General features: G+C 63.4%; 52 protein-coding genes and 1 pseudogene (1 of these 53 cut by a window edge). 30 read left to right on the forward strand and 23 right to left on the reverse strand.

The features are described 5' to 3' along the window. Window positions 1-64: 64 nt before the first annotated feature. Entirely contained in the window at window positions 65-2977 is a 2913-nt protein-coding gene (locus PVZ78_RS09750) for an aminotransferase (protein ID WP_273828612.1), read from the reverse strand. A 223-nt stretch (window positions 2978-3200) separates the two neighbouring features. On the opposite strand from PVZ78_RS09750, the gene rfbB reads away from it, so the two are divergent. The 5 genes from rfbB to PVZ78_RS09775 all read left to right on the forward strand — a co-directional run bounded on the left by rfbB (window position 3201) and on the right by PVZ78_RS09775 (window position 8740). Continuing rightward, window positions 3201-4283 carry a dTDP-glucose 4,6-dehydratase gene (rfbB, locus tag PVZ78_RS09755; protein WP_273828613.1) on the forward strand — a complete coding sequence of 361 codons (1083 nt, stop codon included), beginning with the start codon at window positions 3201-3203 and terminating at the stop codon, window positions 4281-4283. A 66-nt stretch (window positions 4284-4349) separates the two neighbouring features. Next, window positions 4350-4895: a dTDP-4-dehydrorhamnose 3,5-epimerase gene (gene rfbC, locus PVZ78_RS09760; protein WP_038630375.1), complete on the forward strand. Its 546-nt coding sequence runs from the start codon at window positions 4350-4352 to the stop codon at window positions 4893-4895. A 129-nt stretch (window positions 4896-5024) separates the two neighbouring features. Further along, window positions 5025-6833, forward strand: coding sequence for a sensor histidine kinase (locus PVZ78_RS09765; RefSeq protein WP_101281663.1), 1809 nt, complete (start codon window positions 5025-5027; stop codon window positions 6831-6833). Continuing rightward, entirely contained in the window at window positions 6830-8233 is a 1404-nt protein-coding gene (locus tag PVZ78_RS09770; protein WP_009046480.1) for a sigma-54-dependent transcriptional regulator, read from the forward strand. Before PVZ78_RS09765 ends, PVZ78_RS09770 begins: the two co-directional genes overlap by 4 nt. Window positions 8234-8284: 51 nt before the next feature. Next, a complete protein-coding gene (locus PVZ78_RS09775) occupies window positions 8285-8740 on the forward strand; it encodes a YiiD C-terminal domain-containing protein (RefSeq protein WP_007931705.1) in 456 nt (151 codons plus the stop codon). A gap of 153 nt (window positions 8741-8893) precedes the next feature. On the opposite strand, the gene cysQ is transcribed toward PVZ78_RS09775, so the two are convergent. Then, window positions 8894-9721 carry a 3'(2'),5'-bisphosphate nucleotidase CysQ gene (gene cysQ / locus PVZ78_RS09780; protein ID WP_273828614.1) on the reverse strand — a complete coding sequence of 276 codons (828 nt, stop codon included), beginning with the start codon at window positions 9719-9721 and terminating at the stop codon, window positions 8894-8896. A gap of 11 nt (window positions 9722-9732) precedes the next feature. After that, window positions 9733-10299, reverse strand: a complete 567-nt coding sequence (gene nudE, locus PVZ78_RS09785) for an ADP compounds hydrolase NudE (protein ID WP_007931715.1) — start codon at window positions 10297-10299, stop codon at window positions 9733-9735. Between the two features lie 90 nt (window positions 10300-10389). On the opposite strand from nudE, the gene yrfG reads away from it, so the two are divergent. Then, complete coding sequence (gene yrfG, locus PVZ78_RS09790) at window positions 10390-11052, forward strand: GMP/IMP nucleotidase (protein ID WP_273828615.1); 663 nt, start codon at window positions 10390-10392, stop codon at window positions 11050-11052. 119 nt (window positions 11053-11171) lie between these two features. Here the strand turns inward: yrfG and lysM are convergent, their stop codons facing one another. Next, window positions 11172-11612: a peptidoglycan-binding protein LysM gene (gene lysM, locus PVZ78_RS09795; protein ID WP_009046477.1), complete on the reverse strand. Its 441-nt coding sequence runs from the start codon at window positions 11610-11612 to the stop codon at window positions 11172-11174. A 138-nt stretch (window positions 11613-11750) separates the two neighbouring features. Here lysM and PVZ78_RS09800 point away from each other — a divergent pair, with 138 nt between their 5' ends. The 4 genes from PVZ78_RS09800 (at window position 11751) to PVZ78_RS09815 (ending at window position 16736) form a co-directional block, all read left to right on the forward strand. Beyond that, a complete protein-coding gene (locus PVZ78_RS09800; protein WP_009046476.1) occupies window positions 11751-12638 on the forward strand; it encodes a LysR family transcriptional regulator in 888 nt (295 codons plus the stop codon). Between the two features lie 94 nt (window positions 12639-12732). Then, entirely contained in the window at window positions 12733-13572 is an 840-nt protein-coding gene (gene fdhD, locus PVZ78_RS09805) for a formate dehydrogenase accessory sulfurtransferase FdhD (protein ID WP_124323289.1), read from the forward strand. Next, the gene (locus PVZ78_RS09810) at window positions 13569-15917 is read left to right on the forward strand and encodes an FdhF/YdeP family oxidoreductase (protein ID WP_273828616.1); all 2349 of its coding nucleotides are present in this window, start codon (window positions 13569-13571) and stop codon (window positions 15915-15917) included. Before fdhD ends, PVZ78_RS09810 begins: the two co-directional genes overlap by 4 nt. Before the next feature lie 336 nt (window positions 15918-16253). Beyond that, complete coding sequence (locus tag PVZ78_RS09815; protein WP_009046473.1) at window positions 16254-16736, forward strand: glycine zipper domain-containing protein; 483 nt, start codon at window positions 16254-16256, stop codon at window positions 16734-16736. Between the two features lie 271 nt (window positions 16737-17007). Here PVZ78_RS09815 and PVZ78_RS09820 read toward each other — a convergent pair whose 3' ends face one another. The 10 genes and pseudogenes from PVZ78_RS09820 to hslO all read right to left on the reverse strand — a co-directional run bounded on the left by PVZ78_RS09820 (window position 17008) and on the right by hslO (window position 28081). After that, window positions 17008-17439 carry an acyl-CoA thioesterase gene (locus PVZ78_RS09820; protein ID WP_273828617.1) on the reverse strand — a complete coding sequence of 144 codons (432 nt, stop codon included), beginning with the start codon at window positions 17437-17439 and terminating at the stop codon, window positions 17008-17010. Between the two features lie 68 nt (window positions 17440-17507). Continuing rightward, window positions 17508-18740: a 3-hydroxyacyl-CoA dehydrogenase gene (locus PVZ78_RS09825; protein WP_273828618.1), complete on the reverse strand. Its 1233-nt coding sequence runs from the start codon at window positions 18738-18740 to the stop codon at window positions 17508-17510. Window positions 18741-18852: 112 nt separating this feature from the next. Beyond that, window positions 18853-20787 (reverse strand): RecQ family ATP-dependent DNA helicase, encoded by a 1935-nt coding sequence (locus PVZ78_RS09830; RefSeq protein ID WP_273828619.1) that lies wholly within the window; start codon window positions 20785-20787, stop codon window positions 18853-18855. Window positions 20788-20975: 188 nt separating this feature from the next. Beyond that, window positions 20976-22100, reverse strand: a complete 1125-nt coding sequence (locus PVZ78_RS09835) for a polysaccharide deacetylase family protein (protein ID WP_273828620.1) — start codon at window positions 22098-22100, stop codon at window positions 20976-20978. Between the two features lie 69 nt (window positions 22101-22169). After that, window positions 22170-23345: a tetratricopeptide repeat protein gene (locus PVZ78_RS09840; RefSeq protein ID WP_016702570.1), complete on the reverse strand. Its 1176-nt coding sequence runs from the start codon at window positions 23343-23345 to the stop codon at window positions 22170-22172. A gap of 166 nt (window positions 23346-23511) precedes the next feature. Then, a pseudogene (locus tag PVZ78_RS09845) lies at window positions 23512-23688 on the reverse strand (bacteriocin immunity protein); the annotation flags it as partial. A 23-nt stretch (window positions 23689-23711) separates the two neighbouring features. Then, window positions 23712-23954, reverse strand: a complete 243-nt coding sequence (locus tag PVZ78_RS09850) for a DUF7683 domain-containing protein (RefSeq protein ID WP_080577941.1) — start codon at window positions 23952-23954, stop codon at window positions 23712-23714. Then, complete coding sequence (locus PVZ78_RS09855) at window positions 23951-25156, reverse strand: colicin E3/pyocin S6 family cytotoxin (RefSeq protein WP_273828621.1); 1206 nt, start codon at window positions 25154-25156, stop codon at window positions 23951-23953. Before PVZ78_RS09855 ends, PVZ78_RS09850 begins: the two co-directional genes overlap by 4 nt. 301 nt (window positions 25157-25457) lie before the next feature. Beyond that, window positions 25458-26999 (reverse strand): phosphoenolpyruvate carboxykinase, encoded by a 1542-nt coding sequence (locus PVZ78_RS09860; RefSeq protein WP_009046463.1) that lies wholly within the window; start codon window positions 26997-26999, stop codon window positions 25458-25460. A gap of 179 nt (window positions 27000-27178) precedes the next feature. Continuing rightward, entirely contained in the window at window positions 27179-28081 is a 903-nt protein-coding gene (gene hslO / locus PVZ78_RS09865) for an Hsp33 family molecular chaperone HslO (protein ID WP_007931739.1), read from the reverse strand. 101 nt (window positions 28082-28182) lie between these two features. Between hslO and PVZ78_RS09870 the strand changes: the two genes are divergently transcribed. After that, window positions 28183-28986 carry a phosphatase PAP2 family protein gene (locus PVZ78_RS09870; RefSeq protein ID WP_124339466.1) on the forward strand — a complete coding sequence of 268 codons (804 nt, stop codon included), beginning with the start codon at window positions 28183-28185 and terminating at the stop codon, window positions 28984-28986. Between the two features lie 115 nt (window positions 28987-29101). On the opposite strand, the gene PVZ78_RS09875 is transcribed toward PVZ78_RS09870, so the two are convergent. Beyond that, window positions 29102-29500, reverse strand: coding sequence for an RNA-binding S4 domain-containing protein (locus PVZ78_RS09875; RefSeq protein WP_009046461.1), 399 nt, complete (start codon window positions 29498-29500; stop codon window positions 29102-29104). A gap of 219 nt (window positions 29501-29719) precedes the next feature. Here PVZ78_RS09875 and rimB point away from each other — a divergent pair, with 219 nt between their 5' ends. Next, the gene (gene rimB / locus PVZ78_RS09880) at window positions 29720-30202 is read left to right on the forward strand and encodes a retropepsin-like aspartic endopeptidase RimB (protein WP_007931742.1); all 483 of its coding nucleotides are present in this window, start codon (window positions 29720-29722) and stop codon (window positions 30200-30202) included. Continuing rightward, on the forward strand, window positions 30199-31104 hold the full coding sequence (rimK, locus tag PVZ78_RS09885; RefSeq protein WP_007931744.1) for a 30S ribosomal protein S6--L-glutamate ligase: 906 nt from the start codon (window positions 30199-30201) through the stop codon (window positions 31102-31104). The genes rimB and rimK overlap by 4 nt, the downstream gene beginning before the upstream one ends. 78 nt (window positions 31105-31182) lie before the next feature. Here the strand turns inward: rimK and PVZ78_RS09890 are convergent, their stop codons facing one another. Next, window positions 31183-32496, reverse strand: a complete 1314-nt coding sequence (locus PVZ78_RS09890; protein ID WP_009041700.1) for an ATP-binding protein — start codon at window positions 32494-32496, stop codon at window positions 31183-31185. Window positions 32497-32603: 107 nt separating this feature from the next. Next, window positions 32604-33344, reverse strand: a complete 741-nt coding sequence (gene ompR, locus PVZ78_RS09895) for an osmolarity response regulator transcription factor OmpR (RefSeq protein ID WP_007925257.1) — start codon at window positions 33342-33344, stop codon at window positions 32604-32606. A gap of 361 nt (window positions 33345-33705) precedes the next feature. Between ompR and PVZ78_RS09900 the strand changes: the two genes are divergently transcribed. The 9 genes from PVZ78_RS09900 (at window position 33706) to PVZ78_RS09940 (ending at window position 43102) form a co-directional block, all read left to right on the forward strand. Then, window positions 33706-36030 carry a Tex family protein gene (locus tag PVZ78_RS09900; RefSeq protein ID WP_028683843.1) on the forward strand — a complete coding sequence of 775 codons (2325 nt, stop codon included), beginning with the start codon at window positions 33706-33708 and terminating at the stop codon, window positions 36028-36030. Further along, a complete protein-coding gene (locus tag PVZ78_RS09905) occupies window positions 36030-36413 on the forward strand; it encodes a PaaI family thioesterase (protein ID WP_009046459.1) in 384 nt (127 codons plus the stop codon). Before PVZ78_RS09900 ends, PVZ78_RS09905 begins: the two co-directional genes overlap by 1 nt. A 293-nt stretch (window positions 36414-36706) precedes the next feature. Beyond that, window positions 36707-38290 carry a glutamate--cysteine ligase gene (gene gshA, locus PVZ78_RS09910; RefSeq protein WP_029526325.1) on the forward strand — a complete coding sequence of 528 codons (1584 nt, stop codon included), beginning with the start codon at window positions 36707-36709 and terminating at the stop codon, window positions 38288-38290. Window positions 38291-38511: 221 nt separating this feature from the next. After that, window positions 38512-39489: a taurine ABC transporter substrate-binding protein gene (gene tauA / locus PVZ78_RS09915; RefSeq protein WP_081362975.1), complete on the forward strand. Its 978-nt coding sequence runs from the start codon at window positions 38512-38514 to the stop codon at window positions 39487-39489. A 95-nt stretch (window positions 39490-39584) separates the two neighbouring features. After that, window positions 39585-40379 carry a taurine ABC transporter ATP-binding subunit gene (gene tauB, locus PVZ78_RS09920; RefSeq protein ID WP_023970012.1) on the forward strand — a complete coding sequence of 265 codons (795 nt, stop codon included), beginning with the start codon at window positions 39585-39587 and terminating at the stop codon, window positions 40377-40379. Next, on the forward strand, window positions 40376-41215 hold the full coding sequence (tauC, locus tag PVZ78_RS09925; protein ID WP_009046455.1) for a taurine ABC transporter permease TauC: 840 nt from the start codon (window positions 40376-40378) through the stop codon (window positions 41213-41215). Before tauB ends, tauC begins: the two co-directional genes overlap by 4 nt. Before the next feature lie 237 nt (window positions 41216-41452). Beyond that, window positions 41453-42292 carry a taurine dioxygenase gene (gene tauD, locus PVZ78_RS09930; protein WP_273828622.1) on the forward strand — a complete coding sequence of 280 codons (840 nt, stop codon included), beginning with the start codon at window positions 41453-41455 and terminating at the stop codon, window positions 42290-42292. Between the two features lie 139 nt (window positions 42293-42431). Next, window positions 42432-42677 (forward strand): FitA-like ribbon-helix-helix domain-containing protein, encoded by a 246-nt coding sequence (locus tag PVZ78_RS09935; RefSeq protein ID WP_009046453.1) that lies wholly within the window; start codon window positions 42432-42434, stop codon window positions 42675-42677. Then, window positions 42674-43102: a type II toxin-antitoxin system VapC family toxin gene (locus tag PVZ78_RS09940; protein WP_081362979.1), complete on the forward strand. Its 429-nt coding sequence runs from the start codon at window positions 42674-42676 to the stop codon at window positions 43100-43102. The genes PVZ78_RS09935 and PVZ78_RS09940 overlap by 4 nt, the downstream gene beginning before the upstream one ends. 128 nt (window positions 43103-43230) lie before the next feature. On the opposite strand, the gene mgrA is transcribed toward PVZ78_RS09940, so the two are convergent. The 4 genes from mgrA to PVZ78_RS09960 all read right to left on the reverse strand — a co-directional run bounded on the left by mgrA (window position 43231) and on the right by PVZ78_RS09960 (window position 46466). Beyond that, entirely contained in the window at window positions 43231-44268 is a 1038-nt protein-coding gene (gene mgrA / locus PVZ78_RS09945; protein WP_273828623.1) for an L-glyceraldehyde 3-phosphate reductase, read from the reverse strand. Between the two features lie 569 nt (window positions 44269-44837). Continuing rightward, complete coding sequence (locus PVZ78_RS09950) at window positions 44838-45239, reverse strand: type II toxin-antitoxin system HicB family antitoxin (RefSeq protein WP_009046450.1); 402 nt, start codon at window positions 45237-45239, stop codon at window positions 44838-44840. A 29-nt stretch (window positions 45240-45268) separates the two neighbouring features. Beyond that, on the reverse strand, window positions 45269-45451 hold the full coding sequence (locus tag PVZ78_RS09955; protein ID WP_009041685.1) for a type II toxin-antitoxin system HicA family toxin: 183 nt from the start codon (window positions 45449-45451) through the stop codon (window positions 45269-45271). Between the two features lie 124 nt (window positions 45452-45575). Next, window positions 45576-46466 carry a LysR family transcriptional regulator gene (locus tag PVZ78_RS09960; protein ID WP_038630364.1) on the reverse strand — a complete coding sequence of 297 codons (891 nt, stop codon included), beginning with the start codon at window positions 46464-46466 and terminating at the stop codon, window positions 45576-45578. Between the two features lie 128 nt (window positions 46467-46594). Here PVZ78_RS09960 and PVZ78_RS09965 point away from each other — a divergent pair, with 128 nt between their 5' ends. From PVZ78_RS09965 to PVZ78_RS09975, 3 genes are read left to right on the forward strand one after another with little or no spacing between them, the layout of a single operon-like run. Then, a complete protein-coding gene (locus PVZ78_RS09965; RefSeq protein ID WP_273828624.1) occupies window positions 46595-47335 on the forward strand; it encodes an SDR family oxidoreductase in 741 nt (246 codons plus the stop codon). Between the two features lie 56 nt (window positions 47336-47391). After that, on the forward strand, window positions 47392-47880 hold the full coding sequence (locus tag PVZ78_RS09970) for a DoxX family protein (RefSeq protein WP_273828625.1): 489 nt from the start codon (window positions 47392-47394) through the stop codon (window positions 47878-47880). Window positions 47881-47932: 52 nt separating this feature from the next. Beyond that, entirely contained in the window at window positions 47933-48190 is a 258-nt protein-coding gene (locus PVZ78_RS09975) for a hypothetical protein (RefSeq protein ID WP_009046444.1), read from the forward strand. 115 nt (window positions 48191-48305) lie between these two features. Here PVZ78_RS09975 and betT read toward each other — a convergent pair whose 3' ends face one another. After that, entirely contained in the window at window positions 48306-50270 is a 1965-nt protein-coding gene (gene betT / locus PVZ78_RS09980) for a choline transporter BetT (protein ID WP_273828632.1), read from the reverse strand. 408 nt (window positions 50271-50678) lie between these two features. Further along, window positions 50679-51605 carry a serine O-acetyltransferase EpsC gene (gene epsC, locus PVZ78_RS09985; RefSeq protein ID WP_009046442.1) on the reverse strand — a complete coding sequence of 309 codons (927 nt, stop codon included), beginning with the start codon at window positions 51603-51605 and terminating at the stop codon, window positions 50679-50681. 191 nt (window positions 51606-51796) lie between these two features. Between epsC and PVZ78_RS09990 the strand changes: the two genes are divergently transcribed. The 5 genes from PVZ78_RS09990 to PVZ78_RS10010 form a co-directional block, all read left to right on the forward strand. After that, on the forward strand, window positions 51797-52792 hold the full coding sequence (locus PVZ78_RS09990; RefSeq protein WP_273828626.1) for a D-cysteine desulfhydrase: 996 nt from the start codon (window positions 51797-51799) through the stop codon (window positions 52790-52792). Between the two features lie 351 nt (window positions 52793-53143). Further along, the gene (gene tcyJ / locus PVZ78_RS09995; protein WP_009046440.1) at window positions 53144-53941 is read left to right on the forward strand and encodes a cystine ABC transporter substrate-binding protein; all 798 of its coding nucleotides are present in this window, start codon (window positions 53144-53146) and stop codon (window positions 53939-53941) included. Window positions 53942-53991: 50 nt separating this feature from the next. Further along, window positions 53992-54657, forward strand: coding sequence for a cystine ABC transporter permease (gene tcyL / locus PVZ78_RS10000; RefSeq protein ID WP_028683854.1), 666 nt, complete (start codon window positions 53992-53994; stop codon window positions 54655-54657). A gap of 4 nt (window positions 54658-54661) precedes the next feature. After that, window positions 54662-55423: an L-cystine ABC transporter ATP-binding protein TcyN gene (gene tcyN / locus PVZ78_RS10005; protein WP_016702551.1), complete on the forward strand. Its 762-nt coding sequence runs from the start codon at window positions 54662-54664 to the stop codon at window positions 55421-55423. A gap of 691 nt (window positions 55424-56114) precedes the next feature. After that, window positions 56115-56620, forward strand: the 5' end (the start) of a protein-coding gene (locus PVZ78_RS10010; protein WP_016702550.1) for an SfnB family sulfur acquisition oxidoreductase. 736 nt of this gene lie beyond the right edge of the window; 506 of the gene's 1242 nt are visible here — the first part of the coding sequence; the start codon lies at window positions 56115-56117; the stop codon falls past the right edge of the window.

Here is a 56620-nt window from a genome sequence, read left to right on the forward strand (position 1 = left end):
AGGAACGCCGCCAACCTGTAGGAGCGAGCTTGCTCGCGATCCGGGTACGAGGAGATCGAGGGGCTTAGAGCCCCTCGTCCAGCACCTTCGCCAACATGTCGACAAAGAAGTCGACGCTCTGGCGCGTGGTGACCATCGGCGGCTTGATCTTGAGGATGTTCAGGTAGTCGCCGGTGGGCTGCATGAAGATCCCCAGCTCGCGCAGGCGATCGCACAGCAGTGCGGTCTCCTCCATGGCCGGCTCCAGGGTCTGGCGATTGCGGATCAGCTCCAGTCCCAGGTAGAACCCCGAGCCATGCACCGCGCCCACCAGCGGATAACGCTCGATCAGGGCTTCCAGGCGCTGCTTGAAGTGGCCGCCGACCACCTGGGCGTTTTCCCAGAGTTTTTCTTCCTGCATCACGTCGAGCACCGCCATGCCGATCCGGCAACTCACCGGGCTGCCGCCGGCCGAGGAGAAGAAATAGCCTTCGGCCTCCAGCGCTTCGGCGATCTCCCGGCGGGTGATCACCGCCCCCAGCGGCTGGCCGTTGCCCATGCCTTTGGCCATGGTGATGATGTCCGGCACCACGCCCTGCTCTTCGAAGCCCCAGAAGAACTTGCCCATGCGCCCGTAGCCGACCTGCACCTCGTCGGCGATGCACACCCCGCCCTGGGCGCGGACCAGGGCGTAGACCTGCTTCAGGTAACCCGGCGGCAGGGCGATGCCACCGGCGTTGCCATACACCGGCTCGCAGATGAAACCGGCCAGCTGGCGCTTCTGCTCCGCCAGCTTGGCCAGGTTGTGTTCGACGCTGCGCACGTAGTCCGGAGTGCTGTTCTGGCCGCGGAACTCACCGCGATAGGTATTGGGCGCGGTTACCGGATGCACCCAGTCCGGGCGGCTGCTCAGGGCCTGGGGGTTGTCGGCGATCGAGGTGGACACCGCGTCCGCGCCCACCGTCCAGCCGTGGTAGGCCTCCAGCACGCTGAGCATGTCGCGCCCGCCGCTGTAGGCCCAGGCCAGGCGGATCGCCAGGTCGTTGGCCTCGCTGCCGCTGTTGACCAGGAACACTCGGTCCATGGAGTCCGGCGCCAGCGCCAGCAGACGCTCGGAGAACTCGGCAATCGCCGCGTAGTGGAAGCGCGAGTTGGTGTTGAGCAGCGACCACTGGCGCGCGGCCTCGGCGGCCATGCGTGGATGACCGTGACCGAGCACCGCGACGTTGTTGAGCATGTCCAGGTAGGAACGGCCCTGCATGTCGATCAGGTGGTTGCGCCAGCCGCGCTCGATGCGTGGCGGGTCGACGTAATAGTGCTTCTGCGAGCGGGCGAAACTGGCATCGCGTCGCGCCAGCAAGGCTTGCGGATCGAGCTCCGGCTCGGCGTCGCAGGCCAGGCCCAGCAGCGCCGCCGGCGACGGGCACAGCGCCTGCCATGCCGCGGCTCGCGATGGCGTACAGAACAGCGGCGGATCAAGCTGCGCGCCACGGCACAGCTGGACCTTGAGCCCGCCGTCCACCGCCCCCAGCACCTGGCCTTTGACCAGCGCCGCGCCGGCATGCACCGAGGGCGTGACGCCCCATAGCCGTACACTCAATTGCGGGCCGTCGAGGCGCAACGCACCATCGGCAGCACGGTGCAGCACCCCGGCAAACGGCGCCTCGACCGCCGTGCCCGACGGCACCTGCAACTGCACATGCAACGGGAAGGTATCCGGTTCGACGGCACTGTCCGGGCAGGTCCGGGACAGGCGGTACTGCCCGTAGCGACTGGCCGCCAGCCCATGGGCCGCTGCGGCCTGCTGCAACAGCTGGGTATCGATCTCCGGCTGCTCCCAGTTGCCGGCCTCGAAGTGCGGGCTGAGCACGCCCAGGTCGATCAGGGCGAACTCGCGCCCCACCAGGCCCGGCAACAAGGGCGCGAAACCTTCGCCGGCGATGGCCGGCAGCGTCTGGCCGACCGCCCCGAGGATCGCCGCTTCCATCAATTCGAACGGCACCGAGGTGGCGACGCGGAAGATCTCCCATTCGTGGTTCAGGTTGTCGCGGCTGTACTGATTGTTCGGGTCGATGCTCACCTGCTGTTCGCCACTGAGCACCAGCACCGCGGCGCGGGCCACGATCAGCGGCCACAGCGCCAGCAACTCGGCCTGCTGTAGCGGATTGACTGCGTGATAGGCGCGGACCGCCGGCAGGATGCAGAACGGATCGCCCTCGGCATGGTGCAGCAACGCCGCACAGGTCACCGACAGGTCGGTGATGCGCCAGGTGCGGATCAGGTCGCCGAAATCGATCACCCCCTGCACCTGCCAGTGGCGTTGGGCGTCACGCTGCCAGACCACGTTGTCGTCGGTGATGTCCAGGTGGATCGCCTGCACCGGCAACTGCTCGGCCAGGCGCTGCACGCGGCGCTCGGCCTGCTCGGCCACCTCGGCGATCAGGCTGCGCTGCTGTTCATCGGCGATCACCGGCAACAGGTGGTTGATCAGGCTATGGGCATGACGCGCGTCCCATTGCAGGGTGCGCGTAAGTCCTGGGTGCTGGAAGTCCGCCAGGGCCAGGTCCATCTGCCCGCACAGCCGACCAAAGCCGGCTGCCAGCTCGGGGCCCAGGTGCTTGAGGTGGGTCAGCGGCTGGCCTTCGATGTAGTCGAGCAGCCGCACATGCAGCGCCTGGCCATCGACGTCCAGGGACAGCAGGTCGGCGCCGTTCTTCGCCGGGATCACCCGGGGTACGTGCAGCTCGGGGTGGGAGCCAAGGTGTTTGAGCGCCGCATGCTGGGCCTGCAGTTCCAGGGCCGCGTAGTCGCCACGGCAGATCTTCAGGACAAACCGCCCCTGGGGGCTGTCGAGCCGGTAGTTGAGATCCTGCTGGCTGCCCAACGATTGCAGCGTGCCGCCAAGGCCGTAGTGCACTTCGAGCAGGTCCAGCGCCTGCTGTGGGGTGACCTGCGGACCGGGCAGGCTGGCGCGGTGAATCAACGTGGCGAGCAACATGGAACGACCCCTGGAATTATTGTCAGATGCGTATATCGCCACTGCGCCAGGCGTTACGCAACCCCCAGGCCCGGGCAGTCGACAAGGGCTGCATCGCCGCCGGGAAGCTAAACAGGATGCCAATAGCCGGGCCAGACGTCGGCGCCCCTTGCAGCGGCCGCTGGCTGCCGACAAGCTATGCTCCATTCGCGACTTCATGTCTTAGGGAAGAAGGCCTACTCATATGCGCATTCTCGTTACCGGCGGTGCCGGTTTTATTGGATCGGCGCTGGTTCGCCACCTGATCCGCAACACCGAACACGAAGTGCTCAACCTCGACAAGCTGACCTACGCCGGCAACCTGGAGTCGCTGTCGAGTATCGCCAGCGACACCCGCTACGAGTTCGTCCAGGCCGATATCGTCGACCAGGCCACCGTCAGCGCCCTGCTCGAGCGCTTCCAGCCCCAGGCGATCATGCACCTGGCCGCCGAGTCCCATGTCGACCGCTCCATCGACGGCCCATCGGACTTCATCCAGACCAACATCGTCGGCACCTACAGCCTGCTGGAAGCCACCCGCGCCTATTGGCAGGCCCTGCCGGCGGCGGAGAAAAGCGCCTTCCGCTTCCACCATATTTCCACCGACGAGGTGTACGGCGACCTGCACGGCGTCGACGACCTGTTCACCGAAACCACGCCCTACGCCCCCAGCTCGCCCTACTCCGCCAGCAAGGCTGCGTCCGACCATCTGGTCCGCGCCTGGCAGCGCACCTACGGCCTGCCGGTACTGGTGACCAACTGCTCGAACAACTACGGGCCGTTCCACTTCCCGGAAAAACTCATCCCGCTGGTGATCCTCAACGCCCTGGCCGGAAAACCGCTGCCGGTGTACGGCAACGGCCTGCAAGTGCGCGACTGGCTGTTCGTCGAAGACCACGCCTGCGCCCTGCTCAAGGTGGTGACCGAAGGCGTGGTCGGCGAGACCTACAACATCGGCGGCCACAACGAACAGACAAACATCGACGTGGTGCGCGGCATCTGCCAACTGCTGGAAGAACTGGCGCCACGCAAGCCCGAAGGCGTGCAGCACTATGCCGACCTGATCACCTTCGTCCAGGACCGCCCCGGCCACGACCTGCGCTACGCCATCGACGCCGGCAAGATCGAGCGCGAACTGGGCTGGGTGCCGCAAGAAACCTTCGCCAGCGGCCTGCGCAAGACCGTGCAGTGGTACCTGGACAACCAGGAATGGTGCCAGCACGTGCAGGACGGCAGCTATCAAGGGCAACGCCTGGGTTTCAGCGACACCTGCGACCTGATTGCCTAAGCAGCTATTCGTATTGAACAATACCCGGCCACGGCCACAACAAATTCACTTTGCTGGAGAGACCCCATGAATGTAGTCACCACCGACCTGCCCGGTGTTCTGATCATTGAGCCCAAGGTATTTGGTGACGAGCGAGGCTTTTTCTATGAAAGCTTCAATGCCAAGGCTTTTGCAGAGGCAACCGGACTGAACACCCAGTTCGTTCAGGACAATCATTCCCGCTCCCAAAAAGGTGTACTGCGCGGCCTGCACTATCAGCTGGAAAATACCCAAGGCAAACTGGTGCGAGTCATCGCCGGTGAGGTGCTTGATGTGGCGGTGGATATCCGTCGCAGCTCGCCGCACTTCGGCAAGTGGGTGGCGGTACGCCTGTCGGCTGAAAACAACCGTCAACTCTGGGTGCCGGAAGGTTTCGCCCACGGCTTCGTGGTACTGAGCGAGTTCGCCGAATTCCTCTACAAGACCACCGACTACTACACCCCGTCGGCTGAGCGTAGCATTCGCTGGGACGATCCGACCCTGGCCATCGACTGGCAACTCGATGAAGCGCCAAAACTCTCGGCCAAAGACCAGGCGGGCAAACTGCTGACAGAAGCAGATGTGTTCTCCTAACCCCGTCACCACCACTCAAGTCCGCCGATGCACCTGACCTCTGCCATCGGTGGCAACCGCCAGCAATGCTTGTGTCTTGCCGGGCAGGGCTAGGCATAATGCGCCTGTACCCACAGGCGCATGTCCCTCATGACTCCACCCCTTCCCCGACGCCCCCGCTGGCGTAGCCTGGCTTTGCTGGCCCTGTGCCTGGCGCCGCTGCTGTGGCCGCTGGAGCATCTGGCCGAGCGTTATTACCGCAGCGAACTGGCGGGCCAGAACCGCCAGACCCTCGACCTCTACGTCGCCAACCTGTTGGGCACCCTGCACCGCTATGAAGTGCTGCCGCAGATTCTCGGCGAGCTGCCGGCGCTGCGCGCGGTCCTCGGGGCGCCGGACGACGGGGTGACCCAGGGCAACGCCAACCGCCTGCTGAAAAACATCAGCGCCCAGACCGGGGCCGAAGTGATGTACCTGATGGACACCTCCGGCAACACCCTGGCGGCGTCCAACTGGGACAAGCACGACAGTTTTGTCGGTCGTAACTTTTCCTTCCGCCCGTATTTCAGCGAGGCCATGGCCGGGCGCCTGGGGCGTTTCTTCGGCCTGGGCACCACCTCGGCCAAGCGCGGTTATTTCTTCGCCGCCGCCGTGCGCAAGGGCGAGAAAATCATCGGTGTGCTGGTGGTCAAGGTCGACCTGGACCACACCGAAAGCCTCTGGGGCAAGACCCCCGAGCAGTTGGTGGTCACCGACCACAATGGCGTGGTGATTCTCACCTCGCGGGCGGAATGGCGTTTTCGCTCGACCCGCCCGCTGAGCGAAGACGAAAGCAAGGCCATAGTCGCCATCCAGCCCTACCCGACCCGCGATCCACGGCCGCTGAACCTCGACTCCAGCGCCTGGCTGACCCAGACCCGAGAGATCGACGAAACCGGCTGGAGCGTGAGCATCCTCGCCCCGCGCACCCTGATCGACCGCCCGGTGCGCACGGTGGTGGCGGTGGGCGGCGCCACGCTGCTGGTGCTGATGCTGTTGCTCGGGCTGATGATGCAGCGCCGTCGCCACTACCTGGAGCGCATCGCCTTCGAAGCCAAGGCCCGGCGCGAGCTGGAAATGCGCGTGGCCGAACGTACCAGCGACCTGGAAGGCCTCAACCGCCGCCTCAGGCAGGAAGTGCTGGAGCGCGAGCACGCCCAGCAGGAACTGGTGCGCGCCCAGGACGACCTGGTGCAGGCCGGCAAGCTCTCGGCCCTGGGCACCATGTCGGCGAGCATCAGCCATGAACTCAACCAGCCGCTGGCGGCGATCCGCAGCTACGCGGAAAACGCCGAGGTGCTGCTGGACCACCAGCGCACCGAGGACGCCCGCGGCAACCTCAAGCTGATCAGCGAACTGACCGGGCGCATGGCCTCGATCATCGCCCACCTGCGCGCCTTTGCCCGCCGCGACCGCCACGCGCCGGAAAGCGTTGCCCTGCAACCGGCGCTGGACGATGCCCTGGCGCTGCTGGCCAAGCGTCGACGGGCGATGGAAGTGGAGCTGATCCGCGACCTGCCGGCGGCCACGCTGTGGGTCGAGGCTGGGGAGACGCGCCTGCGCCAGGTGCTCGGCAACCTGCTGGCCAACGCCCTGGATGCGCTGACCGAAAAAGGCCCGCCGCGCAAACTCTGGCTGAGTGCCGAATCCACCGCCACGGGCGTCAATCTGTACATTCGCGACAACGGTCCGGGCTTCTGCATGGAAGCCCTGGGCCGCGCCGGCGAGCCTTTCTACACCACCAAGACCCGTACCCAGGGCCTTGGCCTGGGCCTGGCGATCTGCGACACCCTGATGCGCGCCTTTGGCGGTGAACTGTCGTTCTCCAACCACCGCGAAGGCGGCGCCCTGATTACCCTGCGGCTGCGCGCCGGCGCGCCGGGAGTGAGCCTGCAACCGTCCGAGGACCGCAGCGTATGAGTACACCGATCACCAGTGACGTGCAGGTGGTATTGATCGACGACGATCCGCACCTGCGCCAGGCCCTGAGCCAGACCCTGGACCTGGCGGGGCTGAAGATCCTGCCGCTGGGCGAAGCCCAGGGCCTGGCCGCGCGCCTGGAGCGCGACTGGCCGGGGGTGGTGGTCAGCGACATCCGCATGCCCGGCATGGACGGCCTCGAACTGCTCAGCGAGCTGCACGGCCAGGACCCTGAGCTGCCGGTGCTGCTGATCACCGGCCACGGCGATGTGCCGCTGGCGGTGCAGGCGATGCGCGCCGGGGCCTACGACTTCCTGGAAAAACCCTTCGCCAGCGATGCCCTGCTCGACAGCGTGCGCCGGGCCCTGGCGCTGCGCCGCCTGGTCCTGGACAACCGCAGCCTGCGCCTGGCCCTGAGCGACCGCCAGGAGCTCAGCGCGCGGCTGGTCGGACTGTCCGCGCCGATGCTGCGTCTGCGCGAGCAGATCGGCGCCCTGGCGGCGACCAAGGCCGACGTACTGATCCTCGGCGAGACCGGCGCCGGCAAGGAAGTGGTGGCGCGGGCGCTGCACGACCTGTCGAGCCGGCGCAACGGTCCGTTCGTGGCGATCAACGCCGGCGCCCTGGCCGAATCGGTGGTCGAAAGCGAACTGTTCGGCCACGAGCCGGGGGCCTTTACCGGCGCGCAGAAACGCCGCATCGGCAAGTTCGAATTCGCCAACGGCGGCACGCTGTTCCTCGATGAAATCGAAAGCATGAGCCTGGATGTACAGGTCAAGCTGCTGCGCATGCTGCAGGAGCGGGTGGTGGAGCGCCTGGGCGGCAATCAACTGATCCCGCTGGACATCCGCATCATCGCCGCGACCAAGGAAGACCTGCGCCAGGCGGCCGACCAGGGGCGCTTCCGCGCCGACCTCTACTACCGCCTGAATGTCGCGCCGCTGCGTATTCCACCGTTGCGCGAGCGCGGCGAAGACGCCTTGCTGCTGTTCCAGCATTTCGCCGACGAGGCCAGCGCCCGCCACGGCCTGCCGCCCCACGAACTGCAACCGGGGCAGCGCGCCCTGCTGCTGCGCCACAGCTGGCCGGGCAATGTGCGCGAACTGCAGAACGCCGCCGAACGCTTCGCCCTCGGCCTGGAGCTGGCCCTGGACAACAGCGCGGCGGAGGGCGGCGCCTCGCAGCCGGCGCCGACGCTGGTCGAGGGCGGCCTGAGCGAACAGGTGGAAAACTTCGAAAAGAGCCTGATCGCCGCCGAGCTGGCCCGCTCCCACAACTCGCTGCGCAGCCTCGCCGAAGCCTTGGGTATTCCACGCAAGACCCTGCATGACAAACTGCGCAAACACGGCCTGAGCTTCGGCGACAGCAGCGCCAGTTCTGGTAGCGACGACATCGATTGAACGATGCCGACTAACCTTGTTAAAGCACCCCTTTCACCATCGAGGCCTTGCATGAACCGCGACAGTCGTCACCTGGAATCCATCCTCCATCACGACATTCCCCTGACGCGGGACATGGGCCTGAAAGTGCTCGACTGGCACGCACACGAGCTGCGCCTGCAACTGCCGCTGGAAGCCAACGTCAACCACAAGAGCACCATGTTCGGCGGCAGCCTGTATTGCGGCGCGGTGCTGGCCGGCTGGGGCTGGCTGCACCTGCGGTTGAAAGAAGCAGGGATCGACGACGGGCACATCGTGATTCAGGAAGGGCAGATCAACTACCCGCTGCCGGTGACCAGCGACGCCACGGCGATCTGCGCCGCGCCGAGCGAAGAGGTGTGGCACCGGTTCGTGACTATGTATGAGCGCTACGGTCGCGCGCGGCTGATCCTGCACACCCGGGTGGTGAATGCCGGCAGCGATGAGGATGCGGTGCGCTTTACCGGGCAATACGTGTTGCACCGGTAACCCTGTAGCCGCTGGCGCAGCCTGCGATTGGGCTAGGCGGCACTCCGACGAAGCGGCCGTGGATCGACTGACGATATTCTGTCTGACACACCGCGCGGACCGGTTTACGACTGCTGCGCAGCCGATCGCAGGCTGCGCCAGCGGCTACAAAGATCAGCCTCGCGCCAGCTCCAGCAAGCGCCCACGCCATGCGGCCTTGGCCGGCAGCGCCAGGAAGAAGCCATTGAGCAGCGATTCCCGCGCCGGGTAGCAAAACGGCTCGCCACTCAGATCCAGCACCTCGCCTCCAGCACCCTCCAGCACGCCTTGGGCCGCCGCGGTGTCCCACTGCGAAGTCGGCGCCAGTCGCGGATAACAATCCGCCGCGCCTTCGGCCAGCAGGCAGAACTTCAACGAACTGCCGATGTTCGCCAACTGCAACTCGCCCAGGGTCGCGCTCAGGCCGGCCAGCAGACGTTCCTGCTCGGGGCTGGTATGCCGACGGCTGGCGACCACGGTGAAGGCTTCGCCCGCCGTCAGGCTGTCACGCACGTGGATCGCCACCGGCGCCTCGCCCTTGTCCGCGCGCCAGGACCCGAGGCCGGCGCCGCCGAAATAGCAGCGACCGCTGGTCGGCATCGACACCACGCCGAACACCACCCGCCCCTGTTCGATCAGGGCGATGTTGACGGTGAACTCTTCGCTGCCGGAGATAAATTCCTTGGTGCCGTCCAGCGGGTCCACCAACCACCAGCGCTGCCAGCCGGCACGCACGTCTTGAGGGATATCGGCGTCTTCTTCGGAAAGCACCGGGATGCTCGGGTCCAGCGCGGTCAGGCCTTGCACGATCAGGTGGTGGGCCGCCAGATCGGCCGCGGTCACCGGCGACTCGTCGGCCTTGCTGGTGATGGCGACGTTGGCGCGCCAGAACGGCAGGATCGCCTCGCCGGCCTTCAAGGCCAGGTCGATCACTGGCGCCAGCAATGGGTGGGGAAAATTCATCGGTTGTTCGCTCATGCTTGAAAGGCGCCGCGCTGGGTCAGCAGGTCGCGGGCCAGGTACAGCGCGGCCAGGGCGCGGCCCTCGGTGAATTGCGGGTTCTGCGCCAGGCTCGACAGCTCGCGCAGGTTGATCTTGTCCACGCGCATCGGCTCGGGCTCATCGCCCTCCAGCCGTTCTTCGTAGAGGTCGGTGGCCAGCACCACCTGGATCTTCTGGCTCATGTAGCCGGGGGACAACGACAGCTCGGTCAGATGCTCCAACTGCCGCGCGCCAAAACCGGCCTCCTCCTTGAGCTCACGTTCGGCGGCCGCCAGCACATCCTCGCCGGGCTCGATCAGGCCCTTGGGCAGCGACAGCTCGTAGGCGTCGGTGCCGCCGCAATATTCCTCGACCAGCACCGCATGATCGGCATCGAGCATCGCCACGATCATCACCGCGCCGTAGCCCGCGCCCTTGCCCACCAGACGCTCGTAGGTGCGCTCCACACCGTTGGAAAAGCGCAACTGCACCGCTTCGACGCAAAACAGACGGCTGGTGGCGACGATCTCGCGGGCGAGTACGGTGGGTTTCTGGCGCATACAAAGGCTCCTTGGCGTGAACGCGCTACTATAACGCGGCTTTCCCGATTGTTTGTGTCGGATATCTTTCTACCGTTCGAGACGTTCTCCATGCCTTCACTGCCCTGGCGCGACATCGATACCGTTCTGCTGGATATGGACGGTACCCTGCTGGACCTGCACTACGACAACCACTTCTGGATGGAGCACCTGCCCCAGCGCTATGCCGAGCTGCATGGCGTCAGCCGCGCCATGGCGGAAATGGAACTGCAGCCGCTGTTCGAGCGTAACGCCGGACAATTGCAGTGGTATTGCCTGGACTTCTGGAGCGCCGAACTGAAGTTGCCGGTGCGCGAACTGAAGCTGGAGACCGCCCACCTGATCTCCCTGCGCCCGGACGCCGATACCTTTCTTGCGGCAATCAAGCAGGCAGGAAAGCGCGTGGTGCTGATCACCAATGCCCACCGCGACTCGTTGTCATTGAAGTTGGAAAAAGTAGAGCTGGCGCCCTACTTCGAACGTTTGATCAGTTCCCACGATTACGGTTTCGCCAAGGAGAACCCGCAGTTCTGGGACGCGCTGCAAGCGGATATCGACTTCGATCCGGCACGCAGCCTGTTTATCGACGACACCCTGCCGATCCTGCGCAGCGCGCGGGATTTCGGTGTGGCCCATCTGTTGGCGGTGAGTGAACCGGACAGCCGCAAGGGGCCGAAAGACACGGCGGAGTTTACCGCGCTGGGGGATTATCGAGAATTGATCGAGGGGCTGTAGAGCAATCCTGTAGCCGCTGCCGCAGGCTGCGATCGACCGTGGAACGGTCGCAGCGATGTTGATCGCTGAAGGTCCTTCGGACCTTATCGCAGCCTGCGGCAGCGGCTACAGGCCGAGCATTACTCGGGAATACGCAGTACCTGGCCCGGATAGATCTTGTCCGGGTGCGACAGCAGCGGCTTGTTGGCCTCGAAGATTTTGTTGTACTTGTTGGCGTCGCCGTACACGGCCTTGGAAATGGCGCTGAGGGTGTCGCCTTTTTTCACGGTGACAAAACGCGCGGCAGCCGCCACAGGACCGGTGACGGTGATCTGGTCGTCGACGCTGCCGACACCTTCGATGTTGCCCACGGCCAGCAGAATCTTTTCCTTCTCTTCCTGACTGGCCACTTCGCCGGTCACGATGACCTTGTCGCCTTCCACGGTAGCCTGGACGTTGGGGTTACCCAGGCCGACCTTGGCGATGTGCTCCTTCAACTGTTCGCTCGCATTGGCGTTACCCGGCGTCAACAAATCGATAAGCTTTTCGCCCGCTTCTTTCACAAAGCTAAAAATACTCATGGTGCACACTCCTTGGGTTTAATAGGTCCAGACGCGAAAGACTAGACCAGCCTTCAGAGACGAGGTTCAAAATCGACCAATGACTCTGTGCACGGCAAGCACGCTAGAATCGCCTCCCCCCGCGCCCAGGAAGCGAAGATGGACATCAAACAGCTGAAATTCCTCATCGCTCTCGACGAAACCCGCCACTTCGGCCAGGCCGCCGCGCGCTGCCACATCACCCAGCCGACCCTGTCCATGCGCCTGCGCAACCTCGAGGAAGAACTCGAGCTGCCGCTGGTCAACCGCGGCCAGCGTTTCGAGGGCTTCACCGCCCCCGGGGAACGGGTGCTGGCCTGGGCCCGCAGCGTGCTGGCCGCCTATGACGGGCTGCAGGCCGAGGCGGCCGCCTGTCGCGGCAATCTGGTCGGTACCCTGCGCCTGGGGGTGGTGCCGCTGTCGAGCTTCGACCCGCTGCCACTGATGCAGCGCCTGCACCAGGCGCACCCGAATGTGCGCTTCGAGTTGTCGGCGCTGAGTTCCGAACAGATCCTCGAACAGCTGGCGAGCAATCGCCTGGATATCGGCGTTTCCTACCTGGAGCGCCTGGACAGCGAACGCTTCGAATCCCTGGCCCTCGGCGAAACCCGCATGGGCCTGCTCTACGACCAACGCTTCTTCAGCTTCGGCGAGCAGCCCCTGAGCTGGGAGGCCGTGATCGAACTGCCGCTGGGCATGCTGACCAGCGGCATGCATTTTCGCCAGTCCATCGACCATAACTTCCACAGCCGCGGCCTCACCCCACAACCGCTGCTGCAGACCGATGCCGTGCATCAACTGCTGCAAGCCGTACATGGCGGCCTGTGCTGCGCGATCATGCCGTTGGACGGCGGCCTGGAAGCCCTCACCGAACACCTGCGCCTGCAACCCATAGCAGACGCCAATACCCTGGCGCACCTGGGCCTGATCATGCGCCGCAGTGCACCGCGCTCGGCCCTCGCCGAGGCGTGCTTTGCCCTGCAGCAGAAATCACCGAGCGAGCCTTGATCGACGGCATCTATCGGCACATCAGTACTAGCAATTAGACGCGACACTTTGACGCGCTTAGTCTTAGGGCTGGATATTCCGCCGGTGATGCCCCATGAAACCCCAGCGCCCGGCTTGCGCGACGCCCACTGCGAAAACGCCCGCGCCCGCCGCCAGTCAGAACTACCGCTACAGCAACCTCGACCACACGGAATCGGCCAGCACCGCGCTCGCCGAGGAAGTCGCGCTGGCGATCGCCTACAACGGCATCAGCCAGGCCGTGATGCTGGTCACCCCCAGCGACCTGGAAGACTTCATCGTCGGCTTCAGCCTCGGCAGCGGCATCATCGGCGACGCGTCGGACATCTACGACCTGCAACTGAGCGGCAGCGGTTCGGCCCAATACGCCCAGGTACAGATCTCCAGCCGCGCCTTCTGGAACCTCAAGCAACAACGCCGGCAACTGGCCGGTACCAGCGGTTGCGGCCTGTGCGGCGTGGAAGCCGTGGAGCAGGCCCTGCCGGACCTCAAGGTGCTGCCCGGCGCGCCGTTGCCGCCGGCCCAATGGCTCGATGGCCTGCGCCAGCGCATCAGCGCCTTCCAGCCCCTGGGCCAGCACTCAGGCGCAGTGCATGCGGCGGTGTTCATGAACGCCCAGGGCGAGCTGCTGCTGGGCCGTGAAGATATCGGCCGGCACAACGCGCTGGACAAGCTGATCGGTGCGTTGATCCGCCAGAACATAACCACTGCCGGCGGCGTGGCCATCGTCACCAGCCGTTGCAGCCTGGAACTGATCCAGAAAGTCCTGCGTGCCGGCATCCAGACCCTGGTCAGCCTGTCGGCGCCCACCGGCCTGGCCCTGCAATGGGCACGCCGGCACAACCTCAACCTCATTCACCTGCCACAAAAAAGTGCGCCACGGGTCTATAGCCCTGCGATGGAGAAACAAGCGTGACCACTCATCATCAAGCCGACCAGACACCCACCCCGCGCTACAAGCCCTACAAGGGCCCGGCCGGCGGCTGGGGCGCGCTCATCAGCGTCGCCCAGGCCTGGCTGACGAGTGACAACGCACTGAAGAACATCCGCATGATGCTCAAGACCAACCAGAACGGCGGTTTCGACTGCCCGGGCTGCGCCTGGGGCGACTCGCCGGAAAGCGGCATGGTCAAGTTCTGCGAGAACGGCGCCAAGGCGGTGAACTGGGAAGCCACCAAACGCCGCGTGGACGGCAAGTTCTTCGCCAGACACAGTGTCAGCTCGCTGCTGGAGCAGAGCGACTACTGGCTCGAATACCAGGGCCGCCTGACCGAGCCCCTGAGCTACGACGCCGAGACCGATCGCTATAAGCCCATCAGTTGGGAAGCGGCCTTCGCCCTGATCGGCAAGCACCTGCGAGCACTGCCCAGCCCGGACATGGCCGAGTTCTACACCTCGGGCCGGGCCAGCAACGAAGCGGCGTACCTGTACCAGCTGTTCGTGCGCGCCTACGGCACCAACAATTTCCCCGACTGCTCGAACATGTGCCACGAGGCCAGCGGCGTGGCCCTGGCGCAGAGCGTCGGCGTCGGCAAAGGCACCGTGACCTTCGACGACTTCGAGCATGCCGATGCGATTTTCGTCTGGGGCCAGAACCCCGGCACCAACCATCCACGGATGCTCGAGCCGCTGCGCGAAGCAGTGAAACGCGGAGCCCAGGTGGTCTGCATCAACCCGCTGAAAGAGCGCGGCCTGGAACGCTTCCAGCATCCGCAGCACCCGATCGAAATGCTCACCAACGGCAACAAGCCGACCAATACCGCCTACTTCCGCCCAGCCCTGGGCGGCGACATGGCGGTGGTGCGCGGCATGGCCAAGTTCCTCCTGCAATGGGAACGCGACGCCCAGAAGACTGGCGCGCCGGCGGTGTTCGATCACGACTTCCTCAACGAACACACCGCCGCCGTGCTGGATTACCTGAGCGTCATCGACGACACCCCATGGGACGAGATCGTCGAGCAGTCCGGCCTGACCCTGGTGGAGATCGAGCGCGCGGCGCGCATGTACGCCAAGGGCAAGAACGTGATCATGTGCTGGGCCATGGGCATCACCCAGCATCGCCATTCGGTGCCGACCATCCAGGAAATCGCCAACCTGATGCTGCTGCGCGGCAACATCGGCCGTCCGGGCGCCGGCCTGTGCCCGGTGCGTGGCCACAGCAACGTGCAGGGCGACCGCACCATGGGCATCAACGAACAGCCGCCGGTGGCCTTCCTCGACGCCCTGGAGCGACGCTTCCAGTTCAAGGTGCCGCGCGAGAACGGCCATAACGTGGTCGAGGCGATCCACGCCATGCTCGAAGGCCGTTCGAAAGTCTTCATCGGGCTGGGCGGCAACTTCGCCCAGGCCACCCCGGACAGCCCGCGGACCTTCCAGGCCCTGCGCAACTGCGACCTGACCGTGCAGATCAGCACCAAGCTCAACCGCAGCCACCTGGCCCACGGCAGGGAGGCACTGATCCTGCCGTGCCTGGGCCGCACCGACATCGACCTGCAGAGCGAAGGCGCGCAAGCAGTGACCGTGGAAGACTCCTTCAGCATGGTCCACGCCTCCAACGGCCAGTTGCAGCCACTGTCACCGCAGATGCGTTCAGAGCCGTCGATCCTCGCCGGCATCGCCGCCGCTACCCTGGGCAGCCACCCGGTGGACTGGAACTGGCTGGTGGCCGATTACAGCCGCATCCGCGACCTGATCGCCGACACCATTCCCGGCTTCAAGGACTTCAACGAGCGGGTGAAAAACCCTGGCGGCTTCTACCTCGGCAACTCGGCCGGCGCGCGGCGCTGGAACACCCCGTCTGGCCGCGCCAATTTCCGCCCGAACCTGCTGCCCAAGGATCTGGTGCATGAGCGCACCCGCGCCACCGGGCAGTTGCCGGACCTGATCATGCAGTCGATGCGTTCCCACGATCAGTACAACACCACCATCTACGGCCTGGACGACCGCTATCGTGGCGTGAAGGGCCAGCGCGACGTGCTGTTCGTCAACGAAGCCGACATCATCCGCCTGGGCTTCAAGCCGGGGCAGAAAGCCGACATCGTTTCGTTGTGGGATGACGGTCGCGAACGTCGGGTCAAGGGTTTCACCCTGCTGGCCTTCGATATTCCGGCGGGGCAGGCCGCGGCCTACTACCCGGAGGTGAACCCGCTGGTGCCGCTGGAAAGCATCGGGGACGGCAGCTACACCCCGACCTCGAAGTTCGTCGCGATCCGCCTGGAGGCGGCCAGCGACAGCGGCTTGATCATGGCCCGGTCGGCCTGATCGGCGAACTCATTGGCCCTGTAGCCGCTGCCGCAGGCTGAGGAGGCGTTGTTCTTGAGGGCGCTGGAAGGCGCTATGCGCCTTATCGCAGCCTGCGGCAGCGGCTACGATCCGCGAGATGTTCCAGCGCCAACCAAATCGCAGGCACAAAAAAGGCCGTTTCCATCCAGAAGCGGCCTTTTCCAAGTAGCTACAGACTCGCAAAAACGGGATAAGTTCCCTACTAAAAACAATAAGTTACGAGATTGTGTACAACTCGTGCTATTCGTCGGATTTTGATTGTAAGCGCCTCAATACAGCCTCAGGATCGCGCCGTCATCCCTTTGAGGCTCCTCTATGAAGTTCTCCTCGATTCTCTTGTTGTCCCTTGGCCTGGTCAGCGGCATCGCCTCTGCCGGCGGCACCACAGAAGCAGGTGTGGGCGGCGCATTGGGCGGGGTTCTAGGCTCGGTCGTCGGTCAGTCGATTGGTGGTAGCACCGGTTCGACCATCGGTGCGGCCCTGGGCGGCGCGGGCGGTAGTGCCGTGGGTGCCGACAGACGCAGCCGTGGCGAAGCCGCTATCGGTGGTGCGCTGGGCGCAGCCGGCGGTAACGTGGTCGGTCGCAGCATGGGGGGCACCACTGGCAGCCTGATCGGCGCAGCGGCGGGCGGTGGCGTCGGCGGCGCGCTGGGTAACCACCTGGGCAACTCCAGCGATCGTGACGATCGCCGCTACCGTGATCGCGACTACGACGATCGTCGCTACTATCGCGACGGCCACCCGGGTCGTGGCCATGCCTACGGGCATCGCAAGCACAAGCGTCACTGGCGCGACTAAGACCTGAAACGGTCGCAGCCCGCTGACACAAAGACCGCAGCCTGACGGCAGCTCCTGCCAGACAGGGTTCATCACCCCCGGGATGAACCCCCAGGAGCCGCCGAAGCAGGCTGTGTGAAAGCGTCGCGAGTGAAGGCAAGACAAGGCAAAAACAGGCGAGGAAGCGGAGTTTAGGGGCCTAAATGAGCATTCCGAGCCTGTTTTTAACGCAGGATTGCCGAACGCAGCAGCTTTCACACAACCTGCGAAGGCTGCGGTTTTTTTTTGTGCCTTACATCAGCAAGCGTTCCAGCGCTGCACGCAGCCCGGCGGGAATCCCCACCGGCTGGTTCGATGCCCGATCGACGAACACATGCACGAAGCGCCCCGCCGCGCAGGCATCGCTTTCCCCCGCCTTGAACACCGCCAGCTCATACTGCACCGAACTGTTGCCCAGCTTGCCGACGCGCAGGCCGATCTCGATGCGCTCGGGAAAAGCGATCGAGGCAAAGTAATCGCAGGCCGAACTCACCACGAAACCCACCACCTCGCCGTCATGGATATCCAGGCCGCCCTCTTCGATCAGGTAGGTGTTCACTGCCGTGTCGAAGAAGCTGTAGTAGGTGACGTTATTCACATGACCGTACACATCGTTGTCGTGCCAACGCGTGATGATGGGCTGGAAGTGGCGGTAGTCGGTGCGTTGCGGCATGTGGTCGGTCATTGGCGGGTTCTCGGAGGTGAGGTGTCTGGAAGGCGACCCTGCTGTGGTCGGTCAGGCGATCGACTATTTCAACCGATGGCCCGGTGATCGGCAAACCCTTTGCCAGCCTGCACCAGCTCGTCAATCAACCGCGCCGGCTTCCAATGCGCGCCCAACTCGGCTTGCAGCCGCAGCAAGTCTTTCTGGATTGCCACCAGCCCCTGCCGGTCCGCCCAACTCATCGGCCCGCCCTTGTCCGCCGGGAAGCCATAACCGTTGAGGTACACCAGGTCGATATCCTGTGCCGAGCCGGCGATGCCTTCCTCGAGGATCTTCGCGCCTTCGTTGACCAGCGCCAGCAGGCAGCGTTCGAGGATTTCCTCGAGGCCAACATCGCGACGACGGTAGCCCAGGCCTTCGCTGACCTCCTGAACCAGAGCATCGACCTGCACATCGTGCTCGGCCTGGCGACTGCCGGGCTCATAGTGGTAATAGCCGTTGCCACTCTTCTGGCCGAACCGGCCCGCCTCGCACAGGCGATTATCCACCTGCACTTCGTGCGCCTCCTGGCCCTTGCCGGCCAGTTGCCGGGCGCGCCACTCCAGGTCGATGCCAACCACGTCATACATGCGGAACGGGCCCATGGCAAAACCGAAGCCCTGCAATGCGGCATCCACCTGATAAGGGAAAGCCCCTTCCAGCAGCATCTTGCGCGCCTCCAGCACATAGGTACGCAACATGCGATTGCCGATGAATCCAGGGCAGTTGCCGGACACCACACTGACCTTGCCCATGCGTTCGCCCAGCGCCAGCGCGGCCTCGAGCACCTGCGGTGCGGTCGCGGCGCCGCGCACGATTTCCAGCAGCTTCATGATGTGCGCCGGGCTGAAGAAATGCAGGCCCAGCACCTGCCGCGGTCGCCGGGTGACCGCGGCGATGGCGTCGATATCCAGCGCCGAAGTATTGCTGGCAAGGATCGCCCGCGGCTGGAGCAGGTCATCGAGCTCGCGGAAGATTTTCTGTTTCAGCTCGAGGTTTTCGTAGACCGCCTCGATCACCAGGTCCACATCGCGGATCGCCAGGTAATCCGCTGCCGCGCTTACCCGGGCCCGGCGCGCGTCGGCCTCTGCCTGATCGATCCGACCCTGACGCACGTTGTGCGCATAAGTCTCGGTCACCGCTGTCAGCGCCTGTTCGAGCATCTGCGGGTTGTTGTCCGCCCACTGCACCGCAACCCCGGCATTGGCCAGGCACATCACTATCCCGCGGCCCATGGTCCCGGCACCGATCACTGCGGCGCGCTGAATGTCGATCTGGCTCATAGTGGCTCCCTTGTAGGTGGCTCGAAGACGCAAACCACCATAATCAGGCCCAGGGTATTTTTGAAATTTATTCCTGTGATGAGCGGCATTCAGCGGATGGATCGGGCAGGCATCAACCCTGAAGGTGATGTTCAGCCCAATCGCGCACGTCGGCGTAGGGGTAATCCTCGAGTACCGCAAAACCCTGGATCGACCGCGCCTTGAGCTTGGTGAACAGCGGCACGCTGATCCCACAGAGGAAACGCGTCAACCGTTCCGCCCCTGGAACCGTGCCGCTGTGCTGTTGGTGCCTGTGGATAAATTCACCGCACAGCGCTTCGAAGTTTTTATCCACAAGCGCGGACAAGGCTGGCGGCTCCGGCAAGCGAGCCACCTGACCGTGACACACCGAGCAATGCCCGCACCGCTGCGGTGCCTGGTCATCGCCGAAATACTGCGCCAGGCGATACCCCAGGCACTGCTCGGTGGCGAACAGCGCGAGCATCGCGTGGATCCGCGCGATCTCGCTGCTTTCGTGCTGCTTGAAATAGGCGTGCAACTGCTGGCTCAGGATCGCGGCATCGAAGCCCGTCTCCAGCAGGTTGTAGACCTCGGTCATCTGCTTGCTTTCCAGCTCGACCCAGCCCTTTTCCTGGAAGTAGTCCAGGGCCTTCACCACCCGGTTACGCTCGGCCTGATGTTGCTGATACAGCGCGTCGAAATTCACCGTGGCCCAGGTCCGGGCACGGCTGGAGGTCTCGATGATCGCCGCCACGAACTCTCGGCGCTCACCCTCGAAACGCGCCAGCAGCACCTGCGGTTCCTCGAGGAACTTGAAGCGGTATTCGGCGAAGTAGGCGTAACGCGGCGCGATCAGCCCACGCAGCTCCAACTGCACCAGCAAGGTCTTGAGCGGCAGCTGACGAATGTTGCTCTGGTCCGCCAGCGGCCCCAACAGGAACTCCCACTGCCCGTCGGGCGTCGCCCCCTGCAACTCGTCCAGTACACAACGAATGCCTTCCAGCTCCGGCGTGTCGCCGTAGACGAAGTTTTCCAGCACGTTGAGGCTGTCGCGGTTAGCCAGCACCAGGCAGTCCGAAGGTTGGCCATCACGCCCGGCGCGGCCGATTTCCTGGCTGTAGTTCTCGATGGATTTGGGCAGGTCGAAATGCACCACGTTATGGATGTCGCTCTTGTCGATGCCCATGCCGAAAGCGATGGTGGCGACGATGCAATTGGACTGGCCAGCCATGAACTGACGCTGGATGGCCTCGCGCTGCTCATGGGGCAGACCGGCGTGATAGGCCTGGGCCTGGATGCCGTGGCGACTCAGATGCTCGGCGATGTGCTCGGCGGTTTTCTGCAAGGTGACATAGACGATGCTCGGCTGCCCGGGACGCTCGCTCATCCACTGCACCAGGCGCCGGCGCTTGTCCTGGCCGCGCACCGGTTCCACCAGCAGGTTGAGGTTGGGCCGATAGAAACCGGTGGTCACCACATCCTGCCCGGCGATGGCGAATTTCGCCTGCATGTCGGCGATCACCTTGGGCGTGGCGGTAGCGGTCAGCAGCAGTGCCTGGGGAATGTTGAACTGGCGCTGATAGTCCGGCAGCTTGAGGTAGTCGGGGCGAAAGTTATGGCCCCATTCGGAGATGCAGTGCGCTTCGTCCACCACCAGCAGGGAGATCCGCACCTGCTGCAGGAAGTTGCGAAAGCGCTCGTTCTTCAGGCGCTCCACCGAGATCATCAGGATCTTCAGTTCACCGGAGCGCGCCCGCGCCATGACCTCGTTGGCGTCGTCGCGGCTCTGCGCCGAATCGATGCTCGCCGCGGCGATGCCGTGCCGCTGGAGGAACGCCAGCTGGTCCTGCATCAGCGCCAGCAGCGGCGAGACCACCAGGGTCAGGTGCGGCAGCAGCAAGGCCGGCAACTGGTAACACAGGGACTTGCCGGAGCCCGTGGGAAAGATCGCCGCCGCCGAGCGCCCGGCCAGTACCGCGCTGACCGCCGCCTCCTGGCCGGGACGAAACTGTGGATAACCGAAGACCTGTTCGAGGGTGTCGTGCATGAGCTGTCACTCCTTTGACCGCTGACGTGCCTTGCAGACTGGCACAGGGTCGGGAAAAGGTCGGGGAAGAAAGGATACGGGATGATACAGGGAGGCGCAGAATGCTGTCCGGCTGGGGTTATGCGGAGTTTTTCAGGGTGTATCGCGAACCACCAGGCAGCCGATGGCTCGCGATAAAAGTCGTGTTCTTACCGCGTCGCGCGGCAATCCACCCACTTCACGCCATTGCTCTTGTTGGCGGCGATCAGCGTCGGCACTGCAGCAGGCGCCTTGTTGTGAATGTCGTGGAACAAAATGATCCCCCGGCGCCACAGCAGCATCAGGGTCTGCACCCGCTGGCTCGCCGCGCTGGCGCTGAGGCTCTTGCTCCAGTCCTGGGAGTCGATGCCCCAGAGCATCACCTTGATACCCTGGGCCTTGAAGAACGCCGCACTGTCACTCGAACGCTGACCATAAGGCGGGCGGAACAGCGGCTGGTAATCATCCGGCAACGTGCCGCGCACCAGGGTCGCGGAACGGGTGATGGACTGCTGCCATTCGCTCCAGGCGCTGTGAGACTTATGCGCCCAACCATGCAAGGCAACACACTGGCCGCTGTACAACTCACGCATTTGCGCCGGCGAGGACTTGCGCAGACGCGCCTGGAACGGCTCGCCCAGCACGAAGAACAGGCCATGCAGATCGTTGGCCCGCAGCACATTGGCCAGCGTATCGGTATGGCCGCCCGCGGCCGTCGGGCCGTCGTCGAAGGTCAGCAGAAACTGCCGGTCCGCCAACTCGTCGCCCATCAGCTCGGCGCTGTCGAAACGTTCGATCTCACTGCTGATCTGCGGGAACAAGGCCGCCAGGCGCAGCTGTTCGTTCAGATACTGCTCATGAAACTGGCGGCTCGCCTGGGCCCACGCGTCATAGGCCGGGCTGACCGTTCCGGTGAAGCCCTGGGCCAGTTGCCGCAAGTCATCCAGGTTACGCACCAGCGGGCAGAAGGCGGCGCCTTCACAGTCCTGGCTGGCGCTGTGGAAACTGCTGAGCAGGCGTATCCAGAAACGCTCGCGCACTTGCTCGACCGAATGATGGTCCAGCGCCTTGACGCCCAGGCGCTGTTTGAGACTGACATCGTCCAGCGCCTCGCTGGCCAGCAGGGCCTTGCCGAACATCAGGATTTCCGCGCGCGAGGCGGTATCGAAGCCCGCTTGCGTGGCCAGCGAACCCGGCCAGCTACTGCGGTCGATGGTGGCGAACACCATCGGGCCGGCAGCCTGGGCAACGGCCGTCCACAGGGACAACATCAACGCAACAACCAGAACCCGCATAACAACCTCCATAAATGCATAACGCGCCGTGGGACGGCGCGTTATGGGGGTCAGATCAACACCCGTGAATCAACGGTTTTGCACACGCTCGATGGCTTTGTCGTACACCGGGTTGGCCTTCTGCTGCTTGGCCAACTGATAGTGACGCAGGGCATCGGCGAACTGGCCGGCCGCTTCGTAGATGCGCGCGATGTTGTAGTAGGAACTGGCGCGCACGGTGGCCGCCGAGCTGCCGCTGGCCAGAGCAATGGCCTTGCGGTTGGCCCAGATCGATTCGGCGGTGTTGCCGGCTTTCTGATAGGCCAGGCCGAGGTTGCTGTAGGCCTGACCGTAGCCGTTGTTCAGCTCGATGGCCTGACGGTAGAAGTCGATGGCTTGCTGCAGGTTACCGGCGTGGTAAGCCTCTTCGCCCTTGCGGTTCAGGGTTTTCGCATCGGCTTGTGCGCTGCTGCTGACGGCAACGGCGGCAACTTCCACTTTGTCGTCGAGCAACGGCGACACTTCGTTCAACACGTCCTGCGCGTCGACGGTCACGCCGCTGAGGGTGTTGATGTCCTGGAAGTCACCATTGCCGGTCATGCGGAACACGGTCCACAGGTTACCGCTGCGGTCCTGCGGCACGTAGTAGGTGCGCACCAGCGACTGCCCCATGTACACGAACACCTTGGCCTGGCTGGCGGCAAGCTGACGGGACTCCGGACGGGTCTGGTTACTGTAGTCATGCACCGCGTACACATAGCTTTCGCCGTAGTGTTTCTTTTCCAGGGTGATGGTTTCCGGGCCGTAGCCGTCGATATCGTCGACGTCCAGGTGGGCGTCATCGCCTTGCTGGTTGCGGAAGTAGATGTTGTTGCCCGGGAAGATCATGTGCGAATCGAGATCGCTGGGGGTCGCGCCCCAGGTCAGCACCACGCGCAGACCGTCGAGGTTCTGCATCACCGGGCTGATGGCGTAGGTCATGCCGCTGCACGGGCACTTGACCACCAGGTTGGAGTAGCCGGGTTTCTTGATGATCAGCAGGTTGCTGGGGTCATCCGCAAAGTCGGTGGTCAGGGTCACCTGGCCTTGAGCATTGGTACGACCGACAACGCTCTGTGCCCCATTGCGCTGCACCAGCACTTCGGCGTCGGCGATCTTCTGGTCCTTGACCACCGCACTCAGCACCTCGACCGGCAGCTGCTGCGCCGTCACCGAAAACGCCAATGCCCACAACGAAAAAATCGAAGTCACGCGAAACAAGCGCATACCTAATTCCCTTTAAGTGTATGAAGTCGGCACCCAAAGGTACCCGGCAGATTTCGCGCGCACCATACACAGTTTTTTGGGGGTTTGCTTGTTAATCCATCAGGAAATGCTGGTGTCTACGGGAATCCCTGAAACTTGCCGGGGAGCGGGGGGATGACAAAACCTTTCACACCGATTTGAAACCGGGCAAACCATTAGCCGCCCGCCACTCCTTCACTAGCCGTGTGATGCCTTCGGACGAGTCATCGGCACCATTCTCTGGGTAAAAAATCAGATCGGAGCCTGCTGGGTATTCGCTTACCTTTTCGAAATGGAATACAAGCGCATTCACTTTTTGGGGCGTCATAGGTGAATGTCCAACAGCTCTCAAGAACCATTACTTCCATCTGATGACGCTAGATAGAGATCCATCCCTTCAGGAAAACTCACTGAACACAATTGCTCAATTTCAACAATCTGAGCAGCCGTTAATCGAAAGTCGGCACCAATACAGTCACTGGCTCCTGTCCACCCCATGACTGGAGCCAGTTCGTCGACAGACACATTAATAGATACTTCAAATGTCAGTTCATCCTTTCCAGGCTCAAAGCCCATTACCGAGAACATCATGGTTCTACTCTCCTTCCCTTATCTGCATCTTTTGTTTGCTTACCTGTAACGTAATCAAACTCGCCTTGATGCCTTCCGCGCTTGTTGTATTTCTCAAGAGTGCCATGCTGACGATCCCACTCATAAATATTACCCGCCCTATCAACCCAACGCGGACGTAGTCCACCACCCCCAGTTACGGGCGTCTTAGACCGGACCCGCACAGCATCAGGGAAAGCCGGGAGCAAACCTTGAGGAGTGGGGTGATATTTATGGTCAGAAACACTCAAAACTACATACAGCGGCTGTACACCCGACCCCACCGGAAACACCAGAATAAAATCCCGATACTCCGGCGGATAAATCGGACTGACGATGATCCGCTCCGCCGCCTCAGTCGGCGGGAAAATCCAGATCGGTGGAGTCTGTGGCGCCGCTTCCAGCGGTGGTATCCCTATGGTGCTCGAAGGGTCCACAGCTGGGGTCCAGATAAGGGTGATGCCATCCCCCAGATCGGCCACTTGCTGCTCATCACGAACCTCAAACTCAGCCACCGGAATCATTTCCCACTCGCGGCGCCCCTGCGTGTTGAAACCGTAGCCCTTGAGACTGCCATCGGCCTGCTGTTCAACTCGCAGGCGTAGCCGGGTGCGAGCTTGCTTGAGATTGCGTAGCTGCTCTTCGCTGTACAGCGCGCCATCACCCAGGCTCGATGGAGCGAGCAAAGCCACCAGCCCCAGCAACGCACCGGCCGCCACGCCCGAGGAGATCAGCCCCAGGCCACTGCCGGTGGTACCAGCCGCCGCGGAGACACCACCCAGGGTCAAGGTACCGAGATTGGCCGGCAGCGCGCCGCTGATGCGCTTGAGGGCCACGCACCCACCCGCCTCGACCTCTCGACCGCCCAGCAGCGTCAACGCGCCGTAATTCGCCACCGAATCAGTGGGTATGAAGCCCGTCGGGGTGACGTAGTCGATGATTGCGTTCGGCAGCTTGCAAGACTTGGCAAATACGCAACCGACGGGCATTGGTTGCGATTCCACCTGTGTAGTCGCCAGCCGCTCTTCATAGGCCTGCTGGCGAGCGAGCATCTGCTCGTAACCCTGCTGCGCATCGTCACGCTCGGCCAATTCACTCGCCGTCATATCGCGCAGGCGACGATAACCACCGCCGTCAGCGTCGTAGTGCTGCCATACCTGGGGCACATCCTTGTTGCGGGCCATAGTCCTTTGCTCGGTCGCCTGGGAAACCCCGGTCTTCAACCGGGGGATCTCACGTTAACCAGTGCGAGGGGACCTTGGCTGTCAGGCAAATCCGAGCTGGTCGAGCGACTTTTCTTTTTCGCTCAGGCCAGGCGATTGGCCCTGAACTGTCTGCACAGGACACCAGGATTTACCTTACACGTCGCGTCGAATCAGGCTTATTGAGCCGCTCGAACAAGCCGCCTGGAATTTGAACGGGACTGAATGACGCCCACAAAAAAGCCGCCCCAAAGGGCGGCTTCTTGAACCACTTACCCGATGCTTACAGCTTCGGACCAGCAGCCTTGATGGCGTCGCTCACGTCGAACTTCTTGAAGTTCTCGATGAACAGGCCGGCCAGGGCCTTGGCGGCTTCGTCGTAGGCGGCTTTGTCAGCCCAGGTGTTGCGCGGGTTGAGCAGGCCGGTTTCGACGCCTGGAACGGCCAGTGGCACGTCCAGGTTGATGGTGTCCAGGTGCTCGGTCTCGGCACCGACCAGAGCGCCGCTCTGGATGGCCGCGATCACGCCACGGGTGGTCGGGATGTTGAAGCGCTTGCCAACGCCGTAGCCACCGCCGGTCCAGCCGGTGTTGACCAGGTAGACCTTGGAGCCGAAGCCGCGGATGCGCTTGATCAGCAGCTCTGCGTAAACGCCGGCCGGACGCGGGAAGAACGGTGCGCCAAAGCAGGTGGAGAAGGTCGACTTGATACCAGCGCCCGAACCCATTTCGGTCGAGCCCACCAGAGCGGTGTAGCCGGACAGGAAGTGGTAGGCAGCTTGTTCTTCGCTGAGGATCGATACTGGCGGCAGTACGCCGGTCAGGTCGCAGGTCAGGAAGATCACGGCGTTCGGCTCGCCACCGAGGTTTTTCTCGGAACGCTTCTCGACGTGCTCCAGCGGGTAGGCGGCGCGGCTGTTCTGGGTCAGGCTGCCGTCGGCGTAGTCAGCCTTCTTGGCGTCGTCCAGCACAACGTTTTCCAGCACTGCGCCGTGCTTGATGGCTTTCCAGATGACCGGCTCGTTCTTCTCGGACAGGTCGATGCACTTGGCATAGCAGCCGCCTTCGATGTTGAACACCACGCCCTCGCCCCAGCCGTGCTCGTCGTCACCGATCAGGTAACGGCTTTCATCGGCGGACAGGGTGGTCTTGCCGGTACCGGACAGACCGAAGAACAGGGTCACATCGCCCTCTTCGCCGATGTTGGCGGCGCAGTGCATCGGCAGCACGTCGGCGGCCGGCAGCAGGAAGTTCTGCACCGAGAACATGGCTTTTTTCATTTCACCGGCGTAGCGCATGCCAGCGATCAGCACTTTCTTCTGAGCGAAGTTGAGGATCACGCAACCGTCGGAGTTGGTGCCGTCACGCTCTGGAACGCATTCGAAGTTGGCAACGTTGAGCACCTGCCACTCATCACGGCCAGCCGGGTTGTACTGGGCCGGGTTGATAAACAGGCAACGACCGAACAGGTTCTGCCAGGCAGTCTGGGTGGTCATCTTCACGGCTAGGTAGTGCTCGTCGGAAGCACCTACATGCACATGGGAAACAAAATGCTCTTGCGCGTTGTTGAATGCCTCGACGCGAGCCCACAGGGCATCGAACTTGTCGGCCGGGAACTTGCGGTTGATCGGGCCCCAGGCGATAGCGTCCTGGGTGCTCGGCTCTTCAACGATGAAACGATCGACTGGCGAACGGCCGGTACGGTGACCGGTACGAACAACCAGCGCGCCGGTATCGGCAAGCTCGCCTTCACCGCGGTTCAGGGCTTCTTTGACCAGATCATCAACACTCAGATCGGTGTACACGGCGTTATTGGCTTGCGTCATGAGGTTCCCCGTCGGCCAGTGGCCGAGTGCTCCAAACGTTTTGTAGTAGAAAGTCGTGCACTACTACCGCGAAAAAAGTGCGCCGGATTATGCCAGAAAAGCCCAAAAAGAGTAGGGCCCTCCCGTCAGAACGGCGTTAATCCGGCGCTTGACAGGTGATTTACCTGCGCTGAAACGTTTTAGTGACGAGTATCTGACGGCGACTCGACACCCGCTCCGGCGAACAATTGGCTGATATCGGCCGCATCGAACAGGTAGCGCTCGTTGCAGAACTGGCAATCGATCTCGATGCTGCCGCCGTGTTCGACCACCAGCTTCTGCGCATCTTCCAGACCCAGACTGACCAGTGCATTGCCCGAGCGTTCCCGCGAGCAGCTGCAACGGAAGCGCAACGGCTGCACATCGAACAGGCGCACGGCTTCTTCGTGGTAGAGGCGATGGAGCACGGTTTCGTTGTCCAGGCTCAGCAGTTCGTCGGCGGTCAGGGTGCTGCCCAGCGCGGTGATGTGCTGCCAGCTGGCGGCGCGTTCTTCTTCATCCTTGAGGCGGTCGGCCGGCAGTTGCTGCAGCAGCAGGCCACGGGCGCGACGACCGTCGGCGTGCAGCCAGAAACGGGTACCGACCTGCTGGGACATGACGAAGTAGTTGGTGAAGCATTCCGACAGGGTCGCGCCGTCCAGGTCGACGATGCCCTGGTAACGCTGACCGTGGGTCGGGTCGACGGTCAGGGCCAGCACGCCATTGGGCATCAGGTCGGCCAGGGTCGCGTCCGGGGCGATCTGCTCCGCGTCATAGCGGGCCAGACCACGGATCTCGCGCTCGCTGGAGCACTCGATCATCAGCAAAGGCACCGGGCCTTCGGAACGGGCCTGGAGGATCAGCAAGCCATCGAACTTCAGCGTGCCGACCAGCAGCGCGGCCGCCGCCATCAGCTCGCCGAGCAGTTGCGCGACCGGCTCCGGGTAAGCGTGTTTGGCGAGGACTTCGGCATAGCTGCGCTCCAACGCCACCAGCTCGCCGCGGGCGTCGCTGTCATCGAAGATGAAGCGTTGGGTGAAGTCGGTATCCGGCAAATGAGTCATAGGTTTGGGTATCTGAAGTGATGACAAAATGGTTACAAGATATGAAAATTGCGTTTTTTGCACTGTTACGGTGCGCGATTTTCTGCCATTGGAGGCATTTTATGAACAATCCGGGTTTGTTCCAAGCAAGGTGGAACCTCGGCAAGCTAGTGTTGTGCAATTTGCTCCCTCTGGCGCTGCTGGGTTTCTGGTTATGGCCAAGCGGGCAGATGCTTTGTGTAATGTTCGACGAATGGCTGTTCCGCCTGCTGAATGCTCCCCTTGCGAGCAACTCCACCTGGCTGCATATCTGGGCCGTGGCCAGCCTCAGGCCTTTTGACGCGATAGTCGGGCTGATCCTGCTGACCCTGTTGATCCGCGGTGACTGGGTGTTCAAGGCCGTGGACGTGCGCCGGGCGTTTTTCGGCTTCCTGTCGATCCTGGTCCTGATGCTGATTATCCGCCTGTTGTTCTCCAGGCTCGCCGACGCCATGGGCTGGCAACACGACAGCCCGTCGATGATGCTCCAGGATGCCGTGCACATGAGCGACTATTTCCCGCACTGGGAAAAAACCTGGGAACTCAAGGACCGTTCCAGCCAGAGCTTCCCCGGTGACCACGCTTCGGTGCTGCTGATCTGGGCACTGTTCATGAGCGTGTTCAGCCGCGGCGTCGGCCAGCTCCTGGTGATCTGGGGCCTGACCCTGCTGTTTATGATGCCGCGCCTGGTGGCGGGCGCGCACTGGGGCCAGGACGACTATATCGGCGGCGTGCTGCTGGCGGTCTGGGCGCTCGGCTGGGGCTACTACACCCCGTATGCGGCCAAGGCTTCGAACTTCCTGCTGCGGGTGACCAATCCGCTGTTCAACCTGCTGGGCAAGCTGCCGTTGCTGTCGCGCCTGAGCGTGGTGCGGGCTACGGCCTGAGCAGGCGCCGGCTTGCCGGTGATTGAATGCAGACGATGCGCCCTCCAGGGAATAGTGAGAGGGCTGCAACCGCTGCTTTGCAACTGATCGCAGGCAGCCTCGCTCCTACAGGGGCTTATTCGTGGCTGTGGAACTTGAACAGGTCGCGCCGCTGTTTCTTGGTCGGCTTGCCATCGGTGCTCACACCCAGGGCGCCGGCCTTGCGTAGCGCGGCGGCGTTTTCCCGCTTGGCGATGCTGGCTTCGGTTTCCGTATAGAGAGCCTGCGCCTCCGGCGCCCCACGGCGCACGATCGACAGGGCCTGGACCACCACGGTGCGCTCGTCGAAACCGGTGCGTATCTCATACTCGTCGCCGATCCTCGGCTCCTTGCCCGGTTTGCAGCGCTCGCCCCGGTGATGCACCTTGCCGCTTTCGATGGCGGCCTTGGCCAGGGCACGGGTCTTGTAGAAGCGCGCCGCCCACAGCCATTTATCCAGACGGACCTTGTCGTCGTCTTCGGCTTTTTGTGCCATGGCATTTCCTCATTCTGAAATATTTTCGAACTGTACTACCGTTTCTCTCGTGCCATGAATTGCGATGGCTCGGTTTACAATGCGAGGCTCTGCGGCAGCCCGTCCGGGAGCTGTGGAGCCGGGCCTAGATATCTGTCGCCTTTTACCCATTATTCTGCGTGAATACCGCGAATTCGGCCGCTTGACGGTACGAGCGGGTTCCTCAGCGGTTGAGCACATTTGAAGACATTTGACCATTTGACCGTCGTGGGTCTGCGCGAGTGGGTGGCGCTTCCGGATTTGGGAGTCGCCGGCCTGCGCGCCAAGATCGATACCGGCGCCAGCACCTCCAGCCTGCATGCCACCGAGATCGAGCCGTTCGAGCGCGACGGTGAGCAGTGGGTGCGCTTCAACGCGCACCTGGGCAGCGTGGTGCAGTTGCGTCACCGGCGTTGCGAAGCGCCGCTGGTGGCGATGAAAACCATCAAGAGTTCCAACGGCCAGGCGCAGGTGCGCTACGTGATCAGTACCACCCTGGCGCTCGGCGATCGGGTCTGGCGGGTGGAGTTCACCCTCGCCTGCCGCAAGGCCATGCGCTATCGCCTGCTGCTCGGTTCCAAAGCCCTGATCGATGGCCAGTTGGTGGTCAATCCAGGGATCAAATACGTTCAAGACAAACCGGTGTTCCCGGTGTCCACTACCTCTGCCACAGGTGTTGCATGAAGATCGCTGTGCTGTCGCGTAACCCGCGTCTGTATTCCACTCGTCGCCTGGTCGAAGCCGGCACCGAGCGTGGCCATGAAATGGTGGTGGTCGACACCTTGCGCGCCTATATGAACATTGCCAGTCACAAACCGCAGATCCACTACCGCGGCAAGCCGCTGGAGGGTTTCGACGCGGTGATTCCACGGATCGGCGCCTCGGTGACCTTCTATGGCTGCGCGGTGCTGCGCCAGTTTGAAATGATGGGTGTGTTCCCGCTCAACGAGTCGGTGGCCATCGCCCGCTCGCGAGACAAACTGCGCTCCCTGCAACTGCTGTCCCGACGCGGCATCGGCCTGCCGGTGACCGGCTTCGCCCACTCGCCGGACGACATTCCCGACCTGATCGAGATGGTCAACGGCGCGCCGCTGGTGATCAAGGTGCTGGAAGGCACCCAGGGCATAGGCGTGGTGCTGTGCGAAACCGCCACGGCGGCCGAGTCGGTGATCGAGGCCTTCATGGGCCTGAAGCAGAACATCATGGTCCAGGAGTACATCAAGGAAGCCGGCGGCGCCGACATCCGCTGCTTCGTGGTCGGCGACAAGGTGATTGCCGCGATGAAACGCCAGGCCAAGCCCGGCGAGTTCCGCTCCAACCTGCACCGTGGCGGCAGCGCCAGCCTGATCAAGATCACTCCGGAAGAACGCATGACCGCCCTGCGCGCGGCCAAGGTCATGGGCCTGAGCGTGGCGGGCGTGGATATCCTGCGTTCGAACCACGGGCCGCTGGTGATGGAAGTGAATTCCTCGCCAGGCCTGGAAGGTATCGAGACCACCACCGGCAAGAACGTGGCGGGGATCATCATCGAGCACATCGAGAAAAACGGTGGCCCGAACATGACCCGGACCAAGGGCAAGGGTTAAGGGCAGCGGCAAGCTTTTAGCGGCAAGAGAAAAGCGACTCCTCACTTGCAGCTTGTAGCTTGCCGCTTGTAGCTGCCTTCAAACCGCATCCCTCGGCAACAACAACCCCAACGGCAACCGCACCCGCGCTTCCAGGCCGCCATCGGCGCGGTTGCGCAGTTCGACATTGCCGCCGTGCATCGAGGCGATCCGCTTGACGATGGCCAGGCCCAGGCCGGTACCCTTGCCGCCCCGGGCACGGTCGCCGCGGGTGAAGGGGTTGAAGATCGCCTCCAGCTCCGACGGGTCGATGCCCGCGCCACGGTCCATCACGCTCAGCACCACATAAGGCGCGCTGGTGTCGCCCGACACATAGGCCGCCACTTCGACTTCCGTCCCCGCGTGGTTCAGCGCGTTGCCGATCAGGTTGTTCAGCAGGCGTTTCATCGATACCCGGCGCAACGGGAACGGCGGGATCGGCTCCAGGCGCAGGCGCACCTTTTCGTCGTTCTGGTTGTAGGGTGCCGCCACTTCACGCACCAGGTCGCTGAGATCGACCTCCTCCACCGACTCATCGCGGCCGTCGCGGATAAAGGCCAGGAACTGGTCGAGAATCGCGTCCATGTCTTCGATGTCGCGGACCATGTCGTCGGTCAGGTCGTTGTGGCTGCCCATCAACTCCAGCGACAGGCGCAGGCGAGTCAACGGCGTGCGCAGGTCGTGGGACACCCCTGCCAGCATCAGCTCGCGTTCGCGTCCGGCCTGCTCCACATCCTCGGCCATCTGGTTGAAGGCGCGGTACACCTCGGTCATCTCGCTCGGCGTATCGCTGATCGGCAGGCGCACGCTGCGCCCCTGCCCCAGTTGCCGGGCGGCATAGACCAGGCGCTTGAGGGGCTGGTTGAGCTGGCTGACAAAGATCCACGCCGAGGCCGTGGACAACAGGCCGATCGCCAGGAACCAGCCGAGCACACTCCAGATCTTCTGCCCCCGCAACGGATGCGGATACAGCGGTACTTTCAGCCAGCCATCGCCCAGGCTCGGTGCGCGCACCCAGAGCGCCGGCGGGGCGTGCATGCGCAGGCGCACTTCAGTGTCGGCGCCCAATTCGGCCTGCATCTGCCGCTGATAAATCTCGCTATAGGGCCAATGCTGCTCGCCCGCTGGCACACCGCTGCCGACTACCTTGATCAGCCCGGCGGCCTCGGCGATCTGGTCGCGGTTGGATTCGTCGGCGGCCCAATAGGCGCGCAGGGTCAGGGCCACGCCGTGGCTGTACTGGCGGTCTACCAGCACGTCCTCGTTCATCAGCAGATAAACCAGGGTCAGCGCCTTGGAGAACAGCACCACGATCAGCACCAGCCAGAGGGTGCGGGAGAAGAAGCTTTGCGGGAACCACAGCGGGGTTTTCATAAACAGCCATTACACGCTTTGCAGGAGCGAGTCGCGCTCGCAGAGTTGCGGAATGCGAGCGCCCGGGTCGTTTGCCGGCCCGGGCGCTCGCTCCTACAAATCATCGGTCACTTGGTGGTGGTGCCATCCGGCACGAACACATAACCCACGCCCCAGACCGTCTGGATATAGCGTGGCTTGGACGGATCGGGCTCGATCATCCGGCGCAGACGGGAAATCTGCACGTCGATGGAGCGCTCCAGGGCATCCCACTCGCGGCCACGGGCCAGGTTCATCAGCTTGTCGCGGGTCAGCGGCTGGCGAGCGTTCATCACCAGGGCCTTGAGCACCGCGAACTCACCGGTGGTGAGCATGTGCACTTCGGCGCCGCGCTTGAGTTCGCGGGTGGCCAGGGACAGCTCGTAGTCGCCGAAGGTGACGTTCTCGTCTTCGCTGCCCGGCGCACCCGGCACCGGCGCCGACTGGCGACGCAGCACGGCCTTGACCCGCGCCATCAGTTCGTCGGGGTTGAACGGCTTGGCCAGGTAATCGTCAGCGCCCAGTTCCAGGCCCTTGATGCGGCTCAGCTCGTCGCCCTTGGCGGTGAGCATGATGATCGGAATCTGGTTGTTCGCACTGCGCAGGCGGCGGCACGCGGTCAGGCCGTCTTCGCCAGGCAGCATCAGGTCGAGGACGACCAGGTTGAAGACTTCGCGCCCCAGCAGACGGTCCATCTGCTCGGTGTTGGGAACCGCGCGGGCACGGTAGCCCTTGCTGACGAAGAAGCGCTCCAGCAGGCTGCTCAGCCCCGGGTCGTCGTCAACGATAAGAATTTTTTCGCCTTCGGCAGTTTGTGCAGTGCTGCTCATCAGATGCTCCTTTTATCTCGGTGCGCATTATGGCGTAGCTGCCGTTATACGCACCGTGTGCATTGTTAGCAGATTTTTCCTCGACCGCCAGAAAACCCGCCGTCGGCCGCCACCGGGCCGATACCCCCGAAGACTGGAACGCTGGTTATAATGCGCCGCCTTTTGTGTCAGGCAACGTCTGATCGTTATCGCCCGTGGCCACTTTTTATTTTTCCCGGCCAGGCAGTAATTGTTCGATTTCACGGGTCAACAGGCAGCCTTTTGATCCAGGCAGCGGCGCACGCCAGGCCGCTCAACCAGACTCACCGAGCCCAATTTTCCGTGCCGGCGAGCCTGCTTTCACAATTTGTCAGGTGGTTTTATGGACAGCATCAACAGCCGCATTGCCGAGGAACTCGGTGTACGCCCACAACAGGTCGAAGCGGCCGTCGCTCTATTGGATGAAGGCTCCACCGTGCCCTTCATCGCCCGCTACCGTAAGGAAGTGACCGGCAGCCTCGATGACACCCAACTGCGTCATCTGGAAGAGCGCCTGCGCTACCTGCGAGAACTCGACGAACGGCGCATCAGCATCCTCGCCAGCATCGAGGAGCAGGGCAAGCTGACCCCGGAGCTGGCCCGCGACATCAAGCTCGCCGATACCAAGACCCGCCTCGAAGACCTCTACCTGCCGTACAAGCAAAAGCGCCGCACCAAGGGCCAGATCGCCCTGGAAGCCGGCCTTGGCGAACTGGCGGACGGCCTGTTCAACGACCCGAGCCTGACCCCGGAAAGCGAAGCCGCACGCTTCGTCGACGCGGAAAAAGGCGTGGCCGATGTGAAGGCCGCCCTGGAAGGCGCCAAGTACATCCTCATGGAGCGCTTCGCCGAAGACGCCAGCCTGCTGGACAAACTGCGTAATTTCCTCAAGCAGGAAGCCACCCTCAGTGCCCGCGTGATCGCCGGCAAGGAAGAGGAAGGCGCCAAGTTCCGCGATTACTTCGAACACGACGAACCGCTGAAGAGCATGCCGTCGCACCGCGCCCTGGCGATTTTCCGTGGCCGCAACGAAGGCATCCTCAGCTCCGCGCTGAAAGTCGGCGACGAACTGCCGGGCACCATGCACCCGTGCGAGGGCATGATCGGCCAGCACGTCGGCATCCAGAACCAGAACCGCCCGGCGGACAAATGGCTCGGCGAAGTGGTGCGCTGGACTTGGAAAGTCAAGCTCTACACCCACCTGGAAACCGACCTGCTGGGCGAGCTGCGCGACAACGCGGAAACCGAGGCGATCAACGTCTTCGCCCACAACCTGCACGACCTGCTGCTGGCCGCTCCGGCCGGCCCGCGCGCGACCCTGGGCCTCGACCCGGGCCTGCGTACCGGCTGCAAGGTCGCGGTGGTGGATGCCACCGGCAAGCTGCTGGACCATGCCACCGTTTACCCGCACGTCCCGCACAACAAGTGGGACCAGACCATCGCCGTGCTGGCCGCGCTGTGCGCCAAGCACTCGGTGGACCTGATCGCCATCGGCAACGGCACCGCCAGCCGGGAAACCGACAAGCTGGCCGCAGAGCTGATCAAGAAATACCCGGCCATGCGCATGACCAAGGTCATGGTCTCCGAGGCCGGTGCTTCGGTGTACTCGGCGTCGGAACTGGCGGCCAAGGAATTCCCCGACCTCGACGTATCGATCCGTGGCGCGGTGTCCATCGCCCGCCGCCTGCAGGACCCGCTGGCCGAGCTGGTGAAGATCGATCCGAAATCCATCGGCGTCGGCCAGTACCAGCACGACGTGTCGCAGCTGAAGCTGGCCCGTGGCCTGGATGCGGTGGTCGAGGACTGCGTGAACGCCGTCGGCGTGGACGTCAATACCGCCTCGGTGGCCCTGCTGGCGCGGATCTCCGGCCTCAACACCACCCTGGCGCAGAACATCGTCAGCCACCGCGATGAAAACGGTGCGTTCAAGACCCGCGCCGCGCTGAAGAAGGTCGCCCGCCTGGGTGAAAAGACCTTCGAACAGGCCGCCGGCTTCCTGCGCGTGATGAACGGCGACAACCCGCTGGACGCGTCCGCGGTGCACCCGGAGGCCTACCCGCTGGTGCAGCGCATCGCCGCCGAGACCGACCGCGACATCCGCTCGCTGATCGGCGACAGCGGCTTCCTCAAGCGCCTGGATCCGAAGAAGTTCACCGACGAGACCTTCGGCCTGCCGACCGTCACCGACATCCTCCAGGAACTGGACAAGCCCGGCCGCGACCCGCGCCCCGAGTTCAAGACCGCCGAGTTCCAGGAAGGCGTCGAAGACCTCAAGGACCTGCAACTGGGGATGATCCTCGAAGGCGTGGTGACCAACGTCACCAACTTCGGTGCCTTCGTCGACATCGGCGTGCACCAGGACGGCCTGGTGCACATCTCGGCACTGTCGGAGAAGTTCATCAAGGACCCGCGTGAAGCGGTGAAGGCCGGCGATGTGGTCAAGGTCAAGGTCATGGAAGTCGACATCCCGCGCAAACGCGTCGGCCTGTCGATGCGCATGAGCGACACCCCGGGCGAGAAGATCGACGGTGCTCGCGGTTCGCGTCCAGGCTCGGCACCGCGCTCGTCGGGCAACAGCGCCCCGCGCAAGGAAAGCGTGGCCGCAGCCCCGACCAACAACGCCATGGCGTCGCTGTTCGCCAACGCCAAGCAGTTGAAGAAACGCTGATGGAGATCCCGGCCGGCTTGACCGAAAGCGCGTTCAGCCAACTGCTCGGCTGCCGTCTGCAGCGCCTGGAGGTCGGTGAAGCCGACGTCGCCCTGACGCTGACGCCGCAGTTGCGCAATCGTGGCCAGAAGCTGCACGGCGGGGCGATCTTCAGCCTGGTCGATATCGCCATGGGGCTGGCCTGTTCCAGTTCCCACGGCTTCGACCAGCAGAGCGCGACCATCGAGTGCAAGATCAACTACATCCGCGCCGTCGCCGAGGGCGACGTGATCTGCCACGCCCGGGTGCTCCACCCGGGTCGCCGCACCCTGGTGGTTGAGGCCGATGTGATGCAAGGCGACAAACTGGTCGCCAAGGCACAAGGCACCTTCGCGGTCCTCTGAGGAACCCTTTGGTGACAGCCGCGACGCCAATTCGTCCGCTAGCGACGCGGCCCGCCTTCGAACATCGACAGACCTAGCTCCCCGTCATCGATTTGAGTTAATTTCGGCGCTGCGAAAGCGGCGTCGGAGTTTTCTGCCTGCGCTAAAGCCAGATTCAGGGATGAAGTGTGGTGCTTGCAAAATCGGGCCATGCCGGCTCAACGACCAGGCGAAAACGCCAGTTTCAACTTCACCCTTGTAGACCGTCCTGCCCACCCCCATATTGGGGCGACTGACGCGTGAAGGAATCCAACTTGAGCGAACTTCTCAACCGCCGCCTGGCTCTGCTCGGCGAGCGCGCTAACCTCTCTCTGCTCGAGCAGTGCCTGCACGGTATCGAGCGCGAATGCCTGCGCGTGACCGGCGAAGCGCGCCTGGCCCAGACTCCGCACCCGGAAGAACTGGGTTCCGCGCTGACCAACGAACAGATCACCACCGACTATTCCGAGTCGCTGCTGGAGTTCATCACCCCAGCCCTGTCCGATCCGGCGGACACCCTGGCCAGCCTCGACAAGATTCACCGTTTCGCCTACAGCAAGCTCGGCAACGAGTACCTGTGGAGTCCATCGATGCCGTGCCCGTTGCCGGCCGAGGAAGACATCCCGATCGCCTATTACGGCACCTCCAACATCGGCCAGCTCAAGTATGTGTACCGCAAGGGCCTGGCCCTGCGTTACGGCAAGACCATGCAGTGCATCGCCGGGATCCACTACAACTTTTCCCTGCCGGAGCAGCTCTGGCCGCTGCTCAAGCAGGCCGAAGGCTTCGTCGGCAGCGACCGCGACTATCAGTCGTCGGCGTACATCGCGCTGATCCGCAACTTCCGCCGCTACAGCTGGCTGCTGATGTACCTGTTCGGCGCCTCGCCGGCGCTGGACGCGGGCTTCTTGCGCGGTCGCGCGCACCAGCTGGAACAGCTGGACGCCGAGACCCTGTACCTGCCGTACGCCACCAGCCTGCGCATGAGCGACCTGGGCTACCAGAGCAACGCCCAGGCCGGCCTGACCCCTTGCTACAACGACCTGAACAGCTACACCGACAGCCTGCGCAAGGCCGTCGCCACGCCGTACGCGCCTTATGTGGAGATCGGCACCCACCAGGACGGTGAGTGGGTCCAGCTCAACACCAACATCCTGCAGATCGAAAACGAGTACTACTCCAACATCCGCCCGAAACGCGTGACCTACACCGGCGAGCGGCCGATCCAGGCGCTGATGGCTCGCGGCATCCAGTACGTCGAAGTCCGTTGCCTGGACATCAACCCGTTCCTGCCGATGGGCATCGACGTGCAGGAAGCCCGTTTCCTCGACGCCTTCCTGCTGTATTGCGCGCTCAACGAAAGCCCGCTGCTGGAGAACAACGAGTGCGGCAACGCCACCTCGAACTTCCTCAAGGTGGTCAAGGAAGGTCGTCGCCCGGGCCTGCACCTGCTGCGCCAGGGACAGTTGGTGGACCTCAAGGAATGGGCCGGCGAACTGCTGGAAAAGATCGCGCCGCTGGCCGCCCTGCTCGACCGCAGCCACGGCAGCGACGCCCACAGCAAGGCGCTGGACGCCCAGCTGGCCAAGGTCAAGGATTCGTCCCTGACGCCTTCGGCCCAGGTCCTGGCCGCCATGCAGGAACACAAGGAAAGCTTCAGCCAGTTCTCCCTGCGCCAGAGCCTGGCCCATGCCGAGTTCTTCCGCAGCGAGTCCCTGAGCAAGGAAGACCAGGCGCGTTTCGAAGAAGCGGCGCGCAACTCCCTGCTGCAACAGGCCGAGCTGGAACAGAACGAAGTCGGCGATTTCGACGTATTTGTCGGCTCGTATCAGGCGAGTATCCTGGCGATCAGCAACTAAGCGCCTGCGCGCTTATCGCGAGCAAGCGATGCTCCTACACGGCGCAGTCCTGTAGGAGCGAGGCTTGCCCGCGATGGAGCGCAAAGCGCTCCCTGCCCCAGCACCCTCCATTAGAAGATTCCTCTTTTAAGCTAATTCTAAAAAGTTATTTATTTTTAGATTCTTAGATCATTTAGTCTCCTCCCACGCCCACACTTGGCCGCCTGTTGAGGAGCTTCATGATGAAACTGCACCTTCCCCTCCGCCTCCTGGCGGCCGTGTCCCTGGCCACCGCGAGCTTCTTCGCCCAGGCAGCCGACGTCACCGTCGCCTACCAGACCACTGTCGATCCAGCGAAAGTCGCCCAGGCCGACGGCACCTATGAAAAGGTCACCCAGGCCAAGATCGACTGGCGCAAGTTCGACAACGGCGCCGACATCATCGCCGCCATCGCTTCGGGTGACGTGCAGATCGGCTACCTCGGCTCCAGCCCGCTGACCGCCGCGATCACCCGCAAGGTGCCGGTGGAAACCTTCCTTATCGCCACCCAGATCGGCGCCGCCGAGGCCCTGGTGGCCCGCGACGGATCCGGGATCAAGACACCCCAGGACCTGGTCGGCAAGAAAGTCGCCGTGCCCTTCGTTTCCACCGGCCACTACAGCCTCTTGGCCGCGCTCAAGCACTGGAAAATCGACCCGGCGAAAGTACAGATTCTCAACCTGGCGCCACCGGCGATCATCGCCGCCTGGAAACGCGGCGACATCGACGCCACCTACGTCTGGGACCCGGCGCTGGGCGTGGCCAAGGAAAACGGCAAGGTGCTGATCACCTCCGGCGAACTGGCCCAGTTCGGCGCGCCGACCTTCGACGCCTGGATCGTGCGCAAGGACTTCGCCGAGAAGCACCCGCAAATCGTCACCGCCTTCGCCAAGGTGACCCTCGACGCCTACGCCGACTACCGCAAGGACCCAAAAGCCTGGCTGGCCGAGCAGAGCAACGTCGACAAGCTGGTGAAACTCTCCGGCGCCAAGGCCAGCGACATTCCGCTGCTGTTGCAGGGCAACGTCTACCCACTGGCGGCCGACCAGGTCATCAGCCTTGGCGCGCCGACCACCAAGGCCATCACCGACACCGCGGTGTTCCTCAAGGAACAGGGCAAGGTCGAGGCGGTTCTGCCGGACTACGCGCCGTACGTCAGCGCCAAGTACATCACTAACTGAAGGTTCGCCGCAGAGGTCGCCGGGCCCAGGCCCGGCGCTTCTCGTACAGCGTCTCACCTCGACAAAGGCTGCATTTGAACAAGGAGCGCGCCGTCATGGCTTTGCTACAACTGGAGCGCATCAGCGCACAGTACCCCGGCGCCGCCGAACCGGTGCTGGCGGATATTTCCCTGACGCTCGGGCCCCAGCAACTGCTGGTCGCCCTCGGCCCATCCGGCAGTGGCAAGACTTCGTTGCTGAACCTGATTGCGGGCTTCGTCGAACCCAGCGCCGGACGCATCACCCTGGACGGCGTACCGGTCGCCGGCCCGAGCGCCGAACGCGGCGTGGTGTTCCAGGACGATGCCCTGCTGCCCTGGCAGGACGTACTGGCCAACGTCGGCTTCGGCCTCGAGCTGGCCGGCATTGCCCGCGACCAACGCGAAGCCCGCGCCCGGGAAATGCTCGCGCTGGTGGACCTGGCCGGCTTCGACAAGCGGCGCATCTGGCAGCTCTCCGGCGGGCAACGCCAGCGCGTGGGCCTGGCTCGCGCCCTGGCCGCCGACCCGCGGGTGCTGCTGATGGATGAACCTTTCGGCGCCCTCGATGCCTTCACCCGCGAGCAGATGCAGGAGCTGTTGCTGCAAGTCTGGCAACGCACCGCCAAGCCAGTGTTCCTGATTACCCACGACATCGAGGAAGCGGTGTTCCTCGCCACCGACCTGATCCTGCTGGCACCCAATCCAGGGCAGATCGTCGAGCGCTTGAGCCTGGATTTCGGCCGGCGTTACGCGGCCGGCGAATCGGCCCGGGCTATCAAGTCCGACCCACGCTTTATTGAAACCCGCGAACACGTGCTGGCCCGGGTGTTCTCCCAACGCAGTGCCGTCTTGCGGCAGGAGCGCGCATGAACAGCTACGACCTCCCAGCCACCACGACCAAAGCCGCTACCCCGCACACTGCCGCGCCCCTGCGCCGCAGCCTGAGCACCCGCTGGATCAGCGTGCTGACCCTGGTGGTGCTGCTCGCCCTGTGGTGGGCGGTGACGGCCAGCGGCCTGATCGAGCCGCTGTTCCTGCCGCCACCTTCCGCCGTGCTGCAAAAGGGCTGGCTGCTGGTCACCAGCGGCTATATGGATTCCACCCTGTGGCAGCACCTGGGCGCGAGTCTCGGACGCATCGGCCTGGCCCTGGGTTTTGCCGTACTGACCGCGATCCCGGTGGGCATCGCCATCGGCCACAACCGTATCGCCCGTGGCGTGCTGGACCCGCTGATCGAGTTCTACCGGCCGATTCCACCCCTGGCCTACCTGCCGCTGATCGTCATCTGGTGCGGCATCGGCGAGCTGTCCAAGGTGCTGCTGATCTACCTGGCAATTTTCGCCCCGATCGCCATCGCCACCGCCACCGGCGTGCGCACCGTGGACCCGACCCGGCTGCGCGCCGCGCAGTCCCTGGGTGCGACCCGGGCCCAGCTGATTCGCCATGTGATCCTGCCCAGCGCTCTGCCGGACATTCTCACCGGCGTGCGCATCGGCCTTGGGGTGGGCTGGTCGACCCTGGTCGCCGCCGAACTGATCGCCGCCACCAGCGGCCTGGGGTTCATGGTGCAGTCCGCCGCGCAGTTCCTGGTCACCGATGTGGTGGTGCTGGGGATCCTGGTCATCGCCTTGATCGCCTTCGCCATGGAAATGGGCCTGCGCGCCCTGCAGCGCAAGCTGGTGCCCTGGCATGGCCAGGCCCATTGAAACCCCGGTAACCCTGTAGCCTCTGCCGAGCCCCGGCGAGGCTGCGATCGCCTGCGCAGCAGGCGCAACCCGCCTGACGCGTTGTATCTGGAATACCGCGGCGTCAGGTTTTGCGAGCGCTTTGCGCTCGATCGCAGCCTCGCCAAAGCTCGGCAGCGGCTACAGGGGGTAGCGGGCAAGACTTCTTACAGACAGAACTGACCACGCCGGCAATTCGGCGCTCCATTCGAGAACGACATGAGCCTGACCATCACCCCTTTAAGCTCCGCCCTGGGCGCCCAGATCAGTGGCGTCGACATCAGTCAGCCACTGGCCAGCGCACAGCGTGACGCCATCGAGCAGGCACTGCTGCAGCATCAGGTGCTGTTCTTCCGCGACCAGCCGATCGACCCGCAGCAGCAGGCGCGCTTCGCGGCGAACTTTGGCGACCTGCACATCCATCCGATCTACCCCAACGTGCCGGAACAGCCGGAAGTGCTGATCCTCGACACCGCGCAAATCGACGTGCGCGACAACGCCATCTGGCACACCGACGTGACCTTCCTGCCGACCCCGGCCCTGGGCGCGGTGCTCAGTGCCAAGCTGTTGCCGGCCTATGGCGGCGACACCCTGTGGGCCAGCGGCATCGCGGCCTATGAGGCGCTCTCGGAGCCGATGAAGAACCTGCTGCAGGGCCTGACCGCGACTCACGACTTCATCAAGTCATTCCCCCTGGAACGCTTCGGCAATACCCCGGAGGACCTGGCGCGCTGGGAAGAAGCCAAGCGGAAAAACCCGCCGCTGTCGCACCCGGTGATCCGCACCCACCCGGTCAGCGGACGCAAGTCGCTGTTCGTCAACGAAGGTTTCACGACCAGGATCAACGAGCTGTCGGACAGCGAAAGCGAAGTCATCCTGAAACTGCTGTTCGCCCACGCCACCCGCCCGGAGTTCACCATCCGCTGGCGCTGGCAGACCCACGACGTGGCCTTCTGGGACAACCGCGTGACCCAGCACTACGCCGTCGACGACTACCGCCCACAACGCCGCGTGATGCACCGCGCGACGATTCTCGGGGATGCGCCGTTTTTTCGATAAACCATGATCATCAGCAAGCTCACGGCTTCAGTAGTGCTTGCCAGTGATCGAGGCGAACCCAAACGACCAGCGGTTGCCCTCCTCCAATGACTCGCCGTTATGCTATCAATGATTTCATTGATTTCATTCGGAGGAGCCCATGGCCAGCCTTACGATCCGTAATCTGGACGACCACATCAAAGAACGCCTGCGCATCGAGGCCGCTCACAATGGTCATTCCATGGAAGAAGAAGCCCGATTGATTTTGCGCCGCGCATTGAGCAGGACAGCTGACAGCCAAGGCCTGGGCAGCCGTATCAGGGCACGCTTTGCCGAGACCGGCGGAGTAGAGCTGGAGCTGCCTGAACGTACCGAACCGGCACGCTTGGTGGACCTGGGCGAATGATAGTACTCGACACAAATGTGTTGTCAGAACTGATGCGCCCTCAACCGGATACGGCGGTATTGCTGTGGATCGAAGCGCAACCCGTCGAGGACCTCTACATCAGCGCTATGACCATGGCCGAGATTCTCCACGGTATCGCGCGCCTGCCCCACGGCAAGCGCAAACAGACGCTGCATGCATCGGCGGTGGCCATGTTCGAGGAAGACTTCATCGACCGGATCGTGCCCTTCGGAACCCAAGCGGCTCTTTACTACGCGCATCTGGTTTCGCATCGCGAAAGATCAGGCCAGCCGATCAATCTGGTGGATGCGCAAATTGCAGCGATATGCCGGGTCCACGACGCCGCGATCGCCACTCGTAACACCAAGGATTTCACCGACACCGGGCTGATCGTTATCAACCCCTGGCTGCCGCTCGAGGTCTGAACCGCCGCAGGCCTGTAGGAGCGAAGCTTGCTCGCGATAGCGGTATGCCTGACACCACTCACCGCCTCGATCGCCGGCAAGCCTGGCTCCTACAGAAGCCGCGGCAGCCTTACAGCATGACGACAGGTTTATTCGGCGGTTGAAGGTTTCTCCCACAGATTGATCCCGCCTTCCCGGGCGAAACGATCGATCTCCGCCAGTTCTTCCGTGCTGAAACTCAGGTTCTGCAATGCGCCGACGTTCTCGACGATCTGTTCCGGCCGGCTGGCGCCGATCAGGGCCGAGGTCACCCGTGGGTCGCGCAGGGTCCAGGCCAGGGCCAGTTGCGCCAGGCTCTGGCCGCGACGCTTGGCGATTTCGTTGAGGGCGCGCACATGGGCGAGGTTGGCTTCGGACAGGTGCGCGGCTTGCAGCGAACCACCGCCCGGACGATTGACCCGCGCGTCCTCGGGAATGCCATTGAGGTATTTGTCGGTCAGCAGGCCCTGGGCCAGCGGCGTGAAGGCGATCACCCCGGCACCGAGCTCGTCGGTGGCGTCCAACAGGTCTTTTTCCACCCAGCGGTTGAGCAGGTTATAGGCCGGCTGGTGGATCAGCAGCGGCACTTTCCACTCCTTGAGCAGCGCCGCGATCTCGCGGGTTTTCACCCCGGAATAGGACGAGATGCCGATGTACAGCGCCTTGCCCTGCTGCACCGCGGTGGCCAGGGCGCTGGCGGTTTCTTCCAGCGGGGTGTCCGGGTCGAAGCGGTGGGAATAGAAGATATCCACATAGTCGAGGCCCAGGCGCTGCAGGCTCTGGTCGAGACTGGCCAGCACGTATTTGCGCGAGCCGCCGCCCTGGCCATAGGGACCGGGCCACATGTCCCAGCCGGCCTTGCTGGAGATGATCAGCTCGTCGCGATACGGCTTGAAGTCTTCCCGTAGCAGGCGGCCGAAATTGATCTCGGCACTGCCATAGGGTGGGCCGTAATTGTTGGCCAGGTCGAAGTGGTTGATGCCCAGGTCGAAGGCGGTGCGCAGCAACGAACGCTGGGTGTCGATCGGCGTGCTGTCGCCGAAGTTGTGCCACAGGCCCAGGGACAGCGCCGGCAGCACCAGGCCACTGCGTCCGACGCGGCGGTAGGGGATGGAGTCGTAGCGGTTTTCGGCAGCAAGGTAAGTCATCGAACCCTCTCTATTGATCCTGAACACCCAGGTTTAAGCACATGCACATTGGTGCAGGGCAAGTTGCCCTCGCAACATCTGAATCAGCGGAACGCCTGAAAGTTGCCCAGCATACGCCCAGGCGAGATCGCGGCCACTTCAGATCGGTGAATGACTGAAACGATCCGGCGCCTGCTGACGGACAGAACCTGCTGCCGAGGAGGAATGACCAGAAAAAACCGAATGAAAAATATTACGACTAGAATATTTTATTACGTACCACGTAGCACAGTACGAAATCGTCGTTCAGAGGCAGTCTCAATCGAAACAAATTCCCGGTTAATGGCAACGCTGGCTGAAGGTGGGAATACGGGGGGAAACCCTGGAAACACAGGGCCCTGTCGCTACCGGTGCTGCCTGAAAAAACAGGAGTACGGCCTCGAACAAGGCGCTGCATCAGTTGTTTATAGACGGTAAAACACCGCTCTGCCGGGCCGAACCGAAGGTTCCCAAGCCTGGGCGGTACAGGAAAACTGCCGAGGGGCAGAGGCCAGGCATGCCCCCATGAGGACCATGGGGACGGGTAATGCCTAGGCGGAGAGTTCGCGCAATGCCGCTGCCGCGAGAAAGCCCGAGCGCGAACGGTAGCGCTGGTCGCGCTTCACCGTCTGGTCGATGCGCTCCAACAGTTGCTCCGGCAACGTCGCATTGAAACGCACCGCCTTGCCGAAGTAAGGCGTGATGTCGAACTCGATCACGCCCCACACGCCACCGGCGTAATCAGGATTGTCGATATGCACGTCGACCTCATGCACCTGGGGCAGCGGCTCACCATCGGCGACCAGGCCTTCATAATGCAGCGAAAGGGCCTCTTTCACATTCTCGAAGGCTTGCGCAGCGGTATGACCGGCGGAAAAACAGCCCGGCACATCGGGGACGATCACTCCATATCCGGAGTCGGCATCCTTGTGCAGCACGACCGGGAATTTCATCTCGTTGACCTCTTCGTTCAAGGCCGGCCTCATTTCAGGCCCGCCTGTTTCAAGATGCTGTGGATCGTGCCCCTGGGCAGATCCGCATCCGGGTGAGGGATAGTGACCCGCCCCGGCTTGTGCAGATGCTTGTATTGGTGATGACTGCCTTTGACCGCGATCAGATACCACCCGTCCTCCTCGATCATCCTGATCAGTTCCCGACTGCGCATTGCCGTGTCCTTTCGATACGTCCCGAAAAACCACAATACCCAGCCGAAGGCGAATAATACACACTATACACATTCAGACAATCAATACAGAAAGCGGCGATGACCGGCGTCGCCCTGGCACTGCTCAAACTGCCCTGGCGAAAACCTCCGCCAGCCAGTCGACGAACACCCGCACCCGTGGCGACATCTGGCGGTTGTGCGGGTACAGCACGGAAACCGGCATGGGCGGTGGCGGCGTGTCGGTGAGGATTTCCTGCACCAGCCCCTGGGAAATCTGCTGCGCCATGCGATAGCGCGGGCACTGGATGATGCCCAGCCCGGCCACGGCCGAGGCGGCGTAGATCTCGGCGCCGAACACCGACAGCGCGCCCTCGATGGCGACTTCCCGCAGTTCGCCATCGACCATGAATTCGAAAGGAAACTGCTTGGCGGTGGTGCGCGAGACATAGTTCACCGCCCGGTGCCGCGACAACTCGTCGAGACTCTTCGGCTCACCGTATTTGCGCAGGTACGCCGGACTGGCACAGGTGATCTGCTGCAGGCTGGCCACGCGCCGGCCGATCAGCGACGAGTCCCCCAAAGTGCCGGCGCGCAGCACGCAGTCCACGCCTTCGGCGATGAGGTCGACAAAACGATCGGCCTCGCTGACGGACAGCTCGATCTCCGGATAGCGCGCCATGAATTCGGGCAAGGCCGGAATCACGAAGTACTTGGCCAACGTGCCATGCAGGTCGACCCGCAAGCGCCCTTTCGGCGCCACCGTGCGAAACGCCAGCTCGGCCTCTTCCAGTTCCGCCAGCAACTGTATGCAGCGCAGGTAATAGGCCTCGCCGTCGAGGGTCGGGCGCACGCGGCGGGTGCTGCGCTCCAGCAGGCGGGTGCCGAGCCAGGCTTCGAACTGATTGAGGGTATGGGTCAGGGTGGCGCGCGGCAGGTTCAGGTCATCGGCGGCCAGGGTGAAGCTGCTGCGTTCGTAGATCCGCACGAACACTTTCATCGCTTTGACTTGATCCATGACTGGCTCCCAGGGCGGCTGATTGTTGGCGATTATTGAACAGTCAAGCCAACTCTGGCGCATTTATCACTCTGGACAACCATGTGAACCTGCTTTCACACCCAACCGTTCCCAGAAGGAAATTCGCCATGACTACCCAGACTTCGAAAGTTGCCATCGTGACCGGCGCCTCCCGCGGCATCGGCGCGGTTATCGCCAAGCAACTGGCCAGCGAAGGTTTTGCTGTCGCCATCAACTACGCCAGCAGCGCCACCGAAGCCTCGGCCCTGGTGGTGGAACTGCGCCAGGCCGGCCACCGGGCCATAGCGGTCAAGGCCGACGTGGCCAACGCCGATGACGTGCGCCGTTTGTTCGACGAGACCGAAATCCAACTGGGCAAGGTCGACGTGCTGATCAACAACGCTGGCATCCTCAAGGTCCTGCCACTGGCGCAACACAGCGACGAGCTGTTCGAACAGACCTTCGCCATCAACACCCGCGGCACCTTCAACACCCTGCGCGAAGCCGCCAGCCGCCTGAACGCCGGCGGACGCATCGTCAACTTCTCCAGCAGCACCGTCGGCCTCAACCTGCCGGGCTACGCGGTGTACATCGCCAGCAAGGCGGCGGTGGAGTCCCTGACCCAGGTGTTCGCCAAGGAACTGCGCGGTCGCGACATCACCGTCAACGCGGTCGCCCCCGGCCCGGTGGCCACCGAACTGTTCCTGCACGGCAAGAGCGAAGAGCAGATCCAGAACTTCGCCAAGATGCCGCCCCTGGAGCGCCTCGGCCAGCCGGAAGACATCGCCAACGTCATCGCCTTCCTGGTCAGCCCGGCAGCCGCCTGGGTCAACGGGCAGATCCTGCGCGCCAACGGCGGGCTCGTCTGAGCCGCCTCACCCACGGGCTATCGATGCTTTCCAATGACCTACCCGCGGAGAATCCCATGCGCCCGACCACTGACTCGCCAGCCCCACGCAACTACCTGCTGATCCCGGCCCTCGCCCCGCTGTACCGCATTGGCGAGCCCCTGGCCTATGCACTGCTGCGGGTCTGTTATGGCGTGATCATGATCAGCCACGGCCTGCCGAAATTGCTGGGCCAGGCCCATGGCTCGATGGCCGACCCGATGGCGGCCTCGATCAACCTGATCCAGAACGTCCTGCATTTGCCGGCGCCGGCGTTGATCGCGCTGTTCGTCGCGCTCCTGGAAGGCGTCGGCGGGTTGTTCCTGGCCCTCGGCCTGGGGACGCGCCTGCTCGCCGCCATGATGGGCGTGCAGATGCTGACCATCGCCGGCCTGCTCGGCCCCACCTGGCCATGGATCGACCGAGGCATGGAATACCCGGTGCTGCTGGCGTTTTTGTCGTTCTACATTCTGTTTCGCGGAGCAGGACGTCACGCCCTCGACCACACTCTAGGTCGGGAGCTTTGAATCGCCATCGCCCTTTAGGCCAACCCCGAATCCCGCCCGCGAGGACTTCATCATGCACACCGCGATCATCACCTCCTTCGGCCTGGTCCTCCTGGCGCTGATGCTGTTTATCGGCGAAAAGATCGGCCTCGGCCGCCAGACCCTGGCCTACAGCTTCGTCGTGCTGTGGCTGGCGCTGACGGTGATCAACGGTGCGGTGGGGATGGTCCACGCCGGCCAGTCCCTGAGCACGGAGCTGGCGGTCGGCAGTGTGGTATTCGGCGTGCCGGTGGCGGCGCTGGTGCTGTTCACGGTATTGAGCCCGGCCTGAGGGCCCCGATCGCGGGCAAGCCTCGCTCCTACAGAAAATCTTCTTCTGTAGGAGCAGGGGGACGCCCAGTCCTTGCCCGCGATGGCGGTGGCACGAACGCCACCGCCGCCCGCGATCAACGCACCAGGTGCAGGAACTGCATATGCCGTTCGTACTGGTCGAGGATGTCGTTGATGATCTGCTCCTTGGTGTAGCCCATCAGGTCATAGTCCTGGCTACCCTCGGCCAGGTGCACCTCGGCCCGGTAGTAACGCCGGTTGCGCATCTCCTTGGGCCCCATGCCGCCACGGGCGAAGGACGGGGTGAAGTAGCCGCGCATCTGCACCTGATAGATGAACGGATGCTGGTCGCCATGGCCGATTTCCAGGCTGACGTTGTCGTTGGCCGGGTCCGGCTGGGTGATCACGTTCAGGCCTTTCTCGACGAACACCGCGGTCACTTCTTCGATGGCCGGGCGCACCGTCTGGTCGAGGAAGCGATACACCTCGTCGCGTGACGGGAAATGCACCGCCTGGCTCAGGCGCTGGCGCCAGCCGCCCTTGCCGCGACGCGAGGTTGACGACACCGGCGCCAGCGAATGCAACTGGGCGATCTGCTTCTGCGATTCGAGGTAGAAGGCCTTGTGCAGCCCCCACATCATCAGCAGCAGGATCATCGAGAACGGCAGCGAGGTCAGCACCACCGCCGACTTCAGCGAGTCGATGCTGCCGGCGAACAGCAGCGCGCTGGTGACCAGCGCGGTCATCGCGCCCCAGAACACCCGCAGCCATTTCGGCCCGTCTTCGTCGGCGTTACCGCCCTTGGCCGACAGGGTCGAGAGCACCACGGTGCCGGAGTCGGCCGAGGTGACGAAGAACACGAAGCTGATGAACACCGTCACGGCGATGACGGTCTTGCTCCAGGGGTAGGTTTCCAGCAGCAGATAAAGCGTCATCGACGGGTTCTCGATGGCCGACATACCCAGCGCGCTCATGCCGTGGTTGAGCACCTGGTCGATGGCGCTGTTACCGAAGATCGACATCCAGGCCAGGGTGAAGCCCAGGGGGATCAGCAGCACGCCGAACACGAATTCGCGAATGGTCCGGCCACGGGAAATCCGCGCGATGAACAGGCCCACGAACGGCGACCATGCGATCCACCAGGCCCAGTAGAAGACCGTCCAGCCGCCCAGCCAGTCGCTGGGTTCGTCATAGGCGTAGAGGTCGAAGCTCTTGGTCGGCAGGGCACCGAGGTAATCGCCGAGGTTCTGGATCAGAGTGTTGAGCAGGTGCTGGGTGGGGCCGGCGAACAACACGAACAACAGCAGCGCACAGGCCAGCAGCATGTTGATGTCGGACATCACCCGCACGCCCTTGTCGACGCCGGACACCGCAACGATGATCGCCGCGCCCATCATCAGGGTGATCAGGCCCACCTGGACCCACTGGGTGTGGGCGATGCCGAACAAGTAGTCCAGGCCGGAGTTGAGGTGCAGCACGCCAAAGCCCATGTCGGCGCCGAGGCCGAACACCGTGGCGATGATGCCGAAGCCATCCACCGCGTAACCGATGGGGCCGTTGATGCGCTTGCCGATCAGCGGGTACAGCGCCGAACGCAGGGCCAGCGGCAGGTTATGCCGGTAGGCGAAATACGCCAGGGCCATGCCGACGAAGGCGAACACGCCCCAGCCGTGCAGGCCCCAGTGCAGGAAGAGAATCTGCATCGCCTGGCGCGCCGCGTCCGCGGTCCCGGCCTCGCCCTGGGGCGGTTGCAGCATGTGGGTCAAAGGTTCCGAGACGCAGAAGAAAAACAGCGTGATGCTGATCCCGGCGGCGAACAGCATGCCGGCCCAGGACAGGTAACTGAACTCGGGTTCGTCGTGGTCGGCACCCAGCTTGATCTTGCCGTAGCCGGACAAGGCGGTGACCACCACGAAGATCAGGTACAGGGTCATGGCCAGCATGTAGTACCAGCCGACCGTATTGGCCGCCCAGTTTTGCGCGGCCAGCAACCAGGCGCCGGCTTGTTCCGGCAGGGCAATGACCACCAGGCCGAAGGCCAGGATAAAGCTCGCGGCGAAGTAGAACACCGGCGGATTCATGCGGATCAGGCCGCTGGCGGGAATGGACGATGCACTCATGAAACGTGCACCTCGAGGGGGTAAAACGCGGCTGAAAAGATCGGACTCAGCAAAGGTAAGCCTCCTGTTGTGAGCGGGCAGCGAGCTGCCGGTTTAACTTGAACAAGCGTTCAAGTTAAACACGGATAGGCGCGCAAGGACTAATCGCCGGGCTCGGCGGTCGCCTGATTTCGCAGGTTTTAGGAAAGGTCTGATGTGTCGCGGAGGGAATCGTTCAGCGCTAAATAAGCGAATGGCCATCAGCCATGTGAGCCACTGAAAAGCATCGCGGGCAATCGAGCGTCGACCGGCCGCTCCTACAGATGAACACATTCCTCTTCTGTAGGAGCGAGGCTTGCCCGCGAAAAATCCAACAGGCGCAGAAGACTCTTACTTCTGCGACCCATCGTCATGCTGCAGGTTGGCCTGGGTCAGGTTGCACCCGGCCGGCACGCTGCGGGTCAGCCAGACATTGCCGCCGATGGTCGAGCCCTTGCCGATGGTGATGCGCCCGAGGATGGTCGCGCCGGCGTAGATCACCACGTCGTCCTCGACGATCGGGTGGCGCGGATGGCCCTTCTGCAACTGGCCGTCCTCGTCCGCCGGGAAGCGTTTGGCGCCCAGGGTCACGGCCTGGTAGATGCGCACGCGCTCGCCGATGATCGCGGTTTCGCCGATCACCACACCGGTGCCGTGGTCGATGAAGAAACTGCGGCCGATCTGCGCGCCCGGGTGAATGTCGATGCCGGTGGCCGAGTGGGCGATTTCCGCGCTGATCCGCGCCAGCAGCGGCAGGCCGGCGCGATACAGATGGTGAGCCAGGCGATGGTGGATCACCGCCAGGATGCCCGGGTAGCACAGCAGCACTTCATCGACGCTGCGCGCCGCCGGGTCGCCGTGGTAGGCGGCCAGCACGTCGGTATCGAGCAGCACCCGCAGGCCCGGCAGGGCCAGGGCGAAGTCCTGGATGATACGGATGGCCCTGGCGTTGACGTCGTCGTCCGACTCGCCGCTCTGGCGCGCGGCGTAACGCAGCTCCAGGCGAGCCTGGGCGAGCAACGAATTGAGGGCCGCGTCCAGGGTATGGCCGACGTAAAAATCTTCGCTTTCCTCGCGCAGGTCCACCGGGCCCAGGCGCATCGGGAACAGGGCGCCGCACAGTGCTTCGAGAATCTCGGCCATGGCCGCGCGCGACGGCAGTTCCCGACCGCCCTGCTCACCGCTGACCCGCCCGTTGCGGGTACGCCACTGGTCGCGGGCATCACGCAGTTGACCGACTATGGTCTGCAATTGCCAATGGCTGGAACGCTCGCTCACGATAGGACTCCTCACTCAGGCGGCCGGACTGTCTGGCCGCGTAAACGACGCCACTTTACGGTATGCGCCCCAGGCCAAATTAAGAACTAATTGTGCTGGCCTAAGCACCTTTTGGCATAAGCGATTGACGGTTGCCCCGGCAAATATCGCTGCCTATAGTCCCTGACACCTCTGACAACCCGTGCGGCCTCATGATCAAACAACAGCTCGACCGTTTTAACCGTCTCGACCTGCTGGGCGGTGCTACCGCCCTGGAAAAACTCGAACGCCTGTCCACCTGGCTCGGCCGCGATGTCTACGTCAAGCGCGACGACACCACGCCTCTGGCCATGGGCGGCAACAAGCTGCGCAAACTCGAATACCTGGCCGCCGATGCCCTGGCCCAGGGCGCGGACACCCTGATTACCGCCGGCGCCATCCAGTCCAACCACGTGCGCCAGACCGCGGCCCTGGCTGCCAAGCTGGGCCTGGGTTGCGTCGCCCTGCTGGAAAACCCCATCGGCACCGACGACGGCAATTACCTGGGCAACGGCAACCGCCTGCTGCTCGACCTGTTCGACGCCAAGGTCGAGCTAGTGGACAACCTGGACAACGCCGACGAGCAGTTGCAGGCCCTGGCCGAGCGCCTGCGCAGCAGCGGCAAGCAGCCGTACCTGGTGCCGATTGGTGGCTCCAACGCCTTGGGCGCGCTGGGTTACGTGCGTGCCGGCCTGGAGCTGGCGGAGCAGATCCACAACACCGGGCTCGACTTCGCCGCCGTGGTCCTGGCCTCGGGCAGCGCTGGCACCCACAGCGGCCTGGCCCTGGCCTTGAGCGAAGTGTTGCCGCAGTTGCCGGTGATCGGCGTCACCGTGTCGCGCACCGACGAAGCGCAGCGACCGAAGGTCCAGGGCCTGGCCGAACGCACCGCCGAATTGCTCGGGGTGGCGCTGCCGGAGAGCTTCAAGGTGGAGTTGTGGGACGAATATTTCGCCCCGCGTTATGGCGAACCGAATGCCGGCACCCTGGCCGCGGTGAAGCTGCTGGCGAGCCAGGAAGGCCTGCTGCTGGACCCGGTCTACACCGGCAAGGCCATGGCCGGCCTGCTCGACGGCATCGGCCGCCAGCGCTTCGACGACGGCCCGATCATCTTCCTGCACACCGGCGGCGCGCCGGCGCTGTTCGCCTATGCCGGATCGTTTGCCTGACAAATGCCTGTAGCCGCTGGCGCAGCCTGCGCTCGGCGGCGCAGCCGTCGTAAAACCTGCGCATGCGACGCATCAGAAAAGATACGTTCGCCGGATTTGCGCCTGCTACGCAGCCGATCGCAGCCTGCGGCAGCGGCTACAGGGACCGAACACTTTATATTTATAAAAAGAATAACAATGTGAATTTATATTATTTTTACATCTATAAGCAGCCACTTATAGTCGCGCCGCAGGCGAATTTGCCGCGAGACGCATACGCTGCATTTAGTGCAGGATAAGGCGCTCGTTCCCGCTCACCGATTGACCTGCATTTCCCAACCGCATCTTCATAAGAAAACACAGGGGCTTGTCATGATTTTTTCCGCACTACGTCGAAATATCCTCGTTGGCTCGCTGGGTCTGGCACTGAGTGCCGGCTTGCTGGGGCAAGCGGTTGCCGGTGAGCAACTGCAAAAGATCAAGGACGCCGGCACCATCAACGTCGGCCTGGAAGGCACTTACCCACCGTTCAGCTACGTCGACGAAAGCGGCAAGCTGGCCGGCTTCGAAGTGGAGTTCTCCGAAGCCCTGGCGCAGAAGCTGGGCGTGAAGGTCAAACTGCAGCCGACCAAATGGGACGGTATCCTCGCCGCCCTGGAGTCCAAGCGCCTGGACGCGGTGATCAACCAGGTAACCATCTCGGATGAGCGCAAGAAGAAATACGACTTCTCCACCCCCTACACCGTTTCCGGCATCCAGGCCCTGACCCAGAAGAAGAACGAAGGCAAGTTCAAGACCGCCGCCGACCTGGCCGGGCACAAAGTCGGTGTCGGCCTGGGCACCAACTACGAACAATGGCTCAAGGACAACGTGCCCAAAGCCATCATCAAGACCTACGACGATGATCCGACCAAGTACCAGGACCTGCGCGTAGGCCGTATCGATGCGATCCTGGTGGACCGCCTGGCCGCCTTCGAACTGATCAAGAAAACCAACGACACCCTGGCCGTTTCCGGCGAACCCTTCTCCCGCCAGGAAGCCGGTGTGGCCCTGCGCAAAGGCGAACCCGAACTGCTGGCCGCGGTGAACAAGGCAATCGAGGAACTGCGCGCCGACGGCACGCTGAAAAAGCTCTCGGAAAAATACTTCAACGCTGACGTCACTCAATAATGGAAGCAGGTTTTCAGTTCGAACTGTATTTCCCGCAGTTGAGCCAGCAAATCGCCGAAACCACCCAGCTGTTGCTGAACTCCGCGCCCTTCCTGCTCCAGGGCGCGTATTTCACGATCATCCTCAGCCTCGGCGGTATGTTCTTCGGATTGGCGCTGGGGTTCGCCCTGGCGCTGATGCGCCTGTCGCGCTTCAAGCTGCTGAGCTGGATCGCCCGCGTCTATGTGTCGTTCTTTCGCGGCACGCCGTTGCTGGTGCAACTGTTCGTGATCTATTACGGCTTGCCGCAGCTGGGTATCGAGCTTGACCCGCTGCCGGCGGCGCTGATCGGCTTCTCGTTGAACATGGCGGCCTATGCCTGCGAGATCCTGCGCGCGGCCATCGGCTCCATCGAGCGCGGGCAGTGGGAAGCGGCGGCCAGCATCGGCATGACCCGGGCCCAGACCCTGCGCCGGGCGATCCTGCCGCAAGCCATGCGCACGGCCCTGCCGCCCCTGGGCAACAGCTTTATCTCGCTGGTCAAGGACACCGCCCTGGCCGCCACCATCCAGGTTCCGGAACTGTTCCGCCAGGCGCAGCTGATCACCGCCCGGACCTTCGAAGTCTTCACCATGTATCTTGCCGCCGCGCTGATCTACTGGGTTCTGGCCAGCGTGCTGGCGCACCTGCAGAACCGACTGGAAGAGCGGGTCAATCGGCACGACCAGGAGTCCTGAACCCATGATTGTGGTTGAAAAACTGACGAAGCAGTTCAAGGGTCAGACCGTCCTCAATGGCATCGACCTGACGGTGGCGGAAGGCGAAGTGGTCGCCATCATCGGCCCCAGCGGCTCGGGCAAGACCACCTTTTTGCGCTGCCTGAATTTTCTCGAAGAACCTACCAGCGGCCGGATCAAGGTCGGCAACATCGAAATCGATGGCAGCCGGCCATTGACCCAGCAGCAGGGCCTGGTGCGGCAACTGCGCCAGCAGGTGGGTTTCGTGTTCCAGAGCTTCAACCTGTTCCCCCATCGCACCGCGCTGGAAAACGTCATCGAAGGGCCGCTGGTGGTGAAGAAGACGCCCCGCGAACAGGCGCTGGCCCTGGGTCGCGGGCTGCTGGCCAAGGTCGGCCTGGCGGGCAAGGAAGACGCCTACCCGCGGCGTCTCTCCGGTGGCCAGCAACAGCGCGTGGCGATTGCCCGGGCGCTGGCGATGGAGCCGGAAGTGATCCTGTTCGACGAACCGACCTCGGCCCTCGACCCGGAGCTGGTGGGCGAAGTGCTGGCGACCATCCGCGGCCTGGCCGAGGAGAAGCGCACCATGGTCATCGTCACCCACGAAATGGGCTTCGCCCGCGACGTGGCCAACCGGGTGATCTTCTTCGACAAGGGTGTGATCGTCGAACAGGGTGAAGCCAAGGCGCTGTTCGCCAACCCCAGGGAAGAACGCACCCGGCAATTCCTCAGCAAGTTCCTCACCGCGGGCCATCCCCAGGCCTGACCTGTGCCTCGCTGCCGAGCCTGCCAAGGGCTGGGCAGCGGGCGCAACCCCATCACCGCGTTCCGCCCGACAAATCCCATGCCCCGGTTTTACGACGGCTGCGCCGCCGAGCGCAGGCTGCGCCAGCGGCTACAGAAACCGTGTTCCCCTGTAGCCGCTGTCGAGCAACGCGAGGCTGCGACAAGGCCCGCAGGGCCTTCCGACGGAACCACAAACTCCATCGTCTTCGAAGCCATTCGCAGTCTGCGCCAGTGGCTATAGAAGCCACGTTCCCCTGTAGCCGCTGCCGAGCAACGCGAGGCTGCGAACGGTCTGGGCGGCATTCCGACGCAGCGGCCGCCAGGCCCACCACTGCATTCCGCCCGGAAAACCGTATGCCCCGGTTTACGACGGCTGCGCCGCCGATCGCAGGCTACGCCAGCGGCTACAGGAGCCCTGGATCCATCCCCCGTTACTCCTCGCAGCCCTTGCCTGCCGTATACGTAAACCCCTTCTATACATATTCCTAAAAGTTAGTTTATTTAATTTTTATACGCGCATAGGGTATATGCACCGGACCACCGGACATTCTTGAACCCGATTTCGCCGCCACGGCGCGGCACTTCCAAAGATGTGAGGTAGGTATGGTCCGGAACACAATCACCCCAGTGCAAATCGCCAGGGCATTGCGTGCAGCCAAGGAGTGGCACTGATGTCCAATCTGGCCGATGCAAATGTCCAGAGCGATCTGGATGTCGCCCCCCTGTTGTTGCCCGCACGGGTTCTGCTGAACGACGCAGAAGCCCTTCAAGCCGCCCATGAACTGGCCACCGTCGCCCGCCAGCAGGCGGCCCGACGCGACCAGCAGCGCAAGCTGCCATGGGCGGAAATCGAACACTTCACCCGCAGTGGCCTGGGCAGTATTGCCATCCCCCGTGAATACGGCGGCCCGCAGGTTTCCTTCGTCACCCTGGCGGAAGTCTTCGCGATCATTTCCGCGGCCGACCCGGCCCTGGGACAGATCCCGCAGAACCAGTTCGGCATTCTCAACCTGATCCTCGGCAGCGCCACCGAACGGCAGAAAAAGCAGCTGTTCCAGAGCGTGCTGGAAGGCTGGCGCATCGGTAACGCCGGCCCGGAACGCGGGACCAAAAACACCCTGGAACTCAAGGCGCGGATCACCGCCGACGGCGACGGTTATCTGCTCAATGGCCAGAA

Source organism: Pseudomonas sp. SBT1-2 (assembly GCF_028640875.1).
In the GTDB taxonomy this organism is placed as follows: Bacteria; Pseudomonadota; Gammaproteobacteria; order Pseudomonadales; family Pseudomonadaceae; genus Aquipseudomonas; species Aquipseudomonas chlororaphis_I.

What these genes read in the sequence shown, in the direction of transcription:
- PVZ78_RS09750 (WP_273828612.1), bottom strand. Translation starts at nt 2,977, where the DNA reads ATGTTGCTCGCCACGTTGATTCACCGCGCCAGCCTGCCCGGTCCGCAG.
- rfbB (WP_273828613.1), top strand. Translation starts at nt 3,201, where the DNA reads ATGCGCATTCTCGTTACCGGCGGTGCCGGTTTTATTGGATCGGCGCTG.
- rfbC (WP_038630375.1), top strand. Translation starts at nt 4,350, where the DNA reads ATGAATGTAGTCACCACCGACCTGCCCGGTGTTCTGATCATTGAGCCC.
- PVZ78_RS09765 (WP_101281663.1), top strand. Translation starts at nt 5,025, where the DNA reads ATGACTCCACCCCTTCCCCGACGCCCCCGCTGGCGTAGCCTGGCTTTG.
- PVZ78_RS09770 (WP_009046480.1), top strand. Translation starts at nt 6,830, where the DNA reads ATGAGTACACCGATCACCAGTGACGTGCAGGTGGTATTGATCGACGAC.
- PVZ78_RS09775 (WP_007931705.1), top strand. Translation starts at nt 8,285, where the DNA reads ATGAACCGCGACAGTCGTCACCTGGAATCCATCCTCCATCACGACATT.
- cysQ (WP_273828614.1), bottom strand. Translation starts at nt 9,721, where the DNA reads ATGAATTTTCCCCACCCATTGCTGGCGCCAGTGATCGACCTGGCCTTG.
- nudE (WP_007931715.1), bottom strand. Translation starts at nt 10,299, where the DNA reads ATGCGCCAGAAACCCACCGTACTCGCCCGCGAGATCGTCGCCACCAGC.
- yrfG (WP_273828615.1), top strand. Translation starts at nt 10,390, where the DNA reads ATGCCTTCACTGCCCTGGCGCGACATCGATACCGTTCTGCTGGATATG.
- lysM (WP_009046477.1), bottom strand. Translation starts at nt 11,612, where the DNA reads ATGAGTATTTTTAGCTTTGTGAAAGAAGCGGGCGAAAAGCTTATCGAT.
- PVZ78_RS09800 (WP_009046476.1), top strand. Translation starts at nt 11,751, where the DNA reads ATGGACATCAAACAGCTGAAATTCCTCATCGCTCTCGACGAAACCCGC.
- fdhD (WP_124323289.1), top strand. Translation starts at nt 12,733, where the DNA reads ATGAAACCCCAGCGCCCGGCTTGCGCGACGCCCACTGCGAAAACGCCC.
- PVZ78_RS09815 (WP_009046473.1), top strand. Translation starts at nt 16,254, where the DNA reads ATGAAGTTCTCCTCGATTCTCTTGTTGTCCCTTGGCCTGGTCAGCGGC.
- PVZ78_RS09820 (WP_273828617.1), bottom strand. Translation starts at nt 17,439, where the DNA reads ATGACCGACCACATGCCGCAACGCACCGACTACCGCCACTTCCAGCCC.
- PVZ78_RS09825 (WP_273828618.1), bottom strand. Translation starts at nt 18,740, where the DNA reads ATGAGCCAGATCGACATTCAGCGCGCCGCAGTGATCGGTGCCGGGACC.
- PVZ78_RS09830 (WP_273828619.1), bottom strand. Translation starts at nt 20,787, where the DNA reads ATGCACGACACCCTCGAACAGGTCTTCGGTTATCCACAGTTTCGTCCC.
- PVZ78_RS09835 (WP_273828620.1), bottom strand. Translation starts at nt 22,100, where the DNA reads ATGCGGGTTCTGGTTGTTGCGTTGATGTTGTCCCTGTGGACGGCCGTT.
- PVZ78_RS09840 (WP_016702570.1), bottom strand. Translation starts at nt 23,345, where the DNA reads ATGCGCTTGTTTCGCGTGACTTCGATTTTTTCGTTGTGGGCATTGGCG.
- PVZ78_RS09850 (WP_080577941.1), bottom strand. Translation starts at nt 23,954, where the DNA reads ATGATGTTCTCGGTAATGGGCTTTGAGCCTGGAAAGGATGAACTGACA.
- PVZ78_RS09855 (WP_273828621.1), bottom strand. Translation starts at nt 25,156, where the DNA reads ATGGCCCGCAACAAGGATGTGCCCCAGGTATGGCAGCACTACGACGCT.
- PVZ78_RS09860 (WP_009046463.1), bottom strand. Translation starts at nt 26,999, where the DNA reads ATGACGCAAGCCAATAACGCCGTGTACACCGATCTGAGTGTTGATGAT.
- hslO (WP_007931739.1), bottom strand. Translation starts at nt 28,081, where the DNA reads ATGACTCATTTGCCGGATACCGACTTCACCCAACGCTTCATCTTCGAT.
- PVZ78_RS09870 (WP_124339466.1), top strand. Translation starts at nt 28,183, where the DNA reads ATGAACAATCCGGGTTTGTTCCAAGCAAGGTGGAACCTCGGCAAGCTA.
- PVZ78_RS09875 (WP_009046461.1), bottom strand. Translation starts at nt 29,500, where the DNA reads ATGGCACAAAAAGCCGAAGACGACGACAAGGTCCGTCTGGATAAATGG.
- rimK (WP_007931744.1), top strand. Translation starts at nt 30,199, where the DNA reads ATGAAGATCGCTGTGCTGTCGCGTAACCCGCGTCTGTATTCCACTCGT.
- PVZ78_RS09890 (WP_009041700.1), bottom strand. Translation starts at nt 32,496, where the DNA reads ATGAAAACCCCGCTGTGGTTCCCGCAAAGCTTCTTCTCCCGCACCCTC.
- ompR (WP_007925257.1), bottom strand. Translation starts at nt 33,344, where the DNA reads ATGAGCAGCACTGCACAAACTGCCGAAGGCGAAAAAATTCTTATCGTT.
- PVZ78_RS09900 (WP_028683843.1), top strand. Translation starts at nt 33,706, where the DNA reads ATGGACAGCATCAACAGCCGCATTGCCGAGGAACTCGGTGTACGCCCA.
- PVZ78_RS09905 (WP_009046459.1), top strand. Translation starts at nt 36,030, where the DNA reads ATGGAGATCCCGGCCGGCTTGACCGAAAGCGCGTTCAGCCAACTGCTC.
- tauA (WP_081362975.1), top strand. Translation starts at nt 38,512, where the DNA reads ATGAAACTGCACCTTCCCCTCCGCCTCCTGGCGGCCGTGTCCCTGGCC.
- tauB (WP_023970012.1), top strand. Translation starts at nt 39,585, where the DNA reads ATGGCTTTGCTACAACTGGAGCGCATCAGCGCACAGTACCCCGGCGCC.
- tauC (WP_009046455.1), top strand. Translation starts at nt 40,376, where the DNA reads ATGAACAGCTACGACCTCCCAGCCACCACGACCAAAGCCGCTACCCCG.
- tauD (WP_273828622.1), top strand. Translation starts at nt 41,453, where the DNA reads ATGAGCCTGACCATCACCCCTTTAAGCTCCGCCCTGGGCGCCCAGATC.
- PVZ78_RS09935 (WP_009046453.1), top strand. Translation starts at nt 42,432, where the DNA reads ATGGCCAGCCTTACGATCCGTAATCTGGACGACCACATCAAAGAACGC.
- PVZ78_RS09940 (WP_081362979.1), top strand. Translation starts at nt 42,674, where the DNA reads ATGATAGTACTCGACACAAATGTGTTGTCAGAACTGATGCGCCCTCAA.
- mgrA (WP_273828623.1), bottom strand. Translation starts at nt 44,268, where the DNA reads ATGACTTACCTTGCTGCCGAAAACCGCTACGACTCCATCCCCTACCGC.
- PVZ78_RS09950 (WP_009046450.1), bottom strand. Translation starts at nt 45,239, where the DNA reads ATGAAATTCCCGGTCGTGCTGCACAAGGATGCCGACTCCGGATATGGA.
- PVZ78_RS09955 (WP_009041685.1), bottom strand. Translation starts at nt 45,451, where the DNA reads ATGCGCAGTCGGGAACTGATCAGGATGATCGAGGAGGACGGGTGGTAT.
- PVZ78_RS09960 (WP_038630364.1), bottom strand. Translation starts at nt 46,466, where the DNA reads ATGGATCAAGTCAAAGCGATGAAAGTGTTCGTGCGGATCTACGAACGC.
- PVZ78_RS09965 (WP_273828624.1), top strand. Translation starts at nt 46,595, where the DNA reads ATGACTACCCAGACTTCGAAAGTTGCCATCGTGACCGGCGCCTCCCGC.
- PVZ78_RS09970 (WP_273828625.1), top strand. Translation starts at nt 47,392, where the DNA reads ATGCGCCCGACCACTGACTCGCCAGCCCCACGCAACTACCTGCTGATC.
- PVZ78_RS09975 (WP_009046444.1), top strand. Translation starts at nt 47,933, where the DNA reads ATGCACACCGCGATCATCACCTCCTTCGGCCTGGTCCTCCTGGCGCTG.
- betT (WP_273828632.1), bottom strand. Translation starts at nt 50,270, where the DNA reads ATGAATCCGCCGGTGTTCTACTTCGCCGCGAGCTTTATCCTGGCCTTC.
- PVZ78_RS09990 (WP_273828626.1), top strand. Translation starts at nt 51,797, where the DNA reads ATGATCAAACAACAGCTCGACCGTTTTAACCGTCTCGACCTGCTGGGC.
- tcyJ (WP_009046440.1), top strand. Translation starts at nt 53,144, where the DNA reads ATGATTTTTTCCGCACTACGTCGAAATATCCTCGTTGGCTCGCTGGGT.
- tcyN (WP_016702551.1), top strand. Translation starts at nt 54,662, where the DNA reads ATGATTGTGGTTGAAAAACTGACGAAGCAGTTCAAGGGTCAGACCGTC.